This window comes from Neisseria sp. HMSC074B07, assembly GCF_001810355.1.
In the GTDB taxonomy this organism is placed as follows: domain Bacteria; phylum Pseudomonadota; class Gammaproteobacteria; order Burkholderiales; family Neisseriaceae; genus Neisseria.
In genome coordinates this window covers 1-41040 of record NZ_KV800969.1, presented here as the reverse complement: position 1 = coordinate 41040, position 41040 = coordinate 1, and the positions used below count along the sequence as shown (strand labels likewise).

General features: G+C 51.9%; 39 protein-coding genes. 10 read left to right on the top strand and 29 right to left on the bottom strand.

The window, feature by feature from the left end:
* Positions 1-107: 107 nt before the first annotated feature.
* From HMPREF2726_RS09760 to ilvE, 17 genes are all read right to left on the bottom strand, one after another.
* Positions 108-761 carry a cysteine hydrolase family protein gene (locus HMPREF2726_RS09760; protein ID WP_070603203.1) on the bottom strand — a complete coding sequence of 218 codons (654 nt, stop codon included), beginning with the start codon at positions 759-761 and terminating at the stop codon, positions 108-110.
* 537 nt (positions 762-1298) lie between these two features.
* Entirely contained in the window at positions 1299-1892 is a 594-nt protein-coding gene (locus HMPREF2726_RS09755; protein ID WP_009311133.1) for a glutathione S-transferase family protein, read from the bottom strand.
* Positions 1893-2010: 118 nt separating this feature from the next.
* Positions 2011-2724: a helix-turn-helix transcriptional regulator gene (locus HMPREF2726_RS09750; protein ID WP_070603201.1), complete on the bottom strand. Its 714-nt coding sequence runs from the start codon at positions 2722-2724 to the stop codon at positions 2011-2013.
* A gap of 266 nt (positions 2725-2990) precedes the next feature.
* The gene (purH, locus tag HMPREF2726_RS09745) at positions 2991-4571 is read right to left on the bottom strand and encodes a bifunctional phosphoribosylaminoimidazolecarboxamide formyltransferase/IMP cyclohydrolase (RefSeq protein ID WP_009311131.1); all 1581 of its coding nucleotides are present in this window, start codon (positions 4569-4571) and stop codon (positions 2991-2993) included.
* Positions 4572-4683: 112 nt separating this feature from the next.
* Complete coding sequence (locus tag HMPREF2726_RS09740) at positions 4684-5163, bottom strand: lipocalin-like domain-containing protein (protein ID WP_070603200.1); 480 nt, start codon at positions 5161-5163, stop codon at positions 4684-4686.
* A 375-nt stretch (positions 5164-5538) separates the two neighbouring features.
* Positions 5539-6765 carry a chloride channel protein gene (locus HMPREF2726_RS09735; protein ID WP_070603198.1) on the bottom strand — a complete coding sequence of 409 codons (1227 nt, stop codon included), beginning with the start codon at positions 6763-6765 and terminating at the stop codon, positions 5539-5541.
* A 54-nt stretch (positions 6766-6819) separates the two neighbouring features.
* Entirely contained in the window at positions 6820-7638 is an 819-nt protein-coding gene (locus HMPREF2726_RS09730) for a hypothetical protein (RefSeq protein WP_070603196.1), read from the bottom strand.
* 100 nt (positions 7639-7738) lie between these two features.
* Positions 7739-8602 carry a DMT family transporter gene (locus HMPREF2726_RS09725; protein ID WP_070603194.1) on the bottom strand — a complete coding sequence of 288 codons (864 nt, stop codon included), beginning with the start codon at positions 8600-8602 and terminating at the stop codon, positions 7739-7741.
* A 46-nt stretch (positions 8603-8648) separates the two neighbouring features.
* A complete protein-coding gene (locus tag HMPREF2726_RS09720) occupies positions 8649-9422 on the bottom strand; it encodes a glutamine amidotransferase-related protein (protein ID WP_070603193.1) in 774 nt (257 codons plus the stop codon).
* Positions 9423-9453: 31 nt separating this feature from the next.
* Positions 9454-9693, bottom strand: a complete 240-nt coding sequence (locus HMPREF2726_RS09715) for a Fis family transcriptional regulator (protein ID WP_003761869.1) — start codon at positions 9691-9693, stop codon at positions 9454-9456.
* A 179-nt stretch (positions 9694-9872) separates the two neighbouring features.
* Entirely contained in the window at positions 9873-10496 is a 624-nt protein-coding gene (locus HMPREF2726_RS09710; RefSeq protein ID WP_070603191.1) for a LysE family translocator, read from the bottom strand.
* A 109-nt stretch (positions 10497-10605) separates the two neighbouring features.
* Positions 10606-10977, bottom strand: a complete 372-nt coding sequence (locus HMPREF2726_RS09705) for a toxin (protein WP_070603189.1) — start codon at positions 10975-10977, stop codon at positions 10606-10608.
* A gap of 38 nt (positions 10978-11015) precedes the next feature.
* Positions 11016-12020 (bottom strand): tRNA dihydrouridine synthase DusB, encoded by a 1005-nt coding sequence (gene dusB, locus HMPREF2726_RS09700; protein WP_070603187.1) that lies wholly within the window; start codon positions 12018-12020, stop codon positions 11016-11018.
* A 133-nt stretch (positions 12021-12153) separates the two neighbouring features.
* A complete protein-coding gene (locus HMPREF2726_RS09695) occupies positions 12154-12828 on the bottom strand; it encodes a site-2 protease family protein (RefSeq protein WP_003761873.1) in 675 nt (224 codons plus the stop codon).
* 126 nt (positions 12829-12954) lie between these two features.
* Positions 12955-14262 carry an RNA polymerase subunit sigma gene (locus HMPREF2726_RS09690; protein ID WP_070603186.1) on the bottom strand — a complete coding sequence of 436 codons (1308 nt, stop codon included), beginning with the start codon at positions 14260-14262 and terminating at the stop codon, positions 12955-12957.
* A 156-nt stretch (positions 14263-14418) separates the two neighbouring features.
* Positions 14419-17154, bottom strand: a complete 2736-nt coding sequence (locus tag HMPREF2726_RS09685) for a right-handed parallel beta-helix repeat-containing protein (protein ID WP_070603184.1) — start codon at positions 17152-17154, stop codon at positions 14419-14421.
* A gap of 717 nt (positions 17155-17871) precedes the next feature.
* The gene (ilvE, locus tag HMPREF2726_RS09680; protein ID WP_049227520.1) at positions 17872-18870 is read right to left on the bottom strand and encodes a branched-chain-amino-acid transaminase; all 999 of its coding nucleotides are present in this window, start codon (positions 18868-18870) and stop codon (positions 17872-17874) included.
* 387 nt (positions 18871-19257) lie between these two features.
* On the opposite strand from ilvE, the gene HMPREF2726_RS09675 reads away from it, so the two are divergent.
* Together HMPREF2726_RS09675 and lapB are read left to right on the top strand one after the other, a co-directional pair.
* Positions 19258-19602 carry a LapA family protein gene (locus HMPREF2726_RS09675; RefSeq protein WP_070603182.1) on the top strand — a complete coding sequence of 115 codons (345 nt, stop codon included), beginning with the start codon at positions 19258-19260 and terminating at the stop codon, positions 19600-19602.
* Between the two features lie 12 nt (positions 19603-19614).
* Positions 19615-20784 carry a lipopolysaccharide assembly protein LapB gene (lapB, locus tag HMPREF2726_RS09670; protein ID WP_003761889.1) on the top strand — a complete coding sequence of 390 codons (1170 nt, stop codon included), beginning with the start codon at positions 19615-19617 and terminating at the stop codon, positions 20782-20784.
* 62 nt (positions 20785-20846) lie between these two features.
* Here lapB and HMPREF2726_RS09665 read toward each other — a convergent pair whose 3' ends face one another.
* Positions 20847-21641 carry a thymidylate synthase gene (locus tag HMPREF2726_RS09665; protein WP_009311115.1) on the bottom strand — a complete coding sequence of 265 codons (795 nt, stop codon included), beginning with the start codon at positions 21639-21641 and terminating at the stop codon, positions 20847-20849.
* A 530-nt stretch (positions 21642-22171) separates the two neighbouring features.
* On the opposite strand from HMPREF2726_RS09665, the gene gdhA reads away from it, so the two are divergent.
* Complete coding sequence (gdhA, locus tag HMPREF2726_RS09660) at positions 22172-23509, top strand: NADP-specific glutamate dehydrogenase (RefSeq protein WP_003776652.1); 1338 nt, start codon at positions 22172-22174, stop codon at positions 23507-23509.
* Between the two features lie 312 nt (positions 23510-23821).
* On the opposite strand, the gene nagZ is transcribed toward gdhA, so the two are convergent.
* The 7 genes from nagZ to HMPREF2726_RS09625 form a co-directional block, all read right to left on the bottom strand.
* Positions 23822-24910 carry a beta-N-acetylhexosaminidase gene (gene nagZ / locus HMPREF2726_RS09655; RefSeq protein ID WP_009311114.1) on the bottom strand — a complete coding sequence of 363 codons (1089 nt, stop codon included), beginning with the start codon at positions 24908-24910 and terminating at the stop codon, positions 23822-23824.
* A 70-nt stretch (positions 24911-24980) separates the two neighbouring features.
* Positions 24981-26501 carry a Na+/H+ antiporter NhaC family protein gene (locus HMPREF2726_RS09650; RefSeq protein ID WP_003765874.1) on the bottom strand — a complete coding sequence of 507 codons (1521 nt, stop codon included), beginning with the start codon at positions 26499-26501 and terminating at the stop codon, positions 24981-24983.
* 189 nt (positions 26502-26690) lie between these two features.
* Entirely contained in the window at positions 26691-28193 is a 1503-nt protein-coding gene (locus HMPREF2726_RS09645; RefSeq protein ID WP_036528958.1) for a DegQ family serine endoprotease, read from the bottom strand.
* Positions 28194-28415: 222 nt separating this feature from the next.
* Complete coding sequence (nth, locus tag HMPREF2726_RS09640; protein WP_003758214.1) at positions 28416-29048, bottom strand: endonuclease III; 633 nt, start codon at positions 29046-29048, stop codon at positions 28416-28418.
* 112 nt (positions 29049-29160) lie between these two features.
* The gene (gene nhaC / locus HMPREF2726_RS09635; RefSeq protein WP_070603180.1) at positions 29161-30549 is read right to left on the bottom strand and encodes a Na+/H+ antiporter NhaC; all 1389 of its coding nucleotides are present in this window, start codon (positions 30547-30549) and stop codon (positions 29161-29163) included.
* 180 nt (positions 30550-30729) lie between these two features.
* Positions 30730-31362 (bottom strand): alpha/beta fold hydrolase, encoded by a 633-nt coding sequence (locus HMPREF2726_RS09630; protein WP_070603177.1) that lies wholly within the window; start codon positions 31360-31362, stop codon positions 30730-30732.
* Between the two features lie 228 nt (positions 31363-31590).
* Positions 31591-32814 (bottom strand): sugar MFS transporter, encoded by a 1224-nt coding sequence (locus HMPREF2726_RS09625; protein WP_070603175.1) that lies wholly within the window; start codon positions 32812-32814, stop codon positions 31591-31593.
* 251 nt (positions 32815-33065) lie between these two features.
* On the opposite strand from HMPREF2726_RS09625, the gene HMPREF2726_RS09620 reads away from it, so the two are divergent.
* The 3 genes from HMPREF2726_RS09620 (at position 33066) to HMPREF2726_RS09610 (ending at position 35681) form a co-directional block, all read left to right on the top strand.
* Complete coding sequence (locus tag HMPREF2726_RS09620; protein ID WP_070603174.1) at positions 33066-33476, top strand: YqaA family protein; 411 nt, start codon at positions 33066-33068, stop codon at positions 33474-33476.
* A 104-nt stretch (positions 33477-33580) separates the two neighbouring features.
* Positions 33581-34774, top strand: a complete 1194-nt coding sequence (locus HMPREF2726_RS09615) for an amino acid aminotransferase (protein WP_070603172.1) — start codon at positions 33581-33583, stop codon at positions 34772-34774.
* A 103-nt stretch (positions 34775-34877) separates the two neighbouring features.
* A complete protein-coding gene (locus tag HMPREF2726_RS09610; RefSeq protein WP_049224528.1) occupies positions 34878-35681 on the top strand; it encodes a glycosyltransferase family 2 protein in 804 nt (267 codons plus the stop codon).
* A gap of 107 nt (positions 35682-35788) precedes the next feature.
* Here the strand turns inward: HMPREF2726_RS09610 and HMPREF2726_RS09605 are convergent, their stop codons facing one another.
* The 3 genes from HMPREF2726_RS09605 to pip all read right to left on the bottom strand — a co-directional run bounded on the left by HMPREF2726_RS09605 (position 35789) and on the right by pip (position 37894).
* Entirely contained in the window at positions 35789-36301 is a 513-nt protein-coding gene (locus HMPREF2726_RS09605; RefSeq protein WP_070603169.1) for a DUF4189 domain-containing protein, read from the bottom strand.
* Between the two features lie 90 nt (positions 36302-36391).
* Entirely contained in the window at positions 36392-36934 is a 543-nt protein-coding gene (locus HMPREF2726_RS09600; RefSeq protein ID WP_070603167.1) for a DUF4189 domain-containing protein, read from the bottom strand.
* Between the two features lie 24 nt (positions 36935-36958).
* Positions 36959-37894 carry a prolyl aminopeptidase gene (gene pip, locus HMPREF2726_RS09595; RefSeq protein ID WP_070603165.1) on the bottom strand — a complete coding sequence of 312 codons (936 nt, stop codon included), beginning with the start codon at positions 37892-37894 and terminating at the stop codon, positions 36959-36961.
* A gap of 157 nt (positions 37895-38051) precedes the next feature.
* On the opposite strand from pip, the gene lptE reads away from it, so the two are divergent.
* Together lptE and holA are read left to right on the top strand one after the other, a co-directional pair.
* Positions 38052-38531 (top strand): LPS-assembly lipoprotein LptE, encoded by a 480-nt coding sequence (lptE, locus tag HMPREF2726_RS09590; protein ID WP_070603163.1) that lies wholly within the window; start codon positions 38052-38054, stop codon positions 38529-38531.
* On the top strand, positions 38531-39532 hold the full coding sequence (holA, locus tag HMPREF2726_RS09585) for a DNA polymerase III subunit delta (protein WP_070603161.1): 1002 nt from the start codon (positions 38531-38533) through the stop codon (positions 39530-39532). Before lptE ends, holA begins: the two co-directional genes overlap by 1 nt.
* A gap of 133 nt (positions 39533-39665) precedes the next feature.
* On the opposite strand, the gene HMPREF2726_RS14175 is transcribed toward holA, so the two are convergent.
* Complete coding sequence (locus tag HMPREF2726_RS14175; protein WP_167317429.1) at positions 39666-39818, bottom strand: hypothetical protein; 153 nt, start codon at positions 39816-39818, stop codon at positions 39666-39668.
* Between HMPREF2726_RS14175 and HMPREF2726_RS09580 the strand changes: the two genes are divergently transcribed.
* Positions 39817-40236, top strand: a complete 420-nt coding sequence (locus HMPREF2726_RS09580) for a hypothetical protein (protein WP_070603159.1) — start codon at positions 39817-39819, stop codon at positions 40234-40236. The genes HMPREF2726_RS14175 and HMPREF2726_RS09580 overlap by 2 nt on opposite strands.
* Positions 40237-40333: 97 nt before the next feature.
* Complete coding sequence (locus HMPREF2726_RS09575) at positions 40334-40858, top strand: RDD family protein (RefSeq protein WP_070603296.1); 525 nt, start codon at positions 40334-40336, stop codon at positions 40856-40858.
* Positions 40859-41040: the final 182 nt, after the last annotated feature.

Below are 41040 nucleotides of genomic sequence, written 5' to 3'. Positions count from 1 at the left end.
CGCCGTAATGGTTTAAAGTTAATCCACTATAAAAAAAGCAGATAAAAAAACGGGCCGCCAAACGGCGACCCTAAGAAACTCTTGCAGCTGGGAGTAATAGCAAGAGATTACGACACTTTAACCTGGTTTATGCCGGAGAAACGACGCATCAGCTCTGGAATGGCTTCGGCATTTGAAGCAACAGTGATGCCCATTTTCCGCATTTGGTAGATAGTCTCGATGGTGCTTTCAGGCGCATAGCCGTGGCAGGCACCGAGATTGACAATAATATGAAGATTATCGCTGTACCAAGACAATTGCTTGGCCGTATTGGCGACAGTTTCTTCGATGGCCAATCCGCCAATAATGACAGTATCGGCTTTTTGTTCGTGCAGCCATTCCAACAGGCCTGTGCTGTTTGCCTCATTGGCTTCATGAAAACAAGCACCGTGAACATGTTTACCGCTTAATTCGAGCGCATGATCGTAATCTGCCGGAGAGGGCAAGCCTTGGAGCAAATGCGTTCCGCGACAACCTCCGGCGCATTGGCTGAAAAAACCGGACGGTCGACCAAACATGACACCGTTGCGATTGACGACGGTCGCACAAATGCTCTCCGGATCAATGCTCACATTCTCAATTAAAACCCTTTTATCTGCCAACGCTGCCTGGCGGTTAAGTTCATTAACCATATTTTCCGGACGCAACAAAAAATGGGTTGCATTAGCAGCCATACAGGTAAAGCGAAGTTGCGGTTGGATGTCGATTGCAACGGTAGTCATAGGATATGGCTCTCTATATTTAATTCTGCAAACAGAATCAGGATTGCTCCGTTCAATCACTGACCAGACAAATGGTTTAATTTAACGATAATCGGTGTATTTATGATGAACGGTATAATATCAGGATAATCGTTGTATAGCTAGTAAATATTTTAAGATTTGTAACAATACTCGCAGTAAATATAATTTTTGTTGTATTTAAGGTTAACACTCTAATCAATTATCATTTTTAAGCGATTATTTTTATTCATTAATTTTTTATTAATTCCATGATTCCCCTGTATTTTCAAAATATGGGACACCATGAATAAAACTGTTGTTTAAAAGAAAAATATGCCTCTAGAAAGCGAAAAATTGTTGGCAATATCCCTATCGCAAGCTGATTTTTCTCCCCAATGGTAAAAATAAACGGTACAAAAACCTTGCCATACCAACCGCCACAGCCCCAAACAAATAAAACGTGCAACACAGTCCCTAGGAATTTCTACAAAAAAAGGCTACCTGAAGATTCAGGTAGCCTTTTTTTTGCGCAGCACCTTATTTCAACGTCGCCTTCGCCGCTTCCCGTTGCAAATGCCGCTGCATATAGCCGGCAAACGGTTCAGCGTTCGGCAGCACTTGGGCGCGGAACATGCCCCAGCTCAAGAGAGCGGTCAAGTATATATCGAGTGCGCTAAAATATTGTCCCACGGCGTATTCGCGGCCGTCGGACAGCAGGGTTTGCAGGGTATGCAGCGCGGTATCGAAATCGCCGTAGCCGAGGGAACGGCGCCATTCCTCGCTCTGCGGCACCTGACGCCAGCGGTCGAGAATAGCGTATTCGAGCTGAGAACCAAACGACAGCCAGCGGTAGTATTGCCCGCGCTCCGGAGTACCCGCAGCCGGGATCAGCCGTTTTTCGGGGAAAAGCTCGGCCAGATAGGTGAGAATGGCGGGCAATTCGGTAATCACTTGCCCAGCATGTTTGATAGCAGGTACTTTGCCCATCGGGTTGATGGCTAGATAGTCCGCCTCTTTGAGCTGCGGGTAATCCAGCACTACGTTGTCGTAATCCGCGCCGCATTCGGTCAGCATCCAGCGTACATTGGTGCCGCGTGAAGGATTTGCAGTATAGAGGGTGATTTTGCTCATGATGTTTCCTTGTCCAATTGTGGGTGAGGTGTTTGCAGGCTGTCTAAAACCCAGTCAGGATACCTCATGGCTGTGTCAGTTTCTGTCAGCAGCATGGTCTTGGTCAAACCGCATCGCACTAGCGGCTCAAATCAAACGCGCTCAAATCCAGCCCTTCATGCTGCCGCCAGCGTTGCAGCAGCAGGCGGTGCGGCATGGGATAGGCTGCGCCGGTTTGAATTTGCGCGATGCGGTGGCAACGAAAATGGCGGAATGCCTGCCGCAAGGTGCACCAAGCCGCCAGAAGCCGCACGTTGTCCCAATAGCCCAACGCCACCGGCCACACCGTGCGTCGGCTGGCCTGCCCTTGCACATCGGTGTAGCTGAAACTGAGTGTCTGCTCCTGCCGCAAAGCCTGCCGCACCTGCGCCAGAACGTGTTCTTCGTCGTGTCCGAACGTCGTCGCGCAGTTAATCGGATACACCGCATGGGCTTCTGCCTGCTCCGCCAAGCGCGCGGGCAGCACTGCGTGCACTTTACCCAACACCGAGCGTGCCGCCTCCGCCATTTCGCCATCAGCATGAGCCGCCGCCCAGCGCATGCCTAGCATCAGTGCTTCGAGCTCGTTTTCGCTGAACATCAGCGGCGGCAGGTTGCAATCCTGCTGCAACACAAAGCCCACGCCCGCTTCCCCGTTTATCACCGCGCCCTGATGGCGCAGCGTGTCGATGTCGCGGTATACCGAGCGCACGCTGATGCACAGCTCCTGCGCCAGCAGCCGCGCGCTTTTCGGATGGCGGCTGGTGCGCAAAAGCTGCAAGAGTTTGAGCAGGCGATCAGTACGGTTGGGCATGGTGGCTCTCCTTGATTTCCTGTGAGGAAGGGGGCAGTTTGTTTGATTTCTGAAATATGCGGATAACCGGGCAGCCTGATTGCCTACGCATTGCTGCATCAGGCATGGCCGTCATGGGAAGCGGAAGAGTAGCGGGTTCGGGCTTGAATGGGCAAGGGTTCCGATTCGATTTCGTTTACTACCAAGCGGTTAAGGAGTCATGGCAATTGCACGAAAGGTCGTCTGAAAATAGTTTTCAGACGACCTTTGCTTCAATCAAACTTGAATCAATGCCTAAAATGGCGAACGCCCGTTACCACCATGGCAATGCCGTGTTCATCCGCCGCATCGAAGACTTCCTGATCGCGCATCGAACCTGCGGGGTGGATGATGGCTTTGATGCCTTGTTCGGCAATCACGTCCACGCCGTCGCGGAAGGGGAAGAATGCGTCCGAAGCAGCACACGCGCCGTTTAAGTCTAGGCCTGCGTCCTGCGCTTTGCGGGCGGCGATGCGGGTGCTGTCCACGCGGCTCATTTGGCCTGCGCCGATGCCGTAGGTTTGACCGCCTTTGCCGAACACGATGGCGTTGGATTTGACATATTTGGCGACGTTCCAGACGAACAGCAAATCGTTCCATTCCTGCTCGGTCGGTTGGCGTTTGGAGACAACTTTCAAATCGGCGCGGCTGATGCGGTGGATGTCGGGCGTTTGTACCAGCAGCCCGCCGCCGACGCGTTTGAGTTCGAAGCGGTTCGCACCTGCTTCTAGAGGCACTTCCAATACGCGCACGTTTTTCTTGGCGGCGGCGATTTCGAGGGCTTCGGCGGTAAATTTCGGCGCCATCAAGACTTCCATAAATTGGTTGTCGGTAATCTGTTTCACGGTTTCGCCGTCCACTTCGCGGTTGAAGGCGATGATGCCGCCGAACGCGCTGGTGGTGTCAGTGGCGTAGGCGAGTTTGTAGGCGGTCAATGTATCGGCTGCAACGGCGACGCCGCACGGATTGGCGTGTTTCACAATCACGCAGGCGGGCGCATCGAAGGATTTGACGGCTTCCCAGGCAGCATCGGCATCGGCGATGTTGTTGTACGACAATTCCTTACCTTGCAGTTGTTTGTAGGCGGCGAGGCTGCCTGCGGCGGGATAAATATCGCGATAGAACGCGGCGCGTTGGTGTGGGTTTTCGCCATAGCGCATGTCTTGCACTTTAATCCAGCTTTGGTTGAACTGGCTGGGAAATTCGCCGATTTGGGGCGTGCCGCTCAAGACGTCGTCTGAAAGCGAGGTTAAGTAGTTAGAAATCATGCCGTCGTATTGGGCGGTGTGGCTGAACGCTTTGCGCGACAGGTTGAAGCGGGTTTTGTCGCTCAACGCGCCGCCGTTGGCTTCCATTTCGGCGGCAATGGCGGGGAAGTCGGCGGTGTCGGTAACGATGGCAACGTGTTTCCAGTTTTTCGCGGCGGAGCGCACCATGGTCGGGCCGCCGATGTCGATGTTTTCAATCGCATCTTCCAGCGTACAGTTTGGCTTGGCGATGGTGGCGGCGAAGGGGTAAAGGTTGACGCACACGAGGTCGATGTTGCCGATGCCGTGCTCTTCCATCTTGGCGACGTGTTCGCCCAAATCGCGCCGCCCCAAAATACCGCCGTGGATTTTCGGATGCAGCGTTTTCACGCGGCCGTCGAGCATTTCGGGGAAACCGGTGTAGTCGGCGACTTCAATCACAGGAACGCCCGCATCGGCAAGCAGCTTCGCCGTGCCGCCGGTAGAGAGGATTTCGACACCGAGTTTGTGCAGGGTTTGGGCAAATTCGACTGCGCCTGTCTTGTCGGACAGGCTGATCAGGGCGCGTTTGATGGAAGGCATGGGGATTCCTTTTTTTGAAGGTTTAATCGATACACGCTGCTAGCGCAAAAATGAAACAAAATTTGATGAGATGTTTAGCTCCGATGGCGTTCTCTTGGGCAATTCAATAAATTTATACCTTGCGGCAAGCAATATCTTGTCTATCACCCTGCATACGGACGCTTAGGCTGTCATTCCCGATTTTTTTAACCTGCATTTGCAATTTATCTGATTTACCAATGCCGTTTCTCATCTGGGCAAACATTTCCTTATCCACTTCACGCCACGGAATGGTGCGAATTTTAGCTGTGCTATGTTGTCTTTGAACATCGGTGGTTTTAATGTTCAAACCAATTTTTCCTCCGTTCACCGTCCAAGTACCGTCTGCAAACACCCGATAAGCTAGGGTTTCATCATCAGGTGAAGGAAAATTCGCATCCACAATCGCACTTACTTTTTGCTCACTGTCAAAAGTAAACGTCCTCAGGGTTCCATTATAATCAACGCACTGCCATTTACCGAGCAGTTGCACTTCTTGAACAACAACAGGTTTTGCCAACACAGGCGCAGCAGCAAAGGCAGCAAGAAGAAAAATCAGGTGTTTTTTTTGCATAACAGTTTCTTTCTATAAAATCGGGAGTGAATAAGCTACTTTCTTAGTTTTCCAACTGCCTTATGCAAGTTTGAAGACACTGGCGGTCAGTTTGACAGAATACGTCTTCAATCTTGGCAAAACATTATGGGATGAATTTTCAGGGCGGTATTATCCCCTAGTTTCGGGTTTTTGGCAGCAGTTTTCTGGAAATATTGTTGACAATTTTTCTAGAAAAAAGGTCGTCTGAATTGATTTTCAGACGACCTTTCTGCCATTCCCTTCCGTCATTATTGCCTGCATAAGGCTAACGATTCAGATATGCCCGTCCTGCGGCTGACAGCTCGGACAAAACCCGCGCCGACGGTTTTCAGACGACCCTTTTCCCCACCCTGCTTATTCAAACCCCATTTTCCTTGCCGTTGCCACTGCGCCCGCCATCGTGATGCACAAAGGCATCAGCAGGGCGGCGGGGGCGTAGGTGAGTTCGAGGATGAAGACTATGGCGGTCAGGGGCATTTTGAGGGAAACGCCGAGAAAAGCCGCCGCGCCGATAACGGCGGCACTTTCAGACGACATGGCGGGGAAGAAGGTGTTCCACGCGGCTGCGGCGGCGAAGGCGATGGTGCTGCCGAGCATCATGGACGGGGTAATCAGCCCGCCGTATGCGCCTGCGGCGAGTGCGAGCAGGACGACGAACCATTTGACGGCGGTCATTTCCAAGCTGTACCGCCAGTCGGTCATGCCGCCAAACGTAAGCTGGTTGCCCGCCTTGCCGTTGCCCAGTATTTCGGGAAACCAAACGGAAACGATGCCGATAAGGGCGAATAAGGCAATCGCCAAAGGAATGATTTTCGGGTCGTTGCGCTTTAAGAAGGGAAATTTTTTGGCACTGCGCTGAAACCATACCGCCGTTGCGCCCAAAACGGGACCGATGGCGGCGGCAAACCACAGCAGCGGGATGTTCACATCGAGATGGGCGGGATGGTATTGCTGCACGTCGCCCAAGCCGATGCGGGCGACGGCGGTGGCGGTGACGGAAGTCAGCAATGCGGCGGCCACTGCCTGCTGCGTCCAAATGCCCAACATGGCTTCGAGGATGAAGAGCGTGGAGGCGAGCGGGACGTTATAGACCGCCGCCAAACCTGCACCCGACGCGCAGGCGAGCAGCAGGCGCATTTCGTCTTCGTCCAAACCCAAACGCCTGCCGCCGACGGATGCAAACGCGGCGGTCATTTCACGCGGGGCGACTTCGCGTCCGAGCGGGGAACCGAGTCCGACGGTGATGATTTGCAGCAGCGCATGGGAAACGGTGGTCAAAAACGGCAGCCCCTGCAAGGGCTGCTTCAAGGCTGCCTTGATTTCGATTTGCGGCCTGCCGAAACGTTTGAGCGACCACCAGCCGAACCCTACCGCGACGCCGCACAAAATCAATACGAGGATGCGGCGTTCAGACGACGTTTGAACCACGCCTTCCCGAAAGGAAACATGCCCGCCGCCCGTGCCGTAACCGTAAGCCGTGTGCTGGATAAAGTGCATAAGCTCCGTCAAAGCAATGCCGACCATGCCGCCGACGATGCCGGTGAGGATGAGGGCTATCCAAAGTTTGTGCGTATGTTTCATGGGGATTTTGTTTTTGAGACAGGGTTCGGCGGTTCGTTAAAAAATCAAACGGCCTCAATGTTTAATATTGAGCGGATAGCTTTTCGGCGCAACGTGTGTCTTGCCGTTGTAAGGAATCGCATATTTCTGATTTTTATAACGTTTTTTACCATCCACCCCCTGCACCGTTGCGCTTAATGCCCAAACGCCTGAGACTGAAGGACGGTTTTTGTCAAAAGCAATTTTCGCATCGATGCTGGCATAGCTGTTTTCACAATTACGTTTTTCCCGCCCTTTGTATTCATCACAATTGCCATAATGTGCGCCATTATCTCTACCGTTGATAATGAAGCTTTTACGGACACGGTTGCTGTTATCGGTAAACAGGAAATTTTCTCCGGTCATCGTTTCGCCCTGACCTGTATAGCCTGATTCGACAGTGTAGCCCCAGTTTTGCTCACCCATCTGGACAAACCGCCAATCCTTATTCTCCGGCACATCCCCCCATGCGCCGATTTCATCGCTTCCATGTTGTTTGATTGCCCACTTTCCGTCTGTTTTTTCCAAAACAAACAATTCCGCCAGACCCGAAGAAGCATGCGCGTCCCGTTTGACTTTGAGCTTCATATCGTAGGCAAAACCCGTGTACAACACATAGCGCGTAGGCGTACCGTTGCGGGTAACGGCATGGTCGGCAACAGGTTTCATACAATACATTACGTCGGACATCTCATTACTGTCTTTCGGCAACTTGGCAAGCTGGCAGTTTTCAGCGGCAAGCGGATGGTTGTAATACCGGGCAATCACTGCTTGGACGGCAGCTTTGTCGTTATTGGGCGCAGCCGATGCCAAAACGGGGCAGGCGGCAAGCAGCAGGGCAATCATATATTTCATCGAAAATCTCCTGATATTTTTAAAACCACATTAAAACAAGATACTCGCGTACCTTCTCAGGTCGTCTGAAAACCCGATTCACACGTTTTCAGACGACCCCTTACGCATTCTTTCCTCTGTTCGACAGCCATCCTGCGACAAACGTCGCGGCGATGACGATGAACACGCCCAAAGCGGACACGGCGGACAAATGTTCGCCCAGAATCCATACCGCCATGATGACGCCGACGACAGGTTCGAGCGAAATCAAGAGGCCGGAGACATTGGCAGGAACTTTGTTCATGCCCTTGTTCCATAAGAGATAGGCAAGCCAACTGCATCCCACCCCCAAATACAAAACCGACAGCACGCCGCCCCACGACCAGCGGACTTCATAACTTTCAGCCAACACCAGTGAAAACGGCAGGCACAACACCGCCGCCGCCGCCATGGAAGCAGAAGTAAATGCGGGCGCACCGATGCGGGCAATCATCTGCTGGCTCGGCCGTATCACGCCGGCGAAACCGAATCCCGCAAGCAGAATCAGCAAACAGCCGAACCAATCGACCGCGCCGCCCTCTTCCGCACCGCCCAGCACCATCATCCCGATGCCGGCAAACGCCGCTGCCCCGCAAATCCAGTGGTAAATCTTGGCTTTATCGTTAAAAACGAAATGACCGACAAACACTACTAACAAGGGTTCCAGCCCGACCATGGTAATCGCGCTGGCGGCGGACGTGTATTTCAAGCCGATAAACTGAAGCAGCAACACCACGACGTAGTTGATAAAGGCGATACACAACAAAGGCTTCCACTCGCGGCGCGGAATCTTGCCGAAATGGCGGTAACAGGAAGGCAGCACCATCAATGCGGCAATCAACAGCCGCGCCTCGACCATCAACGCGGCATCAAGCATCTCGTAAGTATATTTGGCGGCGATAAACGAGCTGCCCCAAATCAATAAGGAGAGTATTTGGTAAATCATGGCTCAAGTCGTCGGATAAAAGGATGCACTGATGAAAGGCAGGACATCACGCCCCACCCTGCCCCGATTCGGTCAACGAATCCAAAAAGGCAAAGAGTTTCGCGTTCATCTGCGTAAAATTGAAACGCTCGATTTCATCAGGATGCTGCACATAAGCCTGCGTCCTGCTTTGCACAGCCAAGTTTTCGCGCCCGTCGGCGGCAATCAAGAGACCGACGGCGGCGCGGTCAAATTCCAAATGCGCCTGAAACGCATAATGCTTGGGTGAGAAGCGGACAATCTGGCGCGGACAGCCTTTGCTCGCCGCCAATACTGCCGCCCCATCCGTCAGTCCGGGCATATCCCCGTGCCAATGCCCCGCAAGGAAAGACGCGCCCAACAAGGCGGTATGCGGGTCGTTCAAACCTTCCTGCGTCAACTCGACCGAATACACGCCGATTTCGCGGTGCGGGCTGCGCTCGTGCCGTGCGCCGTAGGCGACGGACAAAAGCTGCGCGCCCAAGCACACGCCGACAATGTACTTATCCGCCGCCACCGCCTGACGTATCAGGCGCAGCTCGGCTTCAGGGTCGTAATACGGAAAAGCCTGCCTGTCTTCATCGGGCGACTGCGGTCCGCCCATGACAATCAGGAAATCGATACCGTCCGCGTTTTCGGGCAACGCCTCCGATTCATAAACCTTAGTCAACGCCGTACGATACCCGCGCGACCGCGCCCAATCCCAATACGCGCCCGGCACTTCAAAATCCTCGTGCAGGATGAAATGGACGTTCAACGTTTTCCCCCGCGTACCGCCGTCATGGCGAAGTTCCTGCTTCATCAGTTTTCTCCCTTTGCAACAAGACCGATATTTACAGCAAACCGTGCTGCAACAGTTTCTTACGCAGCGTATTGCGGTTCAACCCCAAAATCACCGCCGCTTTGGACTGATTGCCGCCGCATTGTTCCATCACACACGCAAGCATCGGCTTTTCCACTTGGTGCAACACCATGTCGTACACACCGCAAGGCTCCGTACCGTTCAAGTCTTTGAAATACTGTTGCAAATTCTGTTCAACACATTGCGCAATATCGGGGATGGGTTGTTTCATAACATATCCTCCTTCGTTGTTTTTAAAGATGACAGGTCGTCTGAAACGGGGTTCAGACGACGTTTGTTGAGTTTGAATTAAATAGATTGTTTTTTATTTCGATGAAATTGTGTTTTCAGACGACCTAATATTGCCGCCATTCCCGGATAAGAATCATTCTGTTGGCCCGACAACCCAAGCTACCCGCTGATAACCTTAATCCCCAGCAAAGCCAACGCCCCGCCGCAAAATCGGTCTATCCAATGACCGAAACGCTGAAAACGTTTGCTCACGGCAGGGGCGGACAACATCAGCGCGACAAGGCTGAACCAAACGAACAGCATCAGCACCATCCACACGCCGTAAACCCCCATCTGCCACATCGGCGTATCCGGCGACAATACGACGGTAAACAGCGACAGCATATACACGACCGCCTTCGGGTTCAGCACATTGCACAACACCCCGCGCCATATCGTTTTCCGTGTCGGTTCGTCCGCCATATGGTCCTTACGGATTTCGACCGTCCCGCCCGCAGCTTTCGCGCACAAACCTTTATAGCCGATATACAGCAGATACAGGCCGCCGACGATTTTGACCGCGGTCAGAAGCGGGGCGGACTGAGCCACCAGCGTGACCAAACCGAGTACGGAATAAATAATGTGGATACCGAAACCCAACGCAATGCCCAGCGCGGTCAACATTCCGGCAGCCCGCCCCCGGCTCAACGCCTGCTGCGAAACGAGTACAAAATCAGGGCCGGGCGACATGCACGCCAAAAAATGTACGCCGGTGATAATCCAAAAGCCACGCCAAAAAGTCATACTGAAGCCTTTTGTATTAAAGGAGGTTGGCTGTAGAAAGGCACATCAGCCTTTAAGAATGAAGATTAACCATCAAGCCTTCACCATGCCGGATTACAGTCCACGCAACCTACTCCCCCAAGCAGGTAATCTTGCCAACCTTTTCTCCTTCCGGTTCGATTTCTGCTACATGATCTCCATATTTATCATCCCAAAAGAAACGCCCGTTTTTCTCATACCAAGGTTCGCCCAGTACATACCAAGCCTTGTCCAAACTGTCACCGGGGCGGATGGTTTCGCATGTCGCTCTACTCTTAAACGCACTCAACATACACGCATCATGTTGACGACAATCGGGATTCATGCACCTGCCCTTGTCGTCATTCCAATTGCGATCCATTAATTTACAGGCTATCAAATTATAGTCATAAGCATAAAACCCGTATCCTGTCATCAACAGCGCAGCAATACCTAAGCTTTGTAAACGCGGCGTTAATTTCATATTTACTTCTCCCAAGATAAAAGGTCGTCTGAAACGCCCTAACCTTCACGATAATCACACACCCAGCGGTCGGTTTTCTCCGAAAGCGCCTCAAGATAGGCGGCAAGGGTATCGTATTGTGCCGCTGCGCTGTCCAAGCGGTTGATGTCCCGGCGTGTCTGCTCGCCGTCGGGCATTTCGTCGATGTACCAGCCTATGTGTTTGCGGGCGATGCGCACGCCGGCGACTTCGCCATAAAACGCGTGCATGGCGCGGATGTGGTTCAAAATGGTGTCGTTGCATTCTGCCAAGCTCAAGGCAGGCGGCAAAACGCCGTGTTCGGCATAATGTTTCAAATCGCGGAAGAGCCACGGCTTGCCTTGTGCGCCGCGCCCTATCATGATGCCGTCTGCGGCGGTTTGTTTGAGGACGGCAGCGGCTTTTTGCGGCGAAGTGATGTCGCCGTTGACCCAGACGGGGATGTTCAGACGACCTTTGGTTTCGGCAATCAGATCATAAGCCGCTTCGCCTTTATACATTTGCGTGCGCGTACGTCCGTGGACGGCAAGGGCGGCAATGCCGCAATCTTCGGCAATGCGGGCGATGGCAGGCAGGTTTTTATGATCGTCATGCCAGCCCAAACGGGTTTTGAGGGTAACGGGAACGTCCACCGCGCGGACGACGGCTTCGAGAATGGCGGCAACCAGCGGCTCGTTTTGCATCAGCGCGCTGCCGGCTTGAACGTTGCAGACTTTTTTGGCGGGACAGCCCATGTTGATGTCGATAACCTGCGCCCCGAGGCTGACGTTGTAACGCGCGGCATCCACCATCTGCTGCGGATCGCTGCCGGCAATCTGGACGGCAACGATGCCGCCTTCATCGGCAAAATCGCTGCGGCGCAGGGTCTTTTTGGTATTTCTAAGCGTCGGGTTGCTGGTCAGCATTTCGCACACCGCCCAACCCGCGCCAAAATCTCGGCAAAGTCGGCGGAACGGTTTGTCCGTAATGCCCGCCATCGGGGCGAGTGCAATGGGATTGTCGATAATGTAGCCGCCGATGCGCATGGTCAAACCGCCGTATGGAAAGGGCTGCCATTGTACAATTTTTAAGCAGGGTTTCCAATGGGATTTACTTTGACGGATAGGAAAAAAGGTCGTCTGAAAAAGTTCAGACGACCTTTGTTTTCCATTTACCTTGCTATTTTACTAAGTCGGCTATACCTGCCAAAATCAATGCGGTAAAGATAGAGACTGAACTCCCTATCATCAGAGAAAATAAGTCAATCAAACCCGACAACGCGCCCGTAAGAAGCAAAGCCAAAACAATCCATGTTCCATAAGGTTCGATTTGACGAAACTTCATAGACCATTTTGCATTGAGGAAAGAGTCAAGAATGACGCCACCATCGAGCGGCAAAATCGGAAGCAGGTTAATGACGATCAAAACTATATTGATTGTCATACCAAACTGGGTCATGATCGTTAATGGGTCAACATACGCCTCAGGGACAGCGCCACCTAAAAACGAGAGCATCGCCCAGAAATACACCAGAATCAGATTGGTTACCGGACCGGCAACGGCAATCCATCTCCGCGCGCTGCGCACATTCTTAAAATTGCGGGCATTAATCGGTATGGGGCGTACCCAGCCGTAAACAAACGGTGTTAACGCCAGGCTCAACGCAGGTACGATGATTGTTCCTATCAAATCGATATGCGCCATCGGATTTAATGTCAACCGTCCGAATTGTAATGCGGTGGGGTCGCCACAGCGATATGCAACATAACCGCGTGCAATCTCACGCATGACCAAAGAAAGCATCACCGGTGGGATAGCAAGCAGCACATAACTGAAATCAAAGTTTCCAAACATAGTTTTCCTTAAAAAGGTCGTCTGAAAAACTCAGACGAAATACACCAAGGGCGCATCGTAGGTAAACACTGTCAAATTTGCAATAAGCAGGCCGCTCGAGAATCTCGGCGGCCTGTCGGCAGATGATTATTCTTCAGTTGCTGAATGTTCTTCAGTATTTTCTTCGGAATCAGTTTCTGCCTCTGGGTCATAACCCGATGGCAACAATAATCTAGATATGATAGGTACTGTCAACTCTTTTATGTCGATGACTTTTTCGCTTGCAGGCTTAAACTTGAATACGGGTTTGCCGTAATTGTGGTAAATACTTTCCATAACGATGTTCAACGCCTGAGTGTTGCTTTTGCTGTTGACCTGCGTGTAAATACGCGTTGCCAACAATCTGCCTTTTCCATTCAGATAGTAGTCATAATAGAGAGGCATACCGACCATCTTTTCAAAGCCGGAGTGCATTGAGAGGCCTTTCTCTTTTGTACTGTCTATAAACTCGCCAAAGAATTTTTCAACTTTCTCGTAGCCTTCAGCCGTAGAGCTTTCCTCCGGTTTTTTCTTCAGAGCATCAAATTCTTTTTTGAATTCTTTAGCGAAAGCGTTGATAAAGAGCGGGTCATATTCGTCTTTATGGGTGTAATGGATGCGGTATTTTGCTTTGTTTTGCTTACCGAATTCATCCATATTTTCAAGACGGTATGCTTCAGCAGGAGCAGCTTTGCTGGCTTCAATATAGGCTTTGAATGCCGCCTTTGCTGCATGACGCAAAGGAATGCCTTTTACCATCTCTTCATCTTTGAGCTGGATACTTATTGGTTGCTCTTCAGCCAAACGCTTACGGATCTCTTCGCTCGTAAAGATGCTCATAATCATCGAACTGAGCAATGGCTGGTCAATAGTCAGACTGAGATTTTCACCATCAATCAGCATGGGAGATTGGATATTCAATTGCTCATTGCGATGGTTAATGGAAATAGCGGGAATCCATTCGGCTTTTTTGGCAGGCAGGTCAATGGCTATATGCGATTTCAAACGCACGCCTTCCAAATAACGTCCGACAACCGGATATTCTTGCCATTTATCGATCATTTCAGGGAACCATTTATCATTGTCGGTGTCCAGCAAGGCTTCTTTCAGCTTGGTCTGATCTTCTTCCGAAAGCTCGATTCCGTCTTCGTTCAATTCTTTGACTTGTTTGTCAAGTTCGGCTTGATCCTTCTTTGTTTCTTCCAAACGAGCTTTTTTCTCGCTTTCCGGCGCTACCCCTGCTTCGGCAGTAGAAGTATGAAACTTCACTTCGCTATCAATGTTATAGCTGTAATCATCCGTATAGACGCGATCAAGGGAAATTGCCATCATTTCATGGGCAGATTTGTTTTCAAGGCTGCTGCATGCGCTCAAACCAAATGCCGCCGCCAATACTAGACAAAACGTCTTTTTCATTTACTGTTCCTTAAAAAAACAATCCAATGGGAATGTAAATGACTTTTAACACAAATAATTTAATGTGACAACATCATTGTATTGTTCGGTTTCTAAAAACGCTGAAAGGTCGTCTGAAACGGCAATTTACCGTTTCAGACGACCTTTTAAATACCATTACAAAATGCCGTTATGGTAAGTCTGATCATCAATCATGGTCGGATATTTCGGGTGGTTGGCATAAACAGTATCGTGGATTGCTTCAACTTTGTTATGCACATGACCCAATACATCAGAAAGCGCGATGTCCTTACCGGTTGTATTCACATCTTTCAATTGGTCGCCATTATGGGTATTGCTGCCGGCAAAGGTATCGACATCTGCCTCATGCTTCAACCAAGTCGCATACAGTTTGCCTTTGATGTCGGTATGCAGGGTATTGTTGGCAACATTCAACGTGGCTTTTCCTACGCCGTCACCGGTACTGTTGACATCCACAATGGCATCGTTCAGTTTGCCGTGGAGGGACAACGTATTGTTGGTCACGTTGTACTCTTTGGCATTGGTACGCATATAGGCGAATTCACGATAACCGGCCGACTCTTCGCGAACGGTAATATTGTTGTTGTTTAACGTTATCGAACCATGCAGGGGGACATCCGAGCGGTGTTCTTCAAAATAGAACGGCACGGCTCCCGGTGCAATTTTTCCGATATTGGCAGTATTGTCGCTGATATTGATGGTGCCCGTACCGATACCGTCGTGTTTGCTGACATGATCATATGTGTTGTTAATCACTGCCATCAGGTATTTGGTGGACTCACCGTCGATTTTGTTGTCGGTAATATTCAGCGTGTAATCCATTTTGTTTTCATGGTTACGGAATTCGATGCCATAAGTTTGGATGTGGTTTTGGTACACTGCCAAATTTTTAATGGTATTGCCGCTGATGTCGTAATAACCTTTATCCGCCGTATGCAAATCGCGCAATTGGGTATTGGTTTGCACTTGGATGCCGGAATACATGTGGTAATACCTACCTAAATCATCATCCATATAAAGACGGAAATTCGGGTCTTGCGTAATAACGTTGTCTTTAATTTTCACGTTATCCATGGAAAATTGGCGGTTGTAGGCAGCGATACCATATAGACGGTCGCCGTTTAAGACGTTGTTTTCGATAACGATACCGGTACCATCATGCACATCCAAACCTTTACGGTAGTTATGGTCGGTCGTATTGTTGCGGAAAGTAATGCCGTAGTTGTAGCTGCCTGCCATGGCAGTCATGCCATAACCCGTACCGCCATCAGCCTCGTGACCGTTCCACTCCAATCTATTGCCTTCGCCGACAAAGTTCTTTTGATATCCGACCATCGCGCCGGCAACACGGTTGTGGTGCAGATAGGAGTCGACAATACGGTTGTTCTCACCCAAAGGCAGATGGTCATATTGTTCGTTGATCTCACCGCTTTGAACGCGTGCTTTGTAAGTTTGGCTCTTACCTGCTTCCCGAACCAATGCATCAGTCGATGTAAACATCACACCGGCACGGTTGACTCCAGATACCTCGACTTTGCTGATTAAAGTATGGTCGGCATCGTTGACCAAAATACCGCTAACTTTTCCGAAGTAGCTCAAGCCCTTCCGGTAAAAGTCCGGATTGGTATATTTAACAGAAAGATTCGCAATCGTTTTATGGCTTTGTCCATCCACCAAAATACCGGCAAATGCGCGAATATCATCGTGATTGGTATTGGGGTTGAACACACCGACCTGCGCTTTATCAAAGGTGATCAGCGTTTTGCCCATGCCCGAACCAAAAATACCTTTGACCCCTGAATTATTGCCATTGATGACAATTTGATCGGAAATATAGTAAGTACCGTCCATGAACAGCATGGCTTTTTCTTTGTGTGCCGCAGTCAATGCCGCTTTGATGGCTGCCAAGCTGTCTTTTTTCCCGGTCGGATCTGCGCCAAAATCATTGACGTCGATGTATCTGCCAAATTCTTTCGATTGATGAACGGTGTAGTTGGAAACCTCCCCTTCTTTTACTTCATCTTGATGATTGGCTTGATGTTCAGCCTGCCTGGCAGTATGGGCTTCATTGGATTTTGAAGTATTGTGTCGAACCGTTTCTTTGTTGTCACCAGCCTGATTGTCTTCATGTTTGTGGGCAACCGTTACCGCTGGTGCTGAATGCGCCGCTTTACCGTTGGTTTGATGATGGTGTGCAACATCATTTTCAGTATGTTGCGCTTTCTCGGCAGCCTGTTTTTCAGCCAGGATTGCTTTGGTTTTAGCGGCAATTTCCGCTTGTTTGGCTGCATGTGCGGCTTTTGATTTTTCTAACGCTTCAGCCTGTCTTGCTGCCGATGTTGCTTTGGCTTTTTCCAAGGCTTCGGCTTGACGTACTGCAGCAGCGGCTTTTGCCTTTTCCATAGCTTCTGCATGTCTTGCAGCGGCGGCGGCAACAGCGGCCTGTCTAGCAGCTTGGTATTTTGCCATGACCTGCTCTTTGGCTGCTTGAGCTTCTGCCTGTTTGCGTGCAACAACATCAGCACGGAGAACCTGAGACATGATGGCCATTTCTTTGCTGGTTAATTTACTGCGATCGGCAACCGGCGCCGGTTTGGTATTTTTTGAAGTATTGACTGCGGCAGTATCGGCAGAGGGCGTATGTTGCAGACCAAAAATTTTATCCTGTCCCCTCAATTGTTTAGGGAGGGCTGCTGCCAGATTCAGACCGCCAAAAGAATGGTCGTAAATCAATTTGTTCAATGCAGAAGGAGCATGGCCGGCATGATCTTGGCTTGCGGCAACTGCATGATTAGATTGAGAAGTTTGACTTTTAGTGTGAACTCTTGTTTGTCCGAGATTGAAGAAAGAGTACGTGGTTTTAGTTGACATAATATATTTTCCCTAGTTTAAAAGCCGCAGACTTGCGTCTGAAGCAACGAAAGCAATGCTTTCCTACCCTTTTTCAGCAATTTTTATATGTCGTTTGAATGATTTGAAATCATTTCCATCGTCATTTAAATAGCTGTAACGATTATTACTCATTCTAAAACCTCAAAACCTGACGCTCTTTTTTTAATCCTTCCGCCTTTTAAACATAAAACCGCACTTAAATATCCCTATAACATTCAGACGACTTTTCATGATCTTGTAAAAGTCATTCCAAAGTTCTCACTTTGGAACAGTCATCTTGTAATGTCACATTAATATATTAAACACTGCTTTACATTAAAAAACGAAAACCTAAGTCTATCAGAGTTCTAGAGTATCTATTTAGTTCACTGCGATGTCGATTTAAGTCCCTTTTTTCGACATTTTTCAGCAACTAAATATACCAAACGAGTAATGAAATGATTCTAGCATATTGGATTGGTATAATTACATTTTCATAACTTAGCAAATATTAAAATTTTTTAATCATTTGAAAAATAGAAAAATTTTTTTATTTTTTAGTTCAAATAGTGACTGTTTTTCACAACAACGCACCAAACATCAGGATATTTTTTTACAAATGGCACGGCAAAATCTGTTTACAAAATAAAAAGGTCGTCTGAAAAGAAATTTTCTTTCAGACGACCTTTGGATCTGTTCTATTAATACGAAATCAAATCAGCACACTTCAACCAACCAGCCATGTTTGTCTTCCGCCAAACCGTATTGGATGTCGGTTAAGGCTTTACGCAAAGCGTAGCCGCGTTCTTGGCTCTTCACTTCGATTTCTTTGCCGTCGATGACAAAAGAGGTTACGGGTGAGATGACGGCGGCGGTGCCGGTCAGAATTGCTTCCGCGCCCTCTTCGACTGCAGCTTTGAGTTCGTCCACGGTGAAATTGCGTTCGCTGACGGTGTAGCCCAAGTCTTTGGCGACGGTCAGCACAGAATCGCGGGTAACGCCGTGGAGGAATTCGTCGGTCAACGGCTTGGTGATGATTTCGTTGCCTTTAATCAGGATAAAGTTGGACGCGCCGGTTTCCTGTACGTCGCCGTTCGGACAGAACAGGACTTGATTTGCACCATGTTCAGCTTTTGCCTTCAGTACCCAAGGCATGGCGGAGGCGTAGTTGCCGCCGCATTTGACGCGGCCCATGTGCGGTGCGCAGCGGATGTGTTCGGTTTCAACCAAAATTTTCACGGGCGAACCAGCTTTGAAATAGTCGCCGACCGGAGACGCGAGGATATAGAGCAGCGCAGTTTCGGACGGCGAACCGGCTTTGCCGATAACCGGGTCGGTACCGATGAGCGTCGGGCGCAGATACAGCGCGGCAGGCGCATCGGGAATTTCATCGGCGGCGCGTTTGACCAATTCGATCAGTGCATTCAGATAGGCTTCGGTTTCGGGTCGCGGCAGGTGTAAAATATCCGCGCTTTGCTGCATACGGGCGATGTTTGCCGTCGGGCGGAACAAAACGATTTTGCCGTCTGCCTGACGGAAGGCTTTCAAGCCTTCAAAGCATTCGCTGCCGTAATGCAGGGCGTGCGCGCCGGGCGCGAGGGTGAGGTCTGAGGAAGTTTGCCATTCGGTCGGCTGCCATTTGCCGTCCTTGTGGGCGATAACGGGCATTTGGGCGTGGAAGACGCTGCCGAACACGGCGGGTACGGGTCTGCTCATGGTGATTGCCTTTCTTATTCTGTTTGGTTCTGTTTAGATATTAAAAGTTGAAAGATACGCCTGTACGGATGGTTTTGACAAGTCCGAATACTTGTTTCGCAAACAGCTTTCGCCCAAGCCCTTGCCTGATAAAGAAATACGGAAAACCATCCATTCCGATACGCATACGAATTGTCAGCAATCATGCCTACCGTGTACTACATATATATAATGAAGCCTAAGGTCGTCTGAAAACTGCCGCACATCCTATCCGAAACAATCCAAATCGTTTAAACTAAGCCGCATCTGCGGCAAACGGATTCGGAAACGGAATCCCTATCGACCGCCTATTGAATTTTCAGACGACCTTTTCAAAACTTTCCGACAGGCATACCGCCGGAGACATCCATGAAACTGATTTATACCATTATCAAAGTCATCATTTTATTATTGTTTTTACTGCTCGCCGTCATCAATACCGACAGCGTCGCCTTCCACTACCTGCCCGGTCAGAAAGCCGATTTACCGCTGATTGTCGTCCTCTTCGGCGCATTCGTCATCGGCATCGTGTTCGGTATGTTTGCCCTGTTCGGCAGACTTTTGGCGCTGCGCAGCGAAAACAACCGCCTGCGTGCCGAAGTCAAAAAACACGCGCATTTGAGCGAAAAAGACCTTACCGCCCCCGTACCGCAGCAACCTGCGCCGCAAACGACGGCCCCTGCCAAACAACCCGTACAAACGCCCAAGCCTTAAAAAAGGAATCACATGGACAACGAATTGTGGGTCATCCTCCTGCCCATTACCCTTTTGCCCGTCTTTTTCGCCATGGGCTGGTTTGCCGCCCGCATTGACATGAAAACCGTGTTGAAACAGGCGAAAAGCGTGCCTGCCGGCTTTTACAAAAGTCTGGATGCATTGGTTGACCGCAACAGCGGCCGTGCCGCCCGCGAACTGGCGGAAGTCATCGACCAGCAGCCTCAGTCTTACGACCTCAACCTGACCTTGGGCAAACTCTACCGTCAGCGCGGCGAAAACGACAAAGCCATCAATATGCACCAAGCCCTGCTCGACTCGCCCGATACCGTCAACGAAAAACGCGCGCGGGTGTTGTTCGAACTCGCGCAAAACTACCAAAGCGCAGGCTTGGTTGACCGTGCCGAACAAATCTTCATCGGCTTGCAGGAAGGCAACATGGCGCGCGAAGCCCGTCAGCACCTGCTCAGCATCTACCAGCAAGACCGCGACTGGGAAAAAGCCATCGAAACCGCGCAACTCCTCAGCCACGACGAGCAGACCTACCAATTTGAAATTGCACAGTTTTATTGCGAACTTGCCCAAACCGCGCTGTTCAAATCCAATCTTGACGCCGCCCGTTACAACGTCCAAAAAGCTTTGGATGCCAACAAAAAATGCGCCCGCGCCAACATGATTTTGGGCGACATCGAAACCAAACAGGGCAATTTCCCTGCCGCTGTCGAGGCATACGGCGCCATCGAGCAGCAAAACCATGCCTACCTGAGCATGGTCGGCGAAAAACTCTACGAAGCCTACGCGGCCCAAGGCAAACAGGAAGAAGGGCTGAACCGGCTCATCGGCTACATGCAGACTTTCCCCGATTTAGACCTCATCAACGTCATTTACGAAAAAGCCCTGCTGCTCAAAGGCGAAAGCGAAGCCGCCCAACTTGCCATCGACCTCGTACGTCAAAAACCCGACCTCAACGGCGTATACCGCCTGCTCGGTTTGAAAATCAGCGACATGAATCCCGCGTGGAAAGCCGACGCCGACATGATGCGTTCCGTCATCGGCCGCCAACTCCAACGCAGCGTCATGTACCGCTGCCGCAACTGCCACTTCAAATCCCAAGTCTTCTTCTGGCACTGCCCTGCCTGCAACAAATGGGAAACCTTCACGCCCAATAAAATCGAAGTATGAAGCAAACCAACAAAAAGGTCGTCTGAAAAAAGTTTCAGACGACCTTTTATCTATTCCCTACCCTACACCGCTACGGCGGCCTTGATGTGCGGATGCGGGTCGTAACCTTCCAACTCGAAATCTTCAAACTTAAATGCAAACAAGTCTTTGACTTCCGGATTGATTTTCATCACCGGCAGCGTGCGGGTGTCGCGACTCAATTGCAGTTTTGCCTGTTCGAAATGGTTGCTGTACAGATGCGCATCGCCCAAAGTATGGATAAATTCGCCCGCCTCCAACCCGCAGACTTGGGCAATCATCATGGTCAACAGCGCGTAACTGGCAATGTTGAACGGTACACCGAGGAAAATGTCCGCGCTGCGTTGGTAAAGCTGGCAGGACAATTTGCCGTTGGCAACGTAAAACTGAAACAGCGCATGGCAAGGCGGCAATGCCATTTCGTCTACCAGCGCGGGATTCCATGCCGACACAATCAGACGGCGGGAATCAGGGTTTTTCTTGATTTGCTCCACGACGTTGGCAATTTGGTCGATATGGCGGCCGTCGGGTGCAGGCCAACTGCGCCATTGGTAGCCGTACACAGGCCCCAAGTCGCCGTTTTCGTCCGCCCATTCGTCCCAAATGGAAACATTATTATCTTTCAAATATTTGATGTTGGTATCGCCTTTGAGAAACCAAAGCAGCTCATGGATAATCGAGCGCAAGTGCAGCTTTTTGGTGGTCAGCAGCGGAAAGCCTTGACTCAAATCGAAGCGCATTTGATAGCCGAACACCGAACGAGTGCCTGTACCGGTACGGTCGGATTTATCGGTACCGTTTTCGAGAACATGGCGCATTAAATCGAGGTAGGCTTTCATTGGTGTCCTTTAAGAGTGTGTGTTGTTGGAGATGATTTGGGGCGTATTGTATAGCAATTTGTCGATTAACAGCATAATCAAGGTCGTCTGAAAACTGGAAACGGGGTTCAGACGACCTTGGCATTATCCGTTATGGATTGTCCTGAAACACGTTTTTCTATCTGAAACAAAATTCGTTTTTTAAGGTGTTATTTTCTTTCTTACCCTGTTTCCCAAGGGTAATTTTCGTAAAATTGTTGACAATATTGACCGTTTTCACATGAAAATTTGTGTCGGATTGAATTTTTTACACTCTTTCATTTCAAATTTCTAGTTAAATTACTTAGAATATATAATCAATTTATTTTAAAATTATGAAATTTTCAAAAATATTTTTGTATTTTATTGGCTATATATATCAAATAATAAAATTCTCAAAAAAATAATGTCAACAATTTTCATCAAAACCGCTTGGCAGGCAAAAAAATTAGGTTTATATTGCTTTCCACAAATTCATCATTCTTTCCAATCTAATCCACAGGGAGCATAAAATGACCGATTTGAACGCCTTGTTTGCCAACCTCAAACAACGTAACCCCAATCAAGAGCCGTTTCACCAAGCGGTTGAAGAAGTATTCATGAGCTTGGGCCCGTTTTTGGCAAAAAATCCGAAATACACCCAACAAAACCTGCTTGAACGCATCGTCGAACCTGAGCGCGTCATTATGTTCCGCGTCACTTGGGTGGACGACAAAGGACAAGTCCAAGTCAACCGCGGCTACCGCATTCAAATGAGCTCCGCCATCGGTCCTTACAAAGGCGGCTTGCGCTTCCACCCGACCGTCGATTTGGGCGTATTGAAATTCCTCGCCTTTGAACAAGTGTTCAAAAACGCCTTGACCACCCTGCCTATGGGCGGCGGCAAAGGCGGCTCCGACTTCGATCCCAAAGGCAAATCCGACGCCGAAGTGATGCGTTTCTGCCAAGCCTTTATGAACGAACTCTACCGTCACATCGGCCCGAACACCGACGTACCTGCGGGCGACATCGGCGTAGGCGGCCGCGAAATCGGTTTCCTCTTCGGACAATACAAAAAAATCCGCAACGAATTTGCCTCCGTCCTGACCGGCAAAGGCCTCGAATGGGGTGGCAGCCTCATCCGTCCTGAAGCGACCGGCTACGGTACCGTGTACTTCGCCCAATCCATGCTGCAAACACGCGGCGACTCGATTGAAGGCAAACGCGTGCTGATTTCCGGCTCCGGCAACGTCGCGCAATACGCCGCCGAAAAAGCCATCCAGCTGGGCGCGAAAGTGCTGACCGTTTCCGACTCCAACGGCTTCGTCCTCTTCCCCGACAGCGGCATGACCGAAGACCAACTCGCCGCGCTTATCGAGCTGAAAGAAGTCCGTCGCGAACGTGTTTCCACCTATGCCAAAGAGCAAGGTTTGAAATACTTTGAAAACCAAAAACCGTGGGGCGTTGCCGCCGAAGTCGCCCTGCCCTGCGCGACCCAAAACGAATTGGACGAAGAAGCCGCCAAAACCCTGCTGGCAAACGGCTGCTACGTCGTTGCCGAAGGTGCGAACATGCCTTCTACTTTGGGCGCGGTCGATCAGTTCGTCAAAGCGGGCATCCTGTATGCACCGGGCAAAGCCTCCAACGCCGGCGGCGTGGCAACTTCAGGCTTAGAAATGAGCCAAAACGCCGTCCGTCTGGCTTGGAGCCGCGAAGAAGTCGACCAACGCTTGTTCGACATCATGCAAAGCATCCACGAATCCTGCCTGAAATACGGCACTGAAAACGGAAAAACCAACTACGTCAACGGTGCGAACATCGCCGGTTTCGTCAAAGTCGCCGATGCGATGCTGGCGCAAGGTATCGTATAAGCCTGTATTGTCCTGACTTTAGGATGTGGAAAGGTCGTCTGAAAACCTTAATTCAAGGTTTTCAGACGACCTTTTTTACTGTTCGGAACTGCTTATAGCGGATTCAAAGGCAGACACACAATAAAGCGCACCTTAATGTGATTTCAAACCTGCCTCGTTTTACTATAGTGGATTAAATTTAAATCAGGACAAGGCGAGGCAACGCCGTACTGGTTTAAAGTTAATCCACTATAAACGGACAAAAGGTCGTCTGAAAAAGCCCAATTCAGCTTTTCAGACGACCTTCTTTCATACTTTCTAAACCAAACGCCTTTAAAACGCTTCGCCGACTTTCACGCCGCCGGCGGTGTCTTTAGGCGTGGCAAGTTGCGCGGTCATGGCTTGTGCGGCTTGGAAATCGAGCGTTTGCATCACGGCTTGGGCGGCTTCCTTGCCCAATGTGTTCGCCATGTATTGCCAGCGGCTTGCCAAATCGGGATTGACGGGGATTTGGAAGCCGTCGCGCAGTTCGTCCACGAGGTCGGGACGGTTGCAGACGAGGACGATGTCGCAGCCTGCTGTAAAGGAAGCGTTTGCACGTTCTTTGATGCCGCCCGCTGCGCCTGCGCCTTCCATAGTGAGGTCGTCTGAAAAGATAACGCCTTTAAATCCGATGTCTTGGCGCAGGATTTGTTTGAGCCATTTTTCGGAGAAACCGGCGGGCTTACCGTCAATTTGCGGATAAACGACGTGGGCGGGCATGACCGCCGCCATGCCTGCGCCGCTTAGGGCGCGGAACGGAATCATGTCGGCGGCTTCGAGTTCGGCAAGGCTGCGCGTGTCTTCGGGTTGCACCAAATGGCTGTCGCCCTCGACGAATCCGTGTCCGGGGAAATGTTTGCCGCAGGATTTCATGCCGCCTCGGTTCAGACCTTTTTGCAGGGCAAGGGCGAGCTGGGTTACGGTGTCGGCGTTGCGGTGGAAACTGCGGTTGCCGATGACGGGGCATGTTCCCCAGTCGAGGTCGAGGACGGGCGTGAAGGAGAGGTCTATGCCGCAGGCGGTCAGCTCCGTCGCCAATACCCAGCCGACCTGCTCGGCTTTTTCTTTGGCGGCGGCTTCACCTTCGGTGTCCCAAATCTGTCCTAAAGTGTTCATGGCGGGCAGTCGGGTGAAGCCTTCGATGAAGCGTTGTACCCTGCCACCTTCGTGATCGACGGCGATGATGAGTTCGGGCGTGCGCAGTGCTTTGATTTCTTGAACAAGGGCTTTGAGCTGCCCGACGTTTTGGAAGTTGCGGCGGAACAGGATGACGCCGCCGATAGACGGGTCGATCAGGCGTTGTTTTTCTTCTTCGGTCAGACAGTAGGCGGCGACGTCTGCCATAACGGGGCCGCGCGGGATGGAATGGGGAGCGTTCATTTTTGGATTCCTTAAAATGTTTTCAGACGACCTTAAAGTATCAAAGGTCGTCTGAAAACGGGAAAACACATTAGGCAGCTTTGCCTTTTTTGTCTTTCAGTATGAAGATGAGGGCGGTCATGACGACGCCGGTGGCGAAAAAGCCCAGCCAAGCCGATTGCGTCATGCCCAACACGAGGTAGCCTGCCGCTGCCGCGCCTGCGACGGTCAGGGCGTAAGGCAGTTGCGATGTAACGTGGTCGATGTGGTTGCAATGCGCGCCGGTGGAAGACAGGATGGTGGTGTCGGAAATGGGCGAACAGTGGTCGCCGCAAACCGCGCCAGCCATCACGGCGGACATACACGGGATAACCAACGATGCATCGACTTTAACCGCCATCGCTGCGGCAATCGGCAGCATAATGCCGAACGTGCCCCAGCTTGTGCCTGTGGCGAACGCCATCACGCTGGCAAGCAGGAAGAGGATGACGGGCAGGAAGCCGGGATGGATATTGTCTGCAACCAGCGTGGAGAGGTAGTCGCCGGTGTGCATTTCGCTGACGACGGTGCTGATGAGCCAGGCAAGAATCAGGATGGTAATCGCGCCGAACATCGAAGATATGCCCTGACGGACGGCTTTGGGATAGTCGGCGGCCTTGATGGTGCCGAGCGTGCAAAGGACGACGGCGAGTACGCCGCAAGTACCGCCGAACACCAGCGAGGTATTTACATCGGTATTTTCAAACGCGCCCAAAATGCTGAAGGTTTCGCTTGCCTGCGCGCCTGTGTAAATCATGGCGGAAACGGTGGATGCGATCAACACCAAAACAGGGATAATCAGCGCGTAAACCCTGCCTTTAGGGCCGTCAGAGCCGGCGGATTCGTCATGGGTTTCCTGCAATGCCGCTTTTTCAAGGCGCGCCATCGAGCCGATGTCGAAAGAAAACCAAGCGACGACAAACACCATGATCAGGGCGAACAGGGCGTAATAATTCATCAGGCTCATGGCGACGAACACACCCATCGGCGTGTATCCGGTGATGTGGTAAGTAACGAGCAGACCTGCCAGCGTGGCGATAATCGATGCGCCCCAGCTTGAAACCGGCATCAGTACGCACATCGGCGCAGCGGTAGAGTCAAGGATATACGCGAGTTTGGCGCGGGAAACTTTGAATTTGTCGGTAACGGGGCGGGCAATCGCGCCGACGGCGAGACTGTGGAAATAGTCGTCGATAAAGGTAACGAATACGAGACAGGCAGTCAGCATTTTTGCGCCGCGCCGCCCTTTGATGTGTTGCTTCGCCCAATCAGCAAACGCCTGATTACTGCCCGAAAAGGTTAAAAGAGAAGTGAAAATACCGAGCAACAATAAGAAAATCAGGATTTTAGGTTTTCCCAGCGACCAATCGCCGTCTGCCCAAGCCAGTCCGACCACCATGTCTTTCAGGTGTGTCAGTCCGTCAATCGGGCTGCCGCCGACCAAAAAGGCAACGCCGACCAAGATACCGATGCCCAAAGACAGCAGCACGCGGCGGGTGATGACGGCAAGCGCCAATGCCAAAAACGGCGGCACGACGGATAAAAACGAATGTGAATAATCAATCAGGTGCATAATATTTTTATTAATAGGAAGTCAATCGGAGCGGAACGTTTTCAGACGACCTTTGAATGCGATTGTTGACAAAGCCAAAAGAGCAAAACCATCAAAAAACAAACAAATCAATCAGTTGCTAAAATTACAAAATACCCGCCACCTTAGGATGGCGGGTATTCTATCATTGAATGGCGCTTGCGTTGCACCTTATTGCAGGGTCAGGGCGAGGAAAAGCGTATTGCCGTCGCGCTGAACCAGCAGCGGCACATTTTTGCCCGCGCCTGCCAACGCGCTGCGGAAGCTCGATTCGTCGTTGACGCTGATTTGGCTGACGGCGAGGATTTCGTCGCCGCGTTTGAGTCCGGCACGTTCCGCCGCGCCGCTGACGCGGGAAACAATCAGGCGGCTTTTGCCTGCACCTTCATCGACGCGCAGGGTCAGTCCCGTATTATCGACGGTAAAGCCGTCCGCCGGATTTGCCTGCTGCGGCTGCTCGGTAGCGCGTGAAGACGTTTCGTTCTGCTCCGCCATGCTGCCGAGTTTGACTTTCACATTAATCTTCTCGCCTTTGCGCCATACTTCCAGCGAAACTTCCTTACCCGGCAGCATCGAGCCGACCATGACCGGCAAATCGCTGGACACGCGCACTTCTTCGCCGTTAACGCTGCGGACGATGTCGCCCACTTGCAATCCTGCCTGCATGGCAGGGCTGTTCGGCATCACTTTGGCAATCAACGCGCCGCTGGCTTTGTCCAAGCCGAACGATTTCGCCAGATCGTAAGACACTTCCTGAATAATCACGCCCAACTGACCGCGCTGAACCTTACCGCTGGTTTTCAACTGCTCGGCAACATTCATCGCCACATCAATCGGAATCGCGAAGGAAATGCCCATAAATCCGCCGCTTCGGCTGTAAATTTGGGAGTTGATGCCGACTACCTGACCTTTCAGGTTAAACAGCGGGCCGCCGGAGTTACCCGGATTGATGGCAACGTCGGTTTGGATGAAAGGTGTGTAGCTTTCGTTCGGCAGGCTGCGTCCTTTGGCGGACACGATGCCCGAAGTAACGCTGTTGTCAAAGCCGAACGGCGCACCGATGGCGGCAACCCATTCGCCCGGTTTCAAATCTTTCGGATTGCCGATTTTGACGACGGGCAATTCTTCCGAAGCGTCAATCTTCAGCAGCGCGACATCGGATTGCGTATCCGATCCGATCAGCTTGGCGGTGTATTCGCGTTTGTCGTTGAGCAGGACTTTGATATTGCCCATGCCGGCAACGACGTGGGTATTGGTCAGGATATAGCCGTCTTTACTGATGATGAAGCCGGAGCCGAAGTTCAAATCCTCGTCGGCAGATTGGTCTTCCGGCATATCGGGCATATTCGGGACAAGGCGTTTGAAAAACTCGTAAAACGGGTCGTTGTCAGGGAATTGGCTTAAATCCATGCCCTGCTCTTCAGACTGCCCGCTGCCTGCGGCACGCCCTGCGGGGGAGGCTTGAATATTGACCACCGCCTGACCTTCGTTTTGCACCAATTGTGCGAAATCGGGCAGCAGCATACCGACGCTGCCGTCGTCTTTGGAAGGTTCGATTCTTTGTACGAATTCTTCGCTTTTACTGTCGCCGCCGAAGAAGCCGCTGATTTTGTCACAGCCGCCCAAGGCCAGCGCAGAAGCCGTTACCAAAGCAAAGTATCTGTATTTGTTCATTTTTTCGCGCACCGCGTTTCCTTTTCCGAATAACGGATTGTGTTCTTGCATCTTAAAAACAGGGGGTCGTCTGAAACTTTTATCGTTTTCCAACCCGATAAGGTCGAATTTTACCTTTTGCCCATATTTTTTCAAGCATTTCATTTTAAATAAAAAAATGCCGTCAGAAATTTTAACCTGATAGAAAGGTTGTTTTGTTGATTGTTTACAATTTATCAATGTTTACATCAACTTCGCGCCATACTCGCACAAATCATTAATGATGCACTTCCCGCATTGCGGCTTCTGCGCCTTGCAGGTGTAGCGTCCGTGCAGAATCAGCCAATGGTGCGCATCCATCAAAAACTCTTTCGGCACAAAGCGCATCAGCTTGTCTTCCACCTCGCGCACATCCTTGCCCGGCGCGATTTTGGTACGGTTGGACACCCTGAAGATATGCGTATCGACCGCCATGACGGGATGGCCGAACGCCGTGTTCAACACCACGTTTGCCGTCTTGCGACCCACGCCCGGCAACGATTCCAAAGCCTCGCGGTCTTCCGGCACTTCGCCGTTGTATTTTTCCAGCAGGATGCGGCAGGTCTGCATGATGTGTTTGGACTTGGTTTTATAAAGCCCGATGGTTTTCGTGTATTCCATTACGCCGTCCAAACCCAAATCCAACATCGCCTGCGGCGTATTGGCAACCGGAAACAGCTTTGCCGTCGCCTTATTCACGCCCACGTCGGTCGCCTGCGCCGACAGCAAAACGGCAATCAAAAGCTCGAAGGGTGAATTGAAATGAAGCTCGGTGGTCGGATGGGGATTGGCAGCGCGGAAACGCTCGAAAATTTCTTGGCGGATCTGTTTGTTCATGGGGGTACGGGTAGGATTGGTGTGTGTCTTTATCGTTTGCCCGATTATAACGCAAAAGGTCGTCTGAAAACCGATGCCGAAGGTTTTCAGACGACCTTTCTATCCCGCCGCTTTACGCAGTTTCTTTCTTGCTCAACGTCAGACCTGTCCAACCGAACAGCAGCGTCAAAATCAGGCTCAGATAGCAGAAGAAGGCATAAGGCAGGTATTCCCAGACGGGTACGCCGAGGGCGTGGCTGATGAACACGCCGCAGACGCTCCACGGAACGAGCGGGTTGATGACCGTACCCGCGTCTTCCAGCGTACGCGAAAGGTTGCGCGAATGCAGACCGAGTTTGTCGTACACGGGTTTGAAGGTTTCGCCGGAAAGCAAAATACTCAAATATTGCTCGCCGATGAGGAAATTGACGCCGACCGACGTGGCGGCAACGCTGAATGTAGCGCGTCCGGCAGTGGTCAGGAACGCGCGGATGGCGTCCAGCAGCGACGGAATCACACCGAGCGTAAACAGCAGCCCGCCCAAACTCATGCCGAGAATCACGATGGTTTGCGTGAAGAACATACTTTCCAAACCGCCGCGCGAAATAAGTTTGGCGATGTCTTGAAACGCTTCGCCTTCGAGTTTGTAGCCGTCGTAAAACCATGCGCCGAGCTGGTTCAAGTCGGGCGTGCTGTGGAAATAAGTTACCGCAAGCGCGGCGAGGATGGTAAAGAGCATGGCGACGACGGCGTTGATGCGCAACAGCGCCAACACGACCAACAGCGCAAACGGAATCAGCGAATAGCCGTGCACCAAGCCCGTCGCTTCGAGCTGGCTGCGGAAGGATTCGACGCTGTTCAAATCGTGGGCGGCAACATTGGGCAAGAGCCACAGCATCAATGCTGCGCTGATGAGCCACGCGGGAATGGTGGTGTACATCATGTTTTTGATGTGTTCGAACAAATCAATGCCGACGATGGAGGCGGAAATGCCCGTGGTATCGGAGAGCGGAGACATTTTGTCGCCGAAGAACGCACCGGAAACAATCGCGCCCGCCGTCATCGCCAAATCGGCATGAAACGCCGCCGCCATGCCCATAAAGGCAACGCCGACGGTGGCGCAAGTGGTCAAACTGCTGCCGATGGACACGCCGATGACGGAACAAAGCGCAAAGGCGGAGAAATAGAAATAAGTAGGGGAAATCAGCCCGAAACCGTAATACATCAGCGTTGGAATCGCGCCGCTCATCATCAGCGCGCTGACCATCAGCCCGATGAAGAAAAACAGGTAAATCGCGCCCATGCCCTGCCCCACCGCGCCGACCATGCCTTTTTGCATATCGTTATATTTCAACCCGCGCGCGAGACCGTAGAGGATGAGGACGGTAATGGCGGCGATGATGGACATATGGGGCAGCCAGCCCAGCGAAATGATGGTATAACCCATCGCTCCGATTAACGCCGCAACGACGGCAAGCGCCTCTTTGCGCGGCATATCGAGCAGTGATTTGAATGCAAACATATTGCTTTGCCTGTTTTGTGTGTATTTAACGAAGTTTAGCACACGGGGTCGTCTGAAAAACCGCTTTTCAGACGACCCCGTGATTTTTTATGAATGTAATAACGGATTTTAGTTGATGCGATATGGTTTTAAATTTGATTTTTTGAAACAAAATATCCTTATTTTCAAAATAAAGCCGTATTATTTCTTTTTATTATGATTAAACTGCCCCTCGCGCAAAAATGTTGCGGTCTGCTCGGCAGTAATGTGTTTAAACAGCATACCGCTGTGGCTGACGGGTAAGATAACGTGGTCGCGCATATTCGGGCAGCGGGTTTCGCTGACCAAAACCGTACCGTCGTGTTCGCCGTGCAAACCCAATACGCGCCCCAGCCCGAGCGGCTTGTTGCCGGCAATGCTGCCCAGTTCGATATGTTCGGGCAAATCGGGCGTGCCGCCGTCGAGCGCATCGCGATAAGCGCCGCCGAGTACGGGGGTTTTCAATCCGAGCCGGAACACCCTTTGCGCAGCCCGGCTGCCTTGGTGGGGCGTGCCGAAGGTAACGATGCGTCCGGTGATTTTTTCGGGATGGGCGGCGGCAAAGTGGCGTAACACCAGCCCGCCCAGACTGTGTCCGGCAAAATGCAGAGGCTCGTCCGCCTCGTGTTTTTCAACAAATTCCGCCAATGCCTGCGTGTGCTGCTGCATGGTGTGCCAGACGCTGTAATAACCGAACAGGGCAACGTCAAAGCCTTGCTTTTCCAGCATATCCGCTAAAGGTTTCATCACCCAAGAATGCATGTGCAGTCCGTGTAATAAGATGATTTTCGACATGAGGACCTCCTGTATATTGCCGCTAGCATTATGCCATAAGTCAGTCAGACCGTATTGCGGACGCGTTCTGCCTTTTGAAAACGGGCTTAAGCTCCGGTTAAAATCTGTTGCCGTATTTTCAGACGACCTCGGTTTGGACGGATCAGGTTTAAAAGTCCGTCCCAACGAAAAAAGGTCGTCTGAAAACCTGATTTCCAAGTTTCAGACGACCTTCTGTTCAAACAATGTTTACTCGTCGGCTTTATAACCTTTGAGGGCAAAGAAGACGATGTAGAGGTAGCACACGACAGGTGCAACATAAGAAATCATCATACCGAAATCATCGGCAATCTTACCTTGCAAAACAGGAATCAGCGCGCCGCCAACGATGGCGGTACAAAGAATACCCGAAGCAGAATTGGTGAATTTGCCGAGATTTTTGGTCGCCAGCGAGAAGATGGTCGGGAACATGATGGAGTTGAAGAAGCCGATGGCAAGCAGCGCCCACATGGCGATGTCGGCATTGCCTTTACCAACCATGATGGCAATGACGAGCAAAGCAGTGGCAACTGAGGCATTAAAGGCAAGGTAGCGGTTTGGCGCGACTCGAGCCATCACCGCCGAACCGAGGAAGCGTCCGACCATGGCACCACCCCAGTAATACATCAACATATCCGCACCTTCGGCATGGCTCAATCCTTTCAAGAAGCCCAAAATATTGACCATGAAAGAGCCGATGGATACTTCCGCGCCAACGTAGCAGAAAATGCCGACCATACCGAAAACAAGGTGTTTGTATTGCCACACGTTGTGTTTGCCGTCGTGGTTGTGTTCGCTTTCCTCAACGGCAATTTTGCGTGCATCGGGCAGACGGATCATTTTCACAAAGACGGCGAGGAGGATCAACAATCCTGCCAAACCCAAATAAGGGATTTGGACGGAAGCAATTTGCTCGGCTTTGCTGGCTTTCTGAGCCGCATCTGTAAAAATGAGAAGTGCACCGATTTTCGGAGCAATAGTCGTACCCAATGAATTGAATGCCTGCACCAAAGTCAGCGTTGCAGATTCTTTGCCCGGTTTCGCCAGCAGGGTCACATACGGATTACCCGAAACCTGCAACAGGGTTACGCCCGAAGCAAGAATGAAGAGCGCGCCCAAGAAAGTCGGGTAAGATTGGCTGTCTGCGGCAGGATAAAACAACAAACATCCGACGGCGGTCAGCAAGAAGCCGCCGATGACGCCGTTTTTATAGCCGATTTTACCGACGAGATGCCCCATCGGAATCGACATGATGGCATAGGCGGTAAAGAAACAGAACTGAACCAGCATCGCCTGAAAATTGGTCAGCGTGAAAATTTTTTGCAGATGCGGAATCAAGATGTCGTTCATGCAGGTGATGAAACCCATCATGAAGAAGAGCGCGGTCAGGACGACCAGCGCGGAATTATGGTTTTGTTGTGATGGCGTAGACATGATTTGCCTTTCGATTTATTGGAATTGACCGTATAAACAGTTAATATCCGTTAATAACGGGCCGAATCATACTGGCTTTTGCCATTCTTGCAAACACTGAAAACACGCCGACTACATAGAGTTTCAGCAAGATTCTGTCCGATAACGCATTTTTATAGACAGAATCCGTCTGAATTTTACAATTAACCTACCCGCAAACGACTTAAAATCTTATTTCAGACGACCCTTGACCTGACGCAAACTTATCCGCCATGCCCCTCATTTACGCCTATCTCGGACTTGCCGCCTCCGCCTTTACCTCCGCCACCATCCTGCCCGGCACGTCCGAAGCCGCCTTCGCCGCGTTTATCTACACCTATCCCGAACAGGCATACGGCGCGTGGTTGTGCGCCGGACTGGCAAACGGCTTGGGCAGCATGGTTTCCTATTGGATGGGGCGGCTGATTCCGTCCAAGAAAAGGTCGTCTGAAAAGACCCTGCGCCTGCTCCAACGCTGGGGCACCCTGCCCCTTTTGTTTGCCTGGCTGCCCGTTATCGGCGACGCGCTGCCCATTGCCGCAGGCTGGCTCAGGCTCAACCCCAACACCTCCGCACTCATGCTCCTGACCGGAAAAATCCTGCGCTACGGCATCATCCTCGCCGGCATCAAAGGCATGATGTAAACCATTTGCGCAAAACCTGCCGCATTCATTTTCAGACGACCTGAAACAGCGTAAAATCCCAAAGGAAATATCCCGTCCCTTCATTTTTTTCAAAGCGAGAAATCATGTTCTTCAAGCACATCGAAGCCGCCCCCGCCGACCCCATCTTAGGCTTGGGCGAAGCATTCAAAGCCGAAACCCGTCCCGAAAAAGTCAACCTCGGCATTGGCGTTTATAAAGACGCATCCGGCGCGACCCCCATCGTCAAAGCCGTCAAAGAAGCCGAAAAACGCCTGCTCGAGAGCGAAACCACCAAAAACTACCTCACCATCGACGGCGTTGCCGACTACAACGAGCAAACCCAAATCCTCCTCTTTGGCGCAGACCACGAAATCATCGCCAGCCGCCGCGCCAAAACCGCCCAAAGCCTCGGCGGCACAGGCGCATTGCGTATTGCCGCCGAGTTCGCCAAACGCCAGTTGAACGCACAAACCGTCTGGATTTCCAACCCCACATGGCCCAACCACAACGCCATCTTCAAAGCCGTCGGCATCCAAGACAAGCCATACCGCTACTACGACGCCGCCAAACACGGCCTAGACTGGGACGGCATGATTGAAGACCTGAGCCAAGCGCAAAAAGGCGACGTCGTCCTCTTGCACGGCTGCTGCCACAACCCCACCGGCATCGATCCCACGCCCGAACAATGGGAAACCCTCGCCAAACTCTCCGCCGAAAAAGGCTGGCTGCCCCTGTTTGACTTCGCCTACCAAGGCTTTGGCAACGGCCTCGAAGAAGATGCATACGGCTTGCGCACTTTCCTGAAATACAACAAAGAATTGCTCATCGCCAGCTCCTATTCCAAAAACTTCGGCATGTATAACGAACGCGTCGGCGCATTCACCTTAGTCGCAGAAGACGAAGCAACCGCCGCCCGCGCCCACAGCCAAGTCAAAACCATCATCCGTACCCTCTACTCCAATCCCGCCTCACATGGCGCGAACACCATCGCCCTAGTGTTGAAAGACGCGGATTTGAAAGCCCGATGGATTGCCGAACTCGACGAAATGCGCGGCCGCATCAAAGCCATGCGCCAAAAATTCGTCGAATTGCTCAAAGCCAAAGGCGCGGCTCAGGACTTTGATTTCATCATCGAACAAAACGGCATGTTCTCCTTCAGCGGCCTCACGCCCGAACAAGTCGACCGCCTGAAAAACGAATTCGCCATCTACGCCGTGCGCTCCGGCCGCATCAACGTCGCCGGCATTACCGATGACAACATCGACTACCTGTGCGAAAGCATCGTGAAAGTGTTGTAATCCGCATCAGGCAATACCAAAAGGTCGTCTGAAAACCCAATATACCGTTTTCAGACGACCTTTCCCCACCGTTTGACACAACAACCCCTTAAAGCATCACATTATGAGACCCACACTAGACGTCATCATCCCCTGCTACAACTCCGCCGCCACCCTTCAAGCGGCTGTCGAGAGCGCCGTTTCCCAACCCGCCGTCGAAAACGTCTGGCTGATTGACGACGCCTCCATCGACGACACACGCCTTATCATGAGCGACCTCGCCGCCATCCATCCCAAAGTCCGTTGCGAATACATGCTCGAAAACGGCGGCGCCGCCAAAGCCCGCAACTGGGGCGCCATGCAAAGCCAAGCCGACTTTATCGCCTTTCTCGACGCCGACGACGTCTATGAAAACAACGTCCTCAATGCCGCCTACCTCGGCTTGGAAGCCTATTCCTACCTCAGCCTGGTCCGCCTCAAACTACGCCCGATCGGCTTTCCCGAACACTACCTCAACCACCCGCAATTCCCCACCGCATGGGAACGGCTGCAAATGACCGTCGGCGGCAACACCGTATTCCGCCGCAGCATCTTTCTCGCCTGCGGCGGCTTTCCGCAAGACGAACTCTTCCGAATCTTCGGCGGCGAAGATGCCGCACTCGGCATCGCACTGACCCGCGACAGCGTCGTCGGCTACCTCTTTGAAGAACGCGATCCCGCCGTCAGACACAACTACCGCCCCGGCATCCACGCCGAGCGTCTGCTCGATGCCGAACTTTTCGGCAAAACCGTCCCCGGACTGACCATAGACCACCAAAACGAAGCCGAAGCCGTCACCCGCCGCATCAGCCGCCGCCTGCAAGAAGTCAAAGCACACTCGACCTTCGAAGAAGCCGGCACCATGCCGCTCTACCCCGAGTACGAATAAGCGGGCATAAGCGCAAAGCCCTGCCCGAACGGTTGCATTACATTGCTTGAAGCAAAAAGGTCGTCTGAAATTTTGTTTTCAGACGACCTTTATTCATAGTACGAAATTTAGGGTAGAGAACATGCCTCAGGAACAATAATCTGACATTCGGAGGCTTTGGCTTTATTACAATGATTTATCGCAAGACGCTCAGCCTCGCCACGCTCACCTATCCCATTAAACAACTGAAATTTTGATGATTTCTTACCCGAAGCAGCAGCAATACAGCCGTTTCTGACCCAGCCATTATCCCGACAAGGAGCATATCGCCCATCGCTTTCACATAGTCTAATTGCTTCGCGCTTGGCTTCAGCAATCGAAGGCATATTGGACGATGCAGCGACAGCACCCGCTTTCTCATTAATGGCAATAGCCCCAAATTTAGAAGGAACTTTCACGTCGTGATAGATGATTTTTTTAGGAGGCGGAGTGCTGCGGCTACCTGAAGAACAGTTCGGGTTATAACCATAACCACACAATGCAGAATTGTTTTGCAACGCCCCTCTGGTTGCATCATAGGTAGGGTCGGCATTTACATTAAAACTTACCAAGCCCAATGCGATTAAAAACAGTTTTTTCATCAATTTATCCTTTTCCCAGCTCATCTTTAACTTGGTTTAGAAAAGGTCGTCTGCAAATAGTTCTCAGACGACCTTTTAAATAAAATTTGATTATTGCAATTGAGGCAGGGAACAGCCTTCGGGAAGAGAAATCTCACAATTCGTTACCTTCGGATCCGCCCTGCATTGCGCTAACGCTTCCGCCTCCGCCAATCCTTTTTCTTTTCCTACATAAAAAGACTTCCATTTTCCAGGATTATTGATTTCTTTACCTTTTGCAGCAGCAATGCAGCCGTTGCGTACCCAAGAAACCACTTTACACGGAGCATTTTTATTACCCTGCTTGCATTGCTCCAGCGCTTCCTTTTGTGCCTCCGACAGCGAATTTTTATTCAACACACCAGCCCCATAGCCAGTTTTCATGTTCATAGCCACTGCCCCGAATTTAGAAGGAACTTTTACGTCGTAGTAGATGATTTTTTTAGGAGGCGGAGTGCTGTTGCCTGATTGGGGAGGCGGCACATTGTAGTTGACAACCTCCCCGTTATGTCCTTGTATCTGACAGATGCCCGTATCAGGAAAATACCTGCCGGGGCAGTTGGCATAAACATCAAAACTTACCAACCCCAATGCGATTAAAAACAGCTTTTTCATCAATTTGTCCTTTCAAATCATGCCTCACCACGCCGCGCGTTCCCTCATATCCTCTACCGCTTCCACCAACGCCGCTGCCAATGGCGAATCAAACGACGAATGTCCCGCCTGAATCACGCGCAGTTCGGCTTCGGGGAGCGCTTGCGACAATTCCCACGCGCTTTGCATGGGGGTGCATAAGTCGTAGCGCCCTTGTACGATGATGGTCGGGATATGGCGGATTTTGTCCGTGTTCGCCAAAATCGCTTTGTCGCCCTTCAGCCAACCTTCGTTGACGAAATAATGGTTTTCCAAACGGGCGATGGCGAGCGATTGGTAGGCGTCCTCATCGACGTCTTGCGGCTCGAAGCGGATCAGGTAGCTTTCCCAGTCTGCCCAGGCTTTGGCGGCTTTCAGACGACCTGCTTCGTCTTCGCCGAACAGCATTTCGTGATACGCCGCAATCAGGCTGCCGCGTTTTTCTTCGGCGACAGGGGCGAGGAATTTCTGCCATTGCGCGGGATAAATCTGACTGACGCCGCCCGCTTCGTCCAGCCACGCCATTTCGGACGGGCGGCACAGGAATATCCCGCGCAAGACGAGTCCGGCAACGCGTTCGGGATGGGTTTCGGCATACGCCAGCGACAAGGTGCTGCCCCATGAGCCGCCGAACACCAGCCATTTTTGGATGCCCAGCATTTCGCGGACTTTTTCGATGTCGGCAACCAAATCCCAAGTCGTGTTGTCATCGGTGCAGGCGTAAGGCAGCGAGCGGCCGCAGCCGCGCTGGTCGATGATGACGATGCGGAACACGTCGGGATTGAAAAAGCCGCGGCAGGCAGGCGATGCGCCCGCGCCCGGGCCGCCGTGCAGGAAGATGACGGGCAGGCCGTCGGGATTGCCGGATTCTTCCCAGTAGATTTGATGGATGTCCGATACGGGCAGCAGGCCGCTGCGGATGGGTTCGCGGATGGGGTTCATGATGTTTCTCCTGTTGTCTGACGTTTGGATTGTACCCATCGTGCCGGTAAACGACAAACGGCAAGGGGTCGTATGAAATCCCCTTCCGCCGCCGCGTTTCCCGACCGCCCGACTATCCGCTATAATTCCCCGATACCCGCGCAACAGAAAGAATGAAATGAACAAAATCCTGATGACCGCCGCCGTGCTGCTTCTGTCCGCCTGCGGCTTCCACCTCAAAGGCATGGGTGGCACCGCACGCATGCTGCCGTATCCCGCTTGGCACATCCAAAACGCCTCCATCATGCAAAAGGCTTTGGAAAACGCCCTGCGCCGCGTCGACGGCAAACCCGTTTCCGCCGCCGAAGCGCAAATGACGTTGAACATCAAGGGCATCGAAACCCGTCAGGACATCTACACCATCACCCGCGCCGCGTTGGTCAACGAATACCTGCTGACGCTGCGCGTCGAAGCCCAAGCTATGCGCAACGGCGAGCCTGTGGGCGAACCGATTACCGTCCTCGTCAACCGCACGATGGATTACAACGACAGCGAAGTGTTGGGCAAACAGGAAGAAAGCGAAACCATTTGGGCGGAAATGCGCGCCGACGCCGCCGACCAAATCGTCCGCCGCCTGACGTTCCTGAAAGCGTATTGATGGCGGTCATGAATATCGAACAGGTCAGCGCGGATATGCCGCTTTCGCCGCTGTACATCATTCACGGCGAAGAAGACCTGTTGCGCATCGAAGCCCTCGATACCCTGCGCGCTGCCGCCAAAAAACAAGGCTACCTCAACCGCGAAGTCTTTACGGCGGACAACGGCGCCGACTGGGACGAACTCCTGCAAAGCGCAGGCAGCGCGGGGCTTTTTGCCGACTTGAAACTTTTGGAAATCCACATTCCGAACGGCAAGCCCGGCAAAACCGGCGGCGACGCGCTGCAAACCTTCGCCGAACGCCTGCCCGAAGACACCGTTACCCTGATTCTGCTGCCCAAGCTCGAAAAAGCCCAAACGCAGGCAAAATGGTTCACCGCGCTTGCTGCCAAAGGCACGGTACTCGAAGCCAAAGCCATTACCGCGCAAGCCCTGCCGCAGTGGATAAAAGGTCGTCTGAACAAGGTCGGACTCAATATCGAACCCGACGCGCTCGCCCTGTTTGCCGAACGCGTCGAAGGCAACCTGCTCGCCGCCCGCCAAGAAATCGACAAACTCGCCCTGCTGCACCCGCAAAACCATACCGTCAACATCGCCGATGCCGAAGCCGCCGTCGCCAACGTCGCCCGTTTCGACGTGTTCCAGCTTTCCGGCGCATGGATGAAAGGCGATGCCCTGCGCGTCGCCCGCCTTTTGGACGGACTCGAAGAAGAAGGCGAAGAGCCTGTCTTGCTGCTGTGGGCGGTTGCCGAAGACATCCGCACCCTCATCCGCCTGACCGCCGCGCTTAAACAAGGACAGAGCGTACAATCCGTCCGCAACAGCCTGCGCCTGTGGGGCGACAAACAAACCCTCGCGCCGATTGCCGTCAAACGCATTCCCGCCGTCCGCCTGATCGAAGCGCTGAAAACCTGCGCCAAAATCGACCGCATCATCAAAGGCGCGGAAGACGGCGACGCGTGGACGGAGTTCAAGCAGTTGGTAACGGAGTTGGCGGTGTAATTTCATTGGGCATGGATAGGTGCTTTTCGCGGCAAGGGCGCGCCTGTGCAAAAAGCGTGAAAGTTTGTATGCCGCATCGCTTCTGTACGCGCCCAAACGGCAAAAATACTGTAAAATACCGTTAAACATAAAGTTATGATATTTGAGGTCGTCTGAAATCCGTCCACAACCCGATGCAGCGGATAGACAAGCATTTCGGCGCGTTCAGAGATACGCCGCCGCTTGCCCGTCCACTGCAACCCCTTTTCAGACGACCTTCCACCCTTACAAGGAACTGCAACTTCATGGACAACCAAACCAAACTCCGCATCGGCGGCCTGCTCGTGCTGACCACCGCCGTTTTAAGTCTGATCATCGTCTTAATCGTCGATTCGTGGCCGCTTGCCATCCTGCTTGCCGTCATCATCGTCGCCGCAGCCGCCGGCGGCTTTGTCTGGACTTCGCGCCGCCAGCAGCGCCAGTTTCTCGAACGCCTGAAAAAATTCGACATCGACCCCGAAAAAGGCCGCATCAACGAAGCCAACCTGCGCCGTATGTACCACAGCGGCGACCAGCACCAAAAAGACGCGATAACGTTGGTCTGCCTGTCGCAAAAATGTTCGGCCGACGAAGCGCACGCCATGTTCAAAAAACGCCCGACCCGTCAGGAAATGAACCAGATGGCAGCCCAGCAGGCGCGCGGACAAAAACGCCCCCACCGCTGATTCCTCCCACACAAAGGTCGTCTGAAAACGGATGCGGCAGTTTCGCCCGAACCAAGCATTCCGTTTTTCAGACGACCTTTTTACCGAGCAGACCGCCATGACCGCCCTTCCCCCCGCCCCCGTCAAACGCCGCCTTGCCGCCCTGATGTACGAATTGCTGCTGACCGGCGCCGTGACCGCCATCGCCGCCCTCCTTGCCGGCATCGCCGCGATTTTCCTCAACCCCGTCTCCCAGCTCCTTTCCAGCTTGGTTACCTGCGTTATCTTCGTAGGCAGCTGGTGGCTCTACTTCAAAACCAACTGGACGAAAACCGGCCGCACCCTCGCCATGCAGACGTGGAAAATCGGGCTGCACGGCAGAAACGGCACGCTGCCGCCATTGTCGCAACTGCGCATCCGCTTTATTTGGTCGTGTATCTTCGTCGTCTTCATCCCCCTGCTCGCCTACGCCGGCCTGCGCCACCTGCTCGCCATCCCGCCCATACCCGCCTTCGGTGCCTCCCTTATCTGGCTCATCCTGCCGTGGGGCTTTGCCCTGCTGAACCCAGACCGGCAGTTTTTATACGATTTCTTGGCGGGAACACGATTGGTCGATTTGAAACAGGAAACATCCGAAAGCTGATTGTTCTACTGTTTTGCCACACAGACAAAAGGTCGTCTGAAAACGAGGCAAGCCCTTGCCGTTTTCAGACGACCTTCTTATCCGCCGTCGTTCTTGTTTGAAACCCAACCCAACTTAAACCATCTTCGATTCACGCATTCCCCTACTGTTTGAGACCTTTGCAAAATCCCCCAAAATCCCCT

Bases quoted from the DNA above. Each gene is read 5' to 3' on its own strand.
- HMPREF2726_RS09725 (WP_070603194.1), bottom strand. From the start codon at position 8,602: ATGATTTACCAAATACTCTCCTTATTGATTTGGGGCAGCTCGTTTATC.
- HMPREF2726_RS09580 (WP_070603159.1), top strand. From the start codon at position 39,817: ATGGACAACCAAACCAAACTCCGCATCGGCGGCCTGCTCGTGCTGACC.
- HMPREF2726_RS09735 (WP_070603198.1), bottom strand. From the start codon at position 6,765: ATGAAACATACGCACAAACTTTGGATAGCCCTCATCCTCACCGGCATC.
- HMPREF2726_RS09710 (WP_070603191.1), bottom strand. From the start codon at position 10,496: ATGACTTTTTGGCGTGGCTTTTGGATTATCACCGGCGTACATTTTTTG.
- nagZ (WP_009311114.1), bottom strand. From the start codon at position 24,910: ATGAACGCTCCCCATTCCATCCCGCGCGGCCCCGTTATGGCAGACGTC.
- HMPREF2726_RS09665 (WP_009311115.1), bottom strand. From the start codon at position 21,641: ATGAAAGCCTACCTCGATTTAATGCGCCATGTTCTCGAAAACGGTACC.
- HMPREF2726_RS09625 (WP_070603175.1), bottom strand. From the start codon at position 32,814: ATGTCTACGCCATCACAACAAAACCATAATTCCGCGCTGGTCGTCCTG.
- gdhA (WP_003776652.1), top strand. From the start codon at position 22,172: ATGACCGATTTGAACGCCTTGTTTGCCAACCTCAAACAACGTAACCCC.
- nhaC (WP_070603180.1), bottom strand. From the start codon at position 30,549: ATGTTTGCATTCAAATCACTGCTCGATATGCCGCGCAAAGAGGCGCTT.
- lapB (WP_003761889.1), top strand. From the start codon at position 19,615: ATGGACAACGAATTGTGGGTCATCCTCCTGCCCATTACCCTTTTGCCC.
- HMPREF2726_RS09685 (WP_070603184.1), bottom strand. From the start codon at position 17,154: ATGTCAACTAAAACCACGTACTCTTTCTTCAATCTCGGACAAACAAGA.
- HMPREF2726_RS09575 (WP_070603296.1), top strand. From the start codon at position 40,334: ATGACCGCCCTTCCCCCCGCCCCCGTCAAACGCCGCCTTGCCGCCCTG.
- HMPREF2726_RS09690 (WP_070603186.1), bottom strand. From the start codon at position 14,262: ATGAAAAAGACGTTTTGTCTAGTATTGGCGGCGGCATTTGGTTTGAGC.
- HMPREF2726_RS09675 (WP_070603182.1), top strand. From the start codon at position 19,258: ATGAAACTGATTTATACCATTATCAAAGTCATCATTTTATTATTGTTT.
- HMPREF2726_RS09715 (WP_003761869.1), bottom strand. From the start codon at position 9,693: ATGAAACAACCCATCCCCGATATTGCGCAATGTGTTGAACAGAATTTG.
- HMPREF2726_RS09740 (WP_070603200.1), bottom strand. From the start codon at position 5,163: ATGCAAAAAAAACACCTGATTTTTCTTCTTGCTGCCTTTGCTGCTGCG.
- HMPREF2726_RS09650 (WP_003765874.1), bottom strand. From the start codon at position 26,501: ATGCACCTGATTGATTATTCACATTCGTTTTTATCCGTCGTGCCGCCG.
- dusB (WP_070603187.1), bottom strand. From the start codon at position 12,020: ATGCGCATCGGCGGCTACATTATCGACAATCCCATTGCACTCGCCCCG.
- pip (WP_070603165.1), bottom strand. From the start codon at position 37,894: ATGAACCCCATCCGCGAACCCATCCGCAGCGGCCTGCTGCCCGTATCG.
- holA (WP_070603161.1), top strand. From the start codon at position 38,531: ATGGCGGTCATGAATATCGAACAGGTCAGCGCGGATATGCCGCTTTCG.
- HMPREF2726_RS09630 (WP_070603177.1), bottom strand. From the start codon at position 31,362: ATGTCGAAAATCATCTTATTACACGGACTGCACATGCATTCTTGGGTG.
- purH (WP_009311131.1), bottom strand. From the start codon at position 4,571: ATGCCTTCCATCAAACGCGCCCTGATCAGCCTGTCCGACAAGACAGGC.
- HMPREF2726_RS09600 (WP_070603167.1), bottom strand. From the start codon at position 36,934: ATGAAAAAGCTGTTTTTAATCGCATTGGGGTTGGTAAGTTTTGATGTT.
- HMPREF2726_RS09755 (WP_009311133.1), bottom strand. From the start codon at position 1,892: ATGAGCAAAATCACCCTCTATACTGCAAATCCTTCACGCGGCACCAAT.
- nth (WP_003758214.1), bottom strand. From the start codon at position 29,048: ATGAACAAACAGATCCGCCAAGAAATTTTCGAGCGTTTCCGCGCTGCC.
- HMPREF2726_RS09620 (WP_070603174.1), top strand. From the start codon at position 33,066: ATGCCCCTCATTTACGCCTATCTCGGACTTGCCGCCTCCGCCTTTACC.
- HMPREF2726_RS09610 (WP_049224528.1), top strand. From the start codon at position 34,878: ATGAGACCCACACTAGACGTCATCATCCCCTGCTACAACTCCGCCGCC.
- HMPREF2726_RS09730 (WP_070603196.1), bottom strand. From the start codon at position 7,638: ATGAAATATATGATTGCCCTGCTGCTTGCCGCCTGCCCCGTTTTGGCA.
- HMPREF2726_RS09750 (WP_070603201.1), bottom strand. From the start codon at position 2,724: ATGCCCAACCGTACTGATCGCCTGCTCAAACTCTTGCAGCTTTTGCGC.
- HMPREF2726_RS09615 (WP_070603172.1), top strand. From the start codon at position 33,581: ATGTTCTTCAAGCACATCGAAGCCGCCCCCGCCGACCCCATCTTAGGC.
- lptE (WP_070603163.1), top strand. From the start codon at position 38,052: ATGAACAAAATCCTGATGACCGCCGCCGTGCTGCTTCTGTCCGCCTGC.
- HMPREF2726_RS14175 (WP_167317429.1), bottom strand. From the start codon at position 39,818: ATGAAGTTGCAGTTCCTTGTAAGGGTGGAAGGTCGTCTGAAAAGGGGT.
- HMPREF2726_RS09760 (WP_070603203.1), bottom strand. From the start codon at position 761: ATGACTACCGTTGCAATCGACATCCAACCGCAACTTCGCTTTACCTGT.
- HMPREF2726_RS09705 (WP_070603189.1), bottom strand. From the start codon at position 10,977: ATGAAATTAACGCCGCGTTTACAAAGCTTAGGTATTGCTGCGCTGTTG.
- HMPREF2726_RS09695 (WP_003761873.1), bottom strand. From the start codon at position 12,828: ATGTTTGGAAACTTTGATTTCAGTTATGTGCTGCTTGCTATCCCACCG.
- HMPREF2726_RS09720 (WP_070603193.1), bottom strand. From the start codon at position 9,422: ATGAAGCAGGAACTTCGCCATGACGGCGGTACGCGGGGGAAAACGTTG.
- HMPREF2726_RS09605 (WP_070603169.1), bottom strand. From the start codon at position 36,301: ATGAAAAAACTGTTTTTAATCGCATTGGGCTTGGTAAGTTTTAATGTA.
- ilvE (WP_049227520.1), bottom strand. From the start codon at position 18,870: ATGAGCAGACCCGTACCCGCCGTGTTCGGCAGCGTCTTCCACGCCCAA.
- HMPREF2726_RS09645 (WP_036528958.1), bottom strand. From the start codon at position 28,193: ATGAACAAATACAGATACTTTGCTTTGGTAACGGCTTCTGCGCTGGCC.